At 42.8% G+C, this 57,671-nt stretch carries 49 protein-coding genes and 1 pseudogene (2 of these 50 running past the window's edge); 22 read left to right on the plus strand and 28 right to left on the minus strand.

All coding sequences use genetic code 11. The annotated features are described in order from the left end of the window. A protein-coding gene (locus tag OE749_RS02070; RefSeq protein ID WP_263710681.1) for a sensor histidine kinase crosses the window boundary here: on the plus strand, positions 1-713 show its 3' end. The gene continues 730 nt to the left of window position 1, outside the view; 713 of the gene's 1,443 nt are visible here — the last part of the coding sequence; the start codon falls outside the window, past its left edge; its stop codon occupies positions 711-713. Between the two features lie 32 nt (positions 714-745). Here the strand turns inward: OE749_RS02070 and OE749_RS02075 are convergent, their stop codons facing one another. From OE749_RS02075 to OE749_RS02090, 4 genes are all read right to left on the minus strand, one after another. After that, complete coding sequence (locus OE749_RS02075; RefSeq protein ID WP_263710682.1) at positions 746-2,557, minus strand: alkaline phosphatase D family protein; 1,812 nt, start codon at positions 2,555-2,557, stop codon at positions 746-748. A gap of 689 nt (positions 2,558-3,246) precedes the next feature. Next, on the minus strand, positions 3,247-7,587 hold the full coding sequence (locus OE749_RS02080; protein WP_263710683.1) for a hypothetical protein: 4,341 nt from the start codon (positions 7,585-7,587) through the stop codon (positions 3,247-3,249). 182 nt (positions 7,588-7,769) lie between these two features. Beyond that, complete coding sequence (locus OE749_RS02085) at positions 7,770-8,414, minus strand: response regulator (protein ID WP_263710684.1); 645 nt, start codon at positions 8,412-8,414, stop codon at positions 7,770-7,772. Beyond that, a complete protein-coding gene (locus OE749_RS02090; protein ID WP_263710685.1) occupies positions 8,411-9,547 on the minus strand; it encodes a sensor histidine kinase in 1,137 nt (378 codons plus the stop codon). The genes OE749_RS02085 and OE749_RS02090 overlap by 4 nt, the downstream gene beginning before the upstream one ends. 224 nt (positions 9,548-9,771) lie before the next feature. Here OE749_RS02090 and gshB point away from each other — a divergent pair, with 224 nt between their 5' ends. From gshB to ruvX, 3 genes are read left to right on the plus strand one after another with little or no spacing between them, the layout of a single operon-like run. Further along, on the plus strand, positions 9,772-10,734 hold the full coding sequence (gene gshB / locus OE749_RS02095; RefSeq protein ID WP_263710686.1) for a glutathione synthase: 963 nt from the start codon (positions 9,772-9,774) through the stop codon (positions 10,732-10,734). 7 nt (positions 10,735-10,741) lie between these two features. Next, positions 10,742-11,299: a YqgE/AlgH family protein gene (locus tag OE749_RS02100; RefSeq protein ID WP_263710687.1), complete on the plus strand. Its 558-nt coding sequence runs from the start codon at positions 10,742-10,744 to the stop codon at positions 11,297-11,299. Beyond that, positions 11,299-11,721 carry a Holliday junction resolvase RuvX gene (gene ruvX, locus OE749_RS02105; RefSeq protein WP_263710688.1) on the plus strand — a complete coding sequence of 141 codons (423 nt, stop codon included), beginning with the start codon at positions 11,299-11,301 and terminating at the stop codon, positions 11,719-11,721. Before OE749_RS02100 ends, ruvX begins: the two co-directional genes overlap by 1 nt. A 66-nt stretch (positions 11,722-11,787) precedes the next feature. Here ruvX and OE749_RS02110 read toward each other — a convergent pair whose 3' ends face one another. From OE749_RS02110 to OE749_RS02140, 7 genes are all read right to left on the minus strand, one after another. Next, the gene (locus tag OE749_RS02110) at positions 11,788-12,330 is read right to left on the minus strand and encodes a PEP-CTERM sorting domain-containing protein (protein ID WP_263710689.1); all 543 of its coding nucleotides are present in this window, start codon (positions 12,328-12,330) and stop codon (positions 11,788-11,790) included. Between the two features lie 77 nt (positions 12,331-12,407). Beyond that, complete coding sequence (locus OE749_RS02115; protein ID WP_263710690.1) at positions 12,408-15,470, minus strand: S8 family serine peptidase; 3,063 nt, start codon at positions 15,468-15,470, stop codon at positions 12,408-12,410. Positions 15,471-15,769: 299 nt separating this feature from the next. Further along, positions 15,770-16,426, minus strand: a complete 657-nt coding sequence (locus OE749_RS02120) for a hypothetical protein (RefSeq protein ID WP_263710691.1) — start codon at positions 16,424-16,426, stop codon at positions 15,770-15,772. Position 16,427: 1 nt separating this feature from the next. Continuing rightward, positions 16,428-18,302 (minus strand): motility associated factor glycosyltransferase family protein, encoded by a 1,875-nt coding sequence (locus OE749_RS02125; RefSeq protein WP_263710692.1) that lies wholly within the window; start codon positions 18,300-18,302, stop codon positions 16,428-16,430. Between the two features lie 93 nt (positions 18,303-18,395). Beyond that, positions 18,396-18,710 (minus strand): putative signal transducing protein, encoded by a 315-nt coding sequence (locus OE749_RS02130; protein WP_263710693.1) that lies wholly within the window; start codon positions 18,708-18,710, stop codon positions 18,396-18,398. Between the two features lie 4 nt (positions 18,711-18,714). Then, complete coding sequence (locus tag OE749_RS02135) at positions 18,715-19,824, minus strand: PilT/PilU family type 4a pilus ATPase (protein WP_263710694.1); 1,110 nt, start codon at positions 19,822-19,824, stop codon at positions 18,715-18,717. 12 nt (positions 19,825-19,836) lie between these two features. Beyond that, positions 19,837-20,880 carry a type IV pilus twitching motility protein PilT gene (locus OE749_RS02140; protein WP_263710974.1) on the minus strand — a complete coding sequence of 348 codons (1,044 nt, stop codon included), beginning with the start codon at positions 20,878-20,880 and terminating at the stop codon, positions 19,837-19,839. Positions 20,881-20,909: 29 nt separating this feature from the next. On the opposite strand from OE749_RS02140, the gene OE749_RS02145 reads away from it, so the two are divergent. The 4 genes from OE749_RS02145 to OE749_RS02160 all read left to right on the plus strand — a co-directional run bounded on the left by OE749_RS02145 (position 20,910) and on the right by OE749_RS02160 (position 23,486). Further along, positions 20,910-21,596, plus strand: a complete 687-nt coding sequence (locus OE749_RS02145; protein WP_263710695.1) for a YggS family pyridoxal phosphate-dependent enzyme — start codon at positions 20,910-20,912, stop codon at positions 21,594-21,596. Between the two features lie 15 nt (positions 21,597-21,611). Beyond that, positions 21,612-22,433 carry a pyrroline-5-carboxylate reductase gene (gene proC / locus OE749_RS02150; protein ID WP_263710696.1) on the plus strand — a complete coding sequence of 274 codons (822 nt, stop codon included), beginning with the start codon at positions 21,612-21,614 and terminating at the stop codon, positions 22,431-22,433. A 14-nt stretch (positions 22,434-22,447) separates the two neighbouring features. Further along, complete coding sequence (locus OE749_RS02155) at positions 22,448-22,990, plus strand: YggT family protein (protein ID WP_263710697.1); 543 nt, start codon at positions 22,448-22,450, stop codon at positions 22,988-22,990. A gap of 70 nt (positions 22,991-23,060) precedes the next feature. Further along, positions 23,061-23,486, plus strand: coding sequence for a DUF4426 domain-containing protein (locus OE749_RS02160; protein WP_263710698.1), 426 nt, complete (start codon positions 23,061-23,063; stop codon positions 23,484-23,486). A gap of 70 nt (positions 23,487-23,556) precedes the next feature. Here the strand turns inward: OE749_RS02160 and OE749_RS02165 are convergent, their stop codons facing one another. From OE749_RS02165 to OE749_RS02190, 6 genes are all read right to left on the minus strand, one after another. Beyond that, positions 23,557-23,940 (minus strand): VOC family protein, encoded by a 384-nt coding sequence (locus OE749_RS02165; protein ID WP_263710699.1) that lies wholly within the window; start codon positions 23,938-23,940, stop codon positions 23,557-23,559. Between the two features lie 174 nt (positions 23,941-24,114). After that, complete coding sequence (locus tag OE749_RS02170; protein WP_263710700.1) at positions 24,115-24,510, minus strand: DUF3718 domain-containing protein; 396 nt, start codon at positions 24,508-24,510, stop codon at positions 24,115-24,117. A gap of 269 nt (positions 24,511-24,779) precedes the next feature. Further along, positions 24,780-26,015: a lytic murein transglycosylase gene (locus tag OE749_RS02175; RefSeq protein WP_263710701.1), complete on the minus strand. Its 1,236-nt coding sequence runs from the start codon at positions 26,013-26,015 to the stop codon at positions 24,780-24,782. A gap of 164 nt (positions 26,016-26,179) precedes the next feature. Next, on the minus strand, positions 26,180-26,713 hold the full coding sequence (locus tag OE749_RS02180) for a hypothetical protein (protein WP_263710702.1): 534 nt from the start codon (positions 26,711-26,713) through the stop codon (positions 26,180-26,182). A 55-nt stretch (positions 26,714-26,768) separates the two neighbouring features. Next, positions 26,769-27,542, minus strand: coding sequence for a peroxide stress protein YaaA (gene yaaA / locus OE749_RS02185; protein WP_263710703.1), 774 nt, complete (start codon positions 27,540-27,542; stop codon positions 26,769-26,771). Between the two features lie 128 nt (positions 27,543-27,670). Continuing rightward, positions 27,671-28,192, minus strand: a complete 522-nt coding sequence (locus OE749_RS02190; RefSeq protein WP_263710704.1) for an O-acetyl-ADP-ribose deacetylase — start codon at positions 28,190-28,192, stop codon at positions 27,671-27,673. Between the two features lie 352 nt (positions 28,193-28,544). Here OE749_RS02190 and tal point away from each other — a divergent pair, with 352 nt between their 5' ends. The 4 genes from tal to OE749_RS02210 all read left to right on the plus strand — a co-directional run bounded on the left by tal (position 28,545) and on the right by OE749_RS02210 (position 32,294). Next, positions 28,545-29,498: a transaldolase gene (gene tal / locus OE749_RS02195; RefSeq protein ID WP_263710705.1), complete on the plus strand. Its 954-nt coding sequence runs from the start codon at positions 28,545-28,547 to the stop codon at positions 29,496-29,498. Positions 29,499-29,509: 11 nt separating this feature from the next. Then, positions 29,510-31,168: a glucose-6-phosphate isomerase gene (pgi, locus tag OE749_RS02200; RefSeq protein ID WP_263710706.1), complete on the plus strand. Its 1,659-nt coding sequence runs from the start codon at positions 29,510-29,512 to the stop codon at positions 31,166-31,168. Between the two features lie 384 nt (positions 31,169-31,552). After that, positions 31,553-31,750 carry a hypothetical protein gene (locus OE749_RS02205; RefSeq protein ID WP_263710707.1) on the plus strand — a complete coding sequence of 66 codons (198 nt, stop codon included), beginning with the start codon at positions 31,553-31,555 and terminating at the stop codon, positions 31,748-31,750. Positions 31,751-32,117: 367 nt separating this feature from the next. Continuing rightward, complete coding sequence (locus tag OE749_RS02210) at positions 32,118-32,294, plus strand: DUF3545 family protein (protein WP_263710708.1); 177 nt, start codon at positions 32,118-32,120, stop codon at positions 32,292-32,294. Positions 32,295-32,388: 94 nt separating this feature from the next. Here OE749_RS02210 and ung read toward each other — a convergent pair whose 3' ends face one another. The 5 genes from ung to OE749_RS02235 all read right to left on the minus strand — a co-directional run bounded on the left by ung (position 32,389) and on the right by OE749_RS02235 (position 38,892). After that, the gene (gene ung / locus OE749_RS02215) at positions 32,389-33,054 is read right to left on the minus strand and encodes a uracil-DNA glycosylase (protein WP_263710709.1); all 666 of its coding nucleotides are present in this window, start codon (positions 33,052-33,054) and stop codon (positions 32,389-32,391) included. Between the two features lie 3 nt (positions 33,055-33,057). Continuing rightward, positions 33,058-34,347 (minus strand): threonine synthase, encoded by a 1,290-nt coding sequence (gene thrC / locus OE749_RS02220; protein WP_263710710.1) that lies wholly within the window; start codon positions 34,345-34,347, stop codon positions 33,058-33,060. 9 nt (positions 34,348-34,356) lie between these two features. Next, positions 34,357-35,331: a homoserine kinase gene (gene thrB / locus OE749_RS02225; protein ID WP_263710711.1), complete on the minus strand. Its 975-nt coding sequence runs from the start codon at positions 35,329-35,331 to the stop codon at positions 34,357-34,359. 1 nt (position 35,332) lies between these two features. Beyond that, complete coding sequence (gene thrA / locus OE749_RS02230) at positions 35,333-37,795, minus strand: bifunctional aspartate kinase/homoserine dehydrogenase I (RefSeq protein WP_263710712.1); 2,463 nt, start codon at positions 37,793-37,795, stop codon at positions 35,333-35,335. A 731-nt stretch (positions 37,796-38,526) separates the two neighbouring features. Further along, the gene (locus OE749_RS02235) at positions 38,527-38,892 is read right to left on the minus strand and encodes a response regulator (protein WP_263710713.1); all 366 of its coding nucleotides are present in this window, start codon (positions 38,890-38,892) and stop codon (positions 38,527-38,529) included. A gap of 161 nt (positions 38,893-39,053) precedes the next feature. Between OE749_RS02235 and aceK the strand changes: the two genes are divergently transcribed. The 4 genes from aceK to nspC all read left to right on the plus strand — a co-directional run bounded on the left by aceK (position 39,054) and on the right by nspC (position 44,364). Then, positions 39,054-40,829, plus strand: coding sequence for a bifunctional isocitrate dehydrogenase kinase/phosphatase (gene aceK / locus OE749_RS02240; RefSeq protein WP_263710714.1), 1,776 nt, complete (start codon positions 39,054-39,056; stop codon positions 40,827-40,829). A 2-nt stretch (positions 40,830-40,831) separates the two neighbouring features. Next, complete coding sequence (locus OE749_RS02245; protein ID WP_263710715.1) at positions 40,832-41,731, plus strand: 1-aminocyclopropane-1-carboxylate deaminase/D-cysteine desulfhydrase; 900 nt, start codon at positions 40,832-40,834, stop codon at positions 41,729-41,731. A gap of 224 nt (positions 41,732-41,955) precedes the next feature. Then, entirely contained in the window at positions 41,956-43,158 is a 1,203-nt protein-coding gene (locus OE749_RS02250) for a saccharopine dehydrogenase family protein (protein ID WP_263710716.1), read from the plus strand. Between the two features lie 78 nt (positions 43,159-43,236). Further along, positions 43,237-44,364: a carboxynorspermidine decarboxylase gene (nspC, locus tag OE749_RS02255; protein ID WP_263710975.1), complete on the plus strand. Its 1,128-nt coding sequence runs from the start codon at positions 43,237-43,239 to the stop codon at positions 44,362-44,364. Between the two features lie 101 nt (positions 44,365-44,465). On the opposite strand, the gene OE749_RS02260 is transcribed toward nspC, so the two are convergent. From OE749_RS02260 to rsmI, 3 genes are all read right to left on the minus strand, one after another. Then, positions 44,466-45,854: a serine hydrolase domain-containing protein gene (locus OE749_RS02260; protein WP_263710717.1), complete on the minus strand. Its 1,389-nt coding sequence runs from the start codon at positions 45,852-45,854 to the stop codon at positions 44,466-44,468. Positions 45,855-45,889: 35 nt separating this feature from the next. Next, a complete protein-coding gene (locus OE749_RS02265; RefSeq protein ID WP_263710718.1) occupies positions 45,890-46,798 on the minus strand; it encodes a helix-turn-helix domain-containing protein in 909 nt (302 codons plus the stop codon). 105 nt (positions 46,799-46,903) lie between these two features. Beyond that, positions 46,904-47,749: a 16S rRNA (cytidine(1402)-2'-O)-methyltransferase gene (rsmI, locus tag OE749_RS02270; protein ID WP_263710719.1), complete on the minus strand. Its 846-nt coding sequence runs from the start codon at positions 47,747-47,749 to the stop codon at positions 46,904-46,906. Between the two features lie 77 nt (positions 47,750-47,826). On the opposite strand from rsmI, the gene OE749_RS02275 reads away from it, so the two are divergent. The 6 genes from OE749_RS02275 (at position 47,827) to OE749_RS02300 (ending at position 54,347) form a co-directional block, all read left to right on the plus strand. Continuing rightward, on the plus strand, positions 47,827-49,758 hold the full coding sequence (locus OE749_RS02275; RefSeq protein ID WP_263710720.1) for a penicillin-binding protein activator: 1,932 nt from the start codon (positions 47,827-47,829) through the stop codon (positions 49,756-49,758). Then, positions 49,745-50,104: a YraN family protein gene (locus OE749_RS02280; RefSeq protein WP_263710721.1), complete on the plus strand. Its 360-nt coding sequence runs from the start codon at positions 49,745-49,747 to the stop codon at positions 50,102-50,104. The genes OE749_RS02275 and OE749_RS02280 overlap by 14 nt, the downstream gene beginning before the upstream one ends. 27 nt (positions 50,105-50,131) lie before the next feature. Continuing rightward, entirely contained in the window at positions 50,132-50,728 is a 597-nt protein-coding gene (locus tag OE749_RS02285) for a phosphoheptose isomerase (RefSeq protein WP_263710722.1), read from the plus strand. Positions 50,729-50,739: 11 nt separating this feature from the next. Further along, entirely contained in the window at positions 50,740-51,321 is a 582-nt protein-coding gene (locus tag OE749_RS02290) for a BON domain-containing protein (RefSeq protein ID WP_263710723.1), read from the plus strand. A gap of 420 nt (positions 51,322-51,741) precedes the next feature. Further along, positions 51,742-52,296, plus strand: coding sequence for a hypothetical protein (locus tag OE749_RS02295; RefSeq protein ID WP_263710724.1), 555 nt, complete (start codon positions 51,742-51,744; stop codon positions 52,294-52,296). A 59-nt stretch (positions 52,297-52,355) separates the two neighbouring features. Next, positions 52,356-54,347, plus strand: a complete 1,992-nt coding sequence (locus OE749_RS02300) for a hypothetical protein (protein WP_263710725.1) — start codon at positions 52,356-52,358, stop codon at positions 54,345-54,347. 518 nt (positions 54,348-54,865) lie between these two features. Here OE749_RS02300 and OE749_RS02305 read toward each other — a convergent pair. The 3 genes and pseudogenes from OE749_RS02305 to OE749_RS02315 all read right to left on the minus strand — a co-directional run. Beyond that, positions 54,866-55,959: pseudogene (locus OE749_RS02305) on the minus strand (IS3 family transposase). A 551-nt stretch (positions 55,960-56,510) separates the two neighbouring features. Beyond that, positions 56,511-57,365: a DUF2989 domain-containing protein gene (locus OE749_RS02310; RefSeq protein WP_263710726.1), complete on the minus strand. Its 855-nt coding sequence runs from the start codon at positions 57,363-57,365 to the stop codon at positions 56,511-56,513. A 205-nt stretch (positions 57,366-57,570) separates the two neighbouring features. Then, a protein-coding gene (locus OE749_RS02315; RefSeq protein ID WP_404828115.1) for a ClpXP protease specificity-enhancing factor crosses the window boundary here: on the minus strand, positions 57,571-57,671 show its final stretch. Its footprint extends 403 nt past the window's final position; only the last 101 of its 504 coding nucleotides appear in the window; the start codon falls outside the window, past its right edge; it ends in the stop codon at positions 57,571-57,573.

A 57,671-nucleotide genomic window follows, 5' to 3' on the forward strand; every position in this document is an offset into this window, starting at 1 on the left:
CGCATGAAATGAATACCCCCATTGGCGTTTCAGTGACAGCAAATAGCCATTTACAAAGCAGAGTTAAAGATATCAACAGCGCTTTCTCAAAGGGCACATTGTCAAAATCGCTGCTTGAACAATTTATGTCAGAAGCCCGTGAAAGCACTGACATTGTTGATAGAAACCTTGGTCGGGCGGCGAAGTTAATCACCACTTTCAAACAATTGTCTTTCGACCAGTATTCAGACGAGACAAGGCCCATTTTATTGGTTTCCTTTGTTGACGAATTGTTGCTATCAATCAATACCAAATTACATACCCATCCCTTCACCCTCTGTATTGATATTGATTCAACACTATGTATAGAAACTAAGCCTGCCGCGTTGGGTCAATTACTGTTTAATTTAATCTTAAATGCCATTCAGCATGGTTTCACACCGCCTCAACAAGGACACATTTGGATTCGTGCCCGCCAAGAAAGGAATACGCTCGTTCTCTCTGTTAAAGATGATGGATGCGGGATGAATGAAGACACGATCAACCGAATGTACAAGCCCTTTTTCACACTTGCTCGACAAGAGGCTGGCCTAGGGTTGGGCCTGCATATTTGCTACAACATTGTGTCTAAAGTGCTAAAAGGGGAGATTGAATGTATTTCTGAACCAAACAAAGGGGCGGAATTCCTCATTACGCTCCCCTTGTTAAGCGGTAAAAAGCGCATTCCATTCTAATAGAAAACAATGCGCTATAAAAAGAACCGCCTTTAGCTTAGTGTATTTTGCCCAGCCATTACAGTCACTGCATGCCCTCTTTCACTGTTCACTTCATACGCCTGTGATTTGATCGACGACACGTAATGCCACTCTGCAAGCGCACGATCTTTTGAAAATGTCACCGTTAAGTAACCGCGATCCACAAGATTGGTATAACGTAAGTGATCGATTAACATGCTAATTACTTGCTCAGTCTGAGCAATGCCTTGTAGATCGGACACATCTAAATTTAAGTACGCTTCCATTCCAGGCGAAGAGACTGACGCAGTCGCAAATTCAACACCTGCTTCAGCATTTGCGATTACAGGATTATTTGCATCTGTTATTAGGTTGCCCGCCCACCCATTGTGGGTGTCACCTGCCAGTACAACCAGATTCTTATTCATTGCTTTCGAGGTAGCTAAAATGGTTTCACGCTCATAAGCATAACCATCCCACGCATCCAGATTGTAAGGAATCGTTGTCTCAACGCGCGCCCTCTCTGCAGCACTCACGGTAGGGTCGCCTGCAAGAATACGCCCTTTAATCGTGCCAAGTTCAACAAACAACTGATTGGCTGTCGCCACTACTTGAGCAGGGTCGCCACCTGCATCAATCGTTGCTTGAAGATTACCTAACATCATCATTACCTCAGCAGGTAACCACATTTTAGTCATTAAAACCTGTTGGCCTAACACTTGCCACACCGCGCTCGATTGCTGCATATTGTCAGTTAACCAATTGAGCTGATCCGCGCCAAGAAGTGAACGATTACTATCACTTAAAGCACTCATGAAAGTCGCTTGCCCTGAAGGAGACTGTAAATCATAGTCACTGTAACTCAGTTGTTTATCTCGTGCGATCACACGCGTATCGAGCATGTATAAGCTAAGTAAGTCCCCAAATTCAAATTTGCGATAAATCATTTCTTGATTATCAACATCACGAATAGGCATCCACTCAAAGTACGCTTTTAATGCCGCTAGCTTGCGGTCATCAAAACTACCTTCGCTGTCGTCATGATTTTGCGCACCATTACGCCATGTATCGTTTGTCACTTCATGATCATCCCATACGGTAATAAATGGAACGCCCTGATGCAGTGCCTGTAGCTGCGCGTCTGTACGATATAATGCATAGCGCTTACGGTAGTCATCCAGAGAAATAATTTCGCTGTTATTGTCTGTAGATAAGGTTCGTCCTAAAGACACAGCATCTTGGCTTGCATAGCCGTTTTCCCCATACTCGTATAAGTAATCGCCAAGGTGTAACACCGCATCAATATCGTCTCTTTTCGCCGCTTCACCATAAACATGAAAATAACCAGCAGGATAATTAGCACATGAGAAAACCGCTAACTTCACCTTGTCTACACTGCCCTCTGGTAGCGTTTTAGTTTCACCTATCGGTGATACCTGTTCATTTGAAGAAAAGCGATAATAATACGTCGTATTGGCATCCAAATTACGTACATCTACTTTAAGTGTAAAATCTGAGTCACGGGTCACTTGCGTGGTATCGTCATGCACAAGTTGCGTAAATGATGGGTCACGTGCTACTTCCCAGCGCACGTCGACGGCACTGACACTCGCTTCTGAAGGTGTAACCCGTGTCCAGATAATAACGCTGTCATTAAGGGGATCGCCACTGGCCACACCATGTTTGAAGCCTACATCGATATTGGAGTTGTCTGATGGTGGGTTTTGATTAACAGCGTTATCATTGTCGTTATCAGACAAACACCCTGTTAACCCGAGAGAAATCACGGTTGCGCCAAATCCTGCCGCCGAGGCTTTTAGAAAGCTTCTTCTTGTTAATTTCATGGTTTGTTCCAAGTAATTTGATAAAAACGAGAAGAATACTACCCCTATATGACAGGTATTTGAATACAGCAAAAATGTGTGAAACAAAAAACAGAGCGCAGCGACATCTTAATATTGAACACATTTTTGCTTTCTCTCATGTGTGAAACAAAAAAGCTGAGCGCAGCGACATCCCAATATTGAACACATTTTTGCTTTCCCTATGCGTGAAACAAAAAAGCTAAGCGCAGCGACATCCCAATATTGAACACATTTTTGCTTTCCCTCATGTGTGAAACAAAAAACAGAGCGCAGCGACATCCCAATATTGAACACATTTTTGCTTTCCCTCATGTGTGAAACAAAAAAGCTAAGCACAGCGACATCTCAATATTGAATACATTTTTGCTTTCCCTCATGTGTGAAACAAAAAAGCTAAGCACAGCGACATCTCAATATTGAATACATTTTTGCTTTCCCTCATGTGTGAAACAAAAAAGCTAAGCACAGCGACATCTCAATATTGAACACATTTTTGCTTTCCCTCATGTGTGAAACAAAAAAGCTGAGCGAGAGGATGCCGCACTGCTTTGTTCTCTTCACAGATGTGTTTACAAGAAGGCCAAGAGCCCGAAATAACTTCGGGCTCTTTCAATTAATCTGCGGATTTGAGTCACCTTGTGAGAAGGTGAAGCCACCCCGAGGGTAGATTAATTGATACTGACATGCTCTATTGCACTTATCCCATTATGCGTAGTGATAACATGCAAAGTTGAACCTACAGTAATTAGGTGAGTGACATCAGATCGTTCAATAACACGAATTTGTTCGTGAGTTTGTAAGTCAAAAACAATCAAGCGATCATCGTACAAAGCAACATATTGATTTAGTCTTTCGTTAAACACAAGATCTCGGATTTGCCCAGAAATGGTATTCACTACCCGTTGCTGAACTAAATTAATAACCATACCGTTCTCTACGATCACAGTAGTTTCGTCTGCTGACAACCAAGAAGAGCTACCTTCATAATCTTCGCTAATATGCTCTTTGGTTTCGTCGACAAAGAAAACATTATCTGGCGCTTTATCAGCACCCAGCTTTAAGATAAGACTCTCAAATTTTTCGGTACCGAAATAATCTAAGCCAGAAACAAATAGTGAATTTGCTTGCTTAGAAAAATGCAGAGTGCTCGCGATTGCACCATCCACAAAACACGCTTCATCTGATATGGGAACACCAGTCTTAGCATCTATTTCACAAAATGTTGTAGAAATCCCGCTTGAATATAGCAATGTATTGTCTGTAAGTGGTTCCAGATCGAACGCTGCGGTTTCTAAAGGCACAACATATGTCTGTACACCCGAATTCAGGTCTATGGTCGCTAACTGCCCTAAATACGGTCGCTGGAAAGTGCCATGCAGAGGCGAATTTGCGGTAGGCAGTTCTACTTCAGAAAGCGCAATATGAAGAAAAGCCTTGTCAGATGAAAAGGTCATTTTTTGAGGAATATATTGAAACTGAAAATAGTGTTCAACCAAGCCTGAATTCAAGCCTACAAGGTAGACACGCTTGTCTTTTCTCGACGAAACGTAAAGCACCTGTCGCTCTTCATCAAAAAGCAACTCACTAACCGCAAACTCAAACTGATAGGGGGTAGTGTCGAGCACGGGGACACCTGACACCAAACGGTCTGAGACATCTATCGGCTTAGTTACGCTATCTGTCATACCCTTTTCGTTACGAACCTCCAATGTTACATGATGCTTACCAGCCACCTGGAAGAGATAACTTAATTGATTAGACTCTGTGTACTCGGTGTCCCACAAACCATCACTATTTACGTCCCATCGATAAACAAGGCGATCTTCCGCCCCATTATTGTGACTACCCGACGCGTCAAACAAATGCTTAACATATCCATTTTCAATTCTGAATTGTACTGAGAAATCAGCAGTGGGTTTGAGGGATTGGCCATACTCGGGATCTAGATGATTTAGCACGCTAAAGTCTAATTTACCTTGCTCACTGTGTTGTAGTCGTAATAAACCGTCCTCTGTCAATACAATACGTTGAGCATTGACATTATCTATTTGCCCTAACAAAAATAAATTGTCTGAATTGTAATACCTCACTCCGCCTGACGAATCCAATACAAACATGAGTTTATTTTCCTCATCGAATGCGATATCTACAATCGTTTCATCGTTTAACACCAACGCAGATAAATAGCGGGTAGGCTTTGAAGATGCGCTTGTGGTGAGATGTCCAAACTCATCAAAAATTTGCGCACCATTCGGTGACACCCACATATTTCTTTCAGAGGCGATGTAGTGTGCAAAATCATCTTTAAATTGAATAGCGATATCTTGATCGGTCAATGTACCGTAAGCGATCCGAAATTCAGCTTCATTTGGATCCTGACTATCTGCCAAAACAACATTTGAATAAAAGAGTTGATCATCTTGTGGGAAAAACACTTGCGTTCCCCAAATATCAAAAACATGAGATAAATCGCTCTGTCGCGAGATATGTCTGAGCTCTGGTGCGCCTGTGTCTAGATTGAGTAAATGTAGCTGATTGAACTCTGTTGCCACAGCGAGAACATGCTGTTGAATCACCTGTAATTGCGAAATATAAACAGGGGCGGCGTATACATTTGTTATCGTCGTAGATTCAAGATCAATTGTTACAACGTAATTTTCAGCCCCCTTGGATATGCTATCTTTATTTGAGTAAAAATACGGGGTTTTAGCACTGCCATCAAATGGCGTATCACTTATACTGATCAAAAGACGGTTTTGATCGGGAGTGAGTGATATAACCTCTGGTGTTAGGGCAAAATCAATATAATGCTCAGCAATTAGCGTTTTCGCATTCATAAAGTACAAGCGTTTCGCGTTTGAATCTAACACATAAAGTGTATTGCGAGTGCTATCATATATACTTTGTTCCAGAGCACTCCCACCTATTTCTGAAACAGGCTTGTTGATTGAGCGAACAGCAAATTGCGCTGACTCGATCGGCACATTTACATGCACTGAGCTTACCTGATTCATGCCATTTTTAATTTGCAAATAGATGCTTTTTTCACCAGGTGCTACATAACGAATATTCATCTTTGGATCAGACGAAAACTCGGTATTCCAGATTACGATGTTTTCTACCGTGTCCAGATATCCCCAACGATACATTAAGGTTTCATTATTATTAGGATTATTAGTATCGATTGCTGATAATTGCACGTGATAGGAAGACGTTTCTCTGTCGGTAATTACAGAATATTTAATTTGAGGTTGAGGCACAGTATTGCCATTACAGCTTTCACACGCTAGTAAGCGTTTTGCTATGTAACCTTGCTGATTTTCGTTTTGGCCAATTTGGTAGAGCATTTCATCTACAACGGTGATGTCTTTCGTCGTTTCATCAATGGCTTCTTGCTTAACCACCTCAAATGATTCAAGGTCAAAATAATGTAACGTCGAGTCAATCGATAGAGCAATACCCAAGTGGTTATTGAGATCATAGCTTATTGATTGAACCTCACTAATATTAGGCAATTGACCTTTCTCTTGTAGTGACTCAACATCGTAAATCACGCCGCGTTCAGAGATAAAATGAGACTCTGTAGGTAGTACCCAAACTCGGTTAATATCACTTATTTTTGACCTAGCGATTTCTTCATAAGTGTTTCCGACACGTCGGTAAGAAACAACATCTTTACTCAAACGCTTTATCTCATCTTGAGAGAGATCTAACTCCTCATAAAAGCCAGAATGAAGCCAATAATCCACTAGCGTCGATTTGGATTGAGAAAATGCCACACCGTGGATGTAAGAATACGGCAGTGTTTGTCTCGTTTCTTTTTGAGAAACATCATAAAAATACATCTGACCGCTGTAATTATCAGGACGACCAAAAAATAATGTATCTCTACCAAGCCATTTTAAATTTCTAAGAGAATACCGCGCACTTTCATTGCTAACGTCTACACGCGTTTTTTCAAAGCTACTGAGGTTAATAGAAAACAATTGATCTGGGCCAGTATCACCTATGGTGCTCACATAGATGATCCCTTTCGCTTCGTGAGCAGTGAGTGAAGTAGGCGTTTGGTCAAATTGAACATCTCCTACCACCATACCTGTATTCAAACGATATGCTTTCAGAGACTTTGTATTTTTGTTTAACGTGACAACATATCCTGACACTGGCAGTAACGTATATTCATCGAACTCGCCCAAGGTAAATTTCAATTCAGACTGTTCATCTTCTATATCTAAAACGCCATCGTTGTCATCATCATTGTCTGTGTCATTTGCAAGCCCATCATGATCAAAATCATTGAGTGCGAACGTACTCCAAGGGAAGCCATCTTTTTCATCTAAAATGCCATCATTATCATCATCGGTATCATCCCTATTCACTATGCCATCTAAATCACTATCAAGCTGTACCGAATTGTTCATTGACTCCATGAAAGTTAATAATGCTTCATTAGCATCAACCAACTCTACGTTGCTAACGCCACTATTCGACATCAAAGACGTGTATATCCATTCAAATTCTGTAACAGACTCCAAGAGATGCTGGCGTGTTATGCCCGCTTTAGAGATGGCTTCTACTCTTTTACTAGCGAGATTCACTGAATCATGAACATCCCCATCATCATCAAGTGTATATAACAGTCTAACTAAATTAATAACATGCGGATCGGCATGATTTACCGTATTAAAAATATCAAGTGGAGTAATTGTATCCTTAGCTGGCGTGTCAGGAAGCACAATATCTGCAATGTTGAAACTAATTTTCGTTCCCGGCGTATACGAAAAGCGCCCTTGACTATCTGTTTTACCAGAGAATCCATCAGATGTCGTATATTCGACACCGACTACAGGAGCGCTGGAAAACACACCATAAACACGTTCTTTTTGTGTAGGTTGTGAATCATCTGGTAAGGGTTCATTTGTAGAGCTACCACCACCGCAGCCAGACAATATAAGAGCAAGAAAGAAAGATGAGCACCAACGGGTTGGTAAAACGGAATTCTTCCACATGTTAATACAGTTCCTTTGTTTGCGTAAAAATCGCCGCGATAATAACAAAAAAAATAGAACAACTGTACAAAATGAATCTTTTCAGCTTCGTCTGTTGAATTTATTTAAGACAAGTTCACGTTAAGCAAGCGGTTTCAAAGGGCAACAAATCTAAGTACATTTTGAACATTGAGCATTGTGATTCAAATCATCCCCTGTTCTATCGCTTTCAGCACAGCACGAGTGCGATCCCTGACACCTAATTTTGATAGAACATTAGATACTTGATTTTTAACGGTTCCTTCAGATTTAAACATGATATTGGAAATTTCTTTGTTACTGCATCCGGCAGCCATTAAACGAAGAATCTCTTTTTCTTTTTCGCTCAACGGCTCTGGTTGGCTCGCACTTTCAAAGTCGACTTTATGTGACTTCAAACCTCGAACCACCCGCTCTGTTATCGCAGGTTGAATCAAGCTCTTTCCGCTGTGGACAGCCTCAATCCCTTCCACCAACGTTTCCAGTGACACATCTTTTAATAGGTATCCTTTTGCGCCTTTACTAACCGCTTCCATGACCAACTGATGATCATCAAAGGTTGTAAGCATTATAACTGGCGGCGCTGACGCTAGCGTTTGAAGCTTCTCTACAGCTTCAATACCACTCATTTCTGGCATTTGAATATCCATCAAAACCACATCAGGTTGCAATTCATTTATTTTTTCAAGCGCATCAATACCATTTTGCGCTTCCCCTACAATCGTCAGTTTGTCGGAAAGTGCTAATAAACTTCTTATCCCTAAACGCACCAGCGTTTGATCATCTACCAATAAAACGCGAATACTCATACTTCCCTCGGAATCATCAATGTGGTTAAAAATCCATTGGCTTGCATCTCAAACGATGCTGTACCGCTAATCGCCTTCATTCGCTCGATAACCCCTGTTAAACCATTTCCTTGAACAAATGCTTTATGTGAACCACCGTTATCTTTTAGTACCACTTCAATAGCATTGTGGTGATTGCTTATGCTCACAGAAAAAGAAGAAGCATGACTGTGTTTCAAACTGTTGGTGATGCTCTCCTGAACACACTTGATAATTGCATCCGCAACGTCAACGTTATCAATGACGACAGTTTCATCATAGTCTAATTGCACATCGAGCTTTGGCACGTGCTTAATAATGCCTTCAATCGCACCTCGTAATTGTATCGTCGATTTCTCACGGATCTCAGACACCGCTTCTCGCACATCACTTAGTAACAATTTTGCCAAACCATGGCACTCATCCACTTTTTCCTTTACTTGTCCATTTGAAATGCGTGATGCGACCTGTAAGTTGATCGTCATTGCAGTAAGATGATGCCCAAGAAGATCATGAATATTTCGAGCGATTCTAACACGCTCAGCCTGCTTTCCGGCCTCACTTAACAGAGCCTGCGTAGCAAGCAATTCTCTGTTAAGTTGTTCAGCCTTCTCTCTCGCTTTTTCTTCGCGCTGGGCCATGCCTACCATGCCTAAAGCAAACAAGTTAAATGTCCAAAACAAAATACTGTTGGTGAGAACAAAGTTCATTTCCCAGTAATAGGTGTACACCAGGTAATGTATAGACGCTAAAAAAGGAGAGATTAAAATGGCCCCTCGAAGCCCCATAAAATGAGGAAGTACTGCACTCCAAATCACCATTAATATCGCAATATAGATAACGGGAAGAACAAAATACAGTGCGACACAACATGCAAAAGATAGGAGCACGAAAGTTAGGCGAGTTTCATCATCATGTTTGTAATCAGTTTCTCTTACAGCGAAAATAAAGGCAACAATATAAATTAGCAAAAGTGACAACGGCACCACGATTTCTCGCCAAGCGATGCCATCTTCAGACACAAACATTTGTAGCGAGTTGACCGATACCACCAGCCACGTAAGTATGGCTACGCTTTTTTCAGCGGAGAGATAATTTTTATAAAAATCAGTCATATAATTGATTTTCAATTCTGTAATACATAGGGCTGGAGTATCCTTCATTTACATGAAAAAGCAAATAGGCCAAAAGTCATGTGTGCTTCTACTACCGAGCCAGCCGAAAACAGAAAAAACGAAACTAACCAACGGTTTTTACTATATTTTTTCACTCCCCTTGAAATATGCTAGTCACAACGCAAGATCTGGAGTAATCACGTATTTTTAAGGTTGGAACGGTTTTGACGATTAAACTGGGCATAGTGATGGATCCCATCCACACGATAAACATCAAAAAAGACACGAGTTTTGCTATGTTGCTAGAAGCACAATCGCGAGACTATTCCTTGTTTTATATTGAGATGAATGACCTCTACTTAGATAACGGAGCACCAAAGGCCAGCATGCGAAGCTTGTCTGTAGAGCGCAATGCTGAAAAATGGTTTTCACTTGGTGAAATAGAAGAGAGAGATTTGGCTGACCTTGATGTTATTTTAATGCGCAAAGATCCGCCTTTCGACAGCGAATTTCTTTATGCCACACAGATGTTTGAATTAGCAGAAATGTCAGGTACATTGGTGGTGAATAAAGCGTCAAGTTTACGTGATTTTAACGAAAAACTGTTTACATCCTGGTTCCCTCATCTCATACCAGATACGCTTGTAACACGTGATCCTAATCGTATAAGAGCATTTCATTCCAAGCACAAAGACATTATCTGTAAACCGCTGGATGGTATGGGTGGCGCGTCAATATTTAGGGTTAAGGAAGATGGCAATAACCTCGGTGTAATAATCGAAACCCTAACCCAACTGGGTAAACGCTACGCGATGTTCCAACGTTATATGCCCGAAATTAAAGACGGTGATAAACGCATTCTTATTGTTGATGGACAGGTGGTGCCATATAGCCTTGCCCGCCTTCCTTCGCAAGGTGAAACACGAGGTAATTTAGCAGCAGGCGGCAAAGGCCGACCTCAACCACTTTCCGAAAGTGACCAGGCACTAGCAGAAGAAATCGCACCACTTTTAGTCGAAAAAGGTCTACTCTTTGTAGGGTTAGATGTAATTGGCGATCGAATTACAGAAATTAATGTCACAAGCCCTACATGCGTACAAGAAATCGAAGCCGCGTACGACATTTCCATCACGGGTATGCTGTTTGACGCAATAGAATCGCGTCTCGAAAAATCAGGAGTCAAGTAACACCATCATGCAAAGTTTTGAAAACCACTTGCTCATCGCCATGCCAAGTATGGAAGATCCGTACTTTGAGCGCACCGTCACCTACATTTGCGAACACAACGAGCAAGGCGCAATGGGACTCGTGATTAACCAGCCAATTGGTATGACGTTACGAGAACTCCTTCTTCAGGCTGATAAAGACGCGCGCGTGATAGATGAAAAAGCTGAAAATATCGTGTTAGCGGGCGGCCCAGTCAGTCAGGATAGAGGTTTTATTTTGCACACCACTCAGCCAGGCTGGTCTTCAAGCCTCGCCTTGACCTCTGAAATCATGGTTACCACATCCAAAGATATTCTGTCTGCACTAGGCAATGAAAAAGGGCCTGATAAGGCGTTGGTCACACTGGGTTATGCCGGCTGGACAGCAGGTCAATTAGAGCAAGAACTCCAGGAAAACTCATGGCTAACCATCGAGGCTGATTTAGATATACTGTTCAACACGCCCATTCATCGAAAGTGGGAAATGGCAGTACATAAACTTGGCATTGATCCGTGGCAGTTGGCTCCAGGTGCAGGGCACGCTTGATGAGCGGACGTACATTTCTCGGATTCGATTTTGGCATGAAAAGTATTGGTATTGCCGTAGGTCAAGAAGTGACGGGCACAGCTGCACCTTTAACCGCACTAAAAGCAGACAACGGAATTCCAGATTGGGACAAGCTCGCAGCAATATTTGAAGAATGGCAACCTCATATTGCCGTTGTGGGATTGCCGTTAAATATGGATGGCACTCATCAACAAGTCACTTTTGCGGCTAAAAAGTTTGCCAATCGATTAAATGCTAAATATCAGGTTGAAGTGGCTTTATCAGACGAGCGGCTGACCACAGTTGATGCGAAAGCGCGTCTATTTGATATGGGCGGTTATAAAAAATTGGCTAAAGATAAAGTTGATAGTGCGTCGGCCTGCTTGATTTTAGAAAGCTGGATGGAAAGTCTCTACGATTAAAAAACAGCCAGCGTATACATCACGTGTTTACGCTGGCGCTTTCATTTGTATCTTCAGCGTGTCGTATTAACGACGGCGCAGTCTCAACATCAACCCACCCAATACAAGCAGTGCAATCGCTGATGGTTCAGGCACAAACGTAATATCTGCCTGTACAGTATTACCACTGGCATCAGTCGCAAATAAACCACCTAATCCACCAAAGAAGAAAACTTCTACTTCATCTCCACCATTTACCAGAACGGTGTCAAGCCCTGTAATTACTGGCATCATGCCCGCCATTAAGGACGCAGGATCTAGTGAAAGCACAGGAAAATCAGGGAAGTCTAAATCATCAAACATAGTGAACGTTTTGTTTCCTAGCGTCATTTGTAAAAAGAATGATGGATCCGTTGCGGCATTAACATCTCCAAAGGCATCAACATTATCGGTGTCAAACATAACGTGTCCGATGATCCCACTAAACCCCGACGCTATGCCGAATGCATTGCCCGGATCGGCAACAAGGTTGTTAACGACGATATCTTGCTTGATCAACGCAGCCTGTGATTGCATTGAAAATAATGCCACACATGCACAAAATACGATTACAGATACTTTTTTAAACATGATTTATTCCTTATTTACGTCTTACTTTATTTTTCTTTTCCGTAGGTAAAGGGGAACAGTGTTCCCCTTAAGCCAAACTACTCCGGAGTCACTTCTAACACAGTGAACCCAATTTCTTCACCTTCGCCATTGGTGAATGAAATTGCGCCCAAATAGTGACGCCCAGCTTCTAGATCTTTCATGTTCGCGTAAGCTGTGGTTGTGCGCCCTTGGCGTGCTGTAGAACGTGCACGAATGCTCAAATTGCTCATTTGTGCATCAACATTGAAGACATTCAATGTATAAGGCAGCTCTGTCGCACCATTTAGATCCCAACCATGAATGTAAACACGATAGTGAGTACCACCAGCAAGATCATTCAACGGCTCAGGGTTGAAGAACGTTACCTCTTCGTCAGATGAACTATTTGCTGAACTCCCAACCTGCTCGGAGCAGTCACCTTCTACACACTTGAATACAAAGATGTCTAAGTCTGCAGCTGTATCGCTAAGTTGATTAGTATGAAGTGATACGCGGAAGATTTTTTCACCCGGAGCCACAGTAATGTCATGAACACCAAGCTCAGGTTCACCCGCATTAAAATCGCTGTCAGGATCTTGGCCAACAACACCAGGTTGTAATTCGCTTGCCATTCCATGCCCTTGCGCATTTAACGTACCGTTGTAGTCTGGCGTAATCGGTACTGCAAGGCGCAATGTTGAAGCCGTTGCCTGGGCACTCACTTCTGCAGGAGCGTCAAGTAGAGGTGGCGTTACTGCGCGAACCGCAATTGGACTGCGGACACTATGGGTAGTGTTTTCCCATGTAATAGAGCCAAACTTCCACGCATCGATAACAACATTGTCGTTATGAGTCATCTCAAGCGCATACGCAATTCGGCCATTCGCAGGCACAGTCATGGTTGTGGAAGGAACAAATGATTCGCCATCATAAACATAAACCGTCACATCAATTCCTTCTGGCGCTACCACGTTCGCATTGTAGGTCGCTTCTGTTCCCGTTACATCAGTAACAAATCGTACGATAAATTCTGGCTTGCCTAGCTCGTCAGCACCAATTGACGGATGGTTATATTCACTGCCACCAGCATATCCAAACCCTTCAACAAACGCACAGGTTCCTGCACCATAGATAGATTCAAATAACGCTCTTTCGTCGGCCTTGCCACACACAAACGCATAGTAGTCTGCCCAAAATGCATCATAAACAAACCCAGGATCCGTCATTTTAGTAGGAACAACATGACCAGCACCGTAATCAAACGGATCAGCAGGTGTTGTGCCATCCTCTTTTACCACATTCTGACGCGCAGTTGTCATCATAGCTGACATCATCATTGCAGGTGTCCAGTCGGGATGCGCTTCTTTAATAAGGGCAGCCAAACCTGCAATATGCGGACTAGACATAGACGTTCCTTGCAAATACGCAAAGTTAGATGCATCAGGTGCAGCGGCTAATATCTGAACGCCCGGCGCTGTGATATCTGGCACAATTAAATCGCCCACAGCCAAGCTTGGCCCACGTGAACTGAAGTTTGCCATAATATTACCCACGACAGGCTTGGTTTTAACAATAGATGCGGTCAAAGTTGCTGACACTGTCGTTCCGCCATTAAGATCTGCTTCTAATGTTGAGCCATTGTTGTTGCCCACCATAACGGCAGGAATAGCGATTGGTGAAGTAGGTGTTCCGCCCATTGAAAATGGTGCGCCATTTGGCACATTGTTAAATACGACAGCGGCCATGGCACCCGCGGCTTCTGCATTCGCCACTTTTACAGTAAAGGCACAGCCACCACGTTTAATTAATGCCACTTTACCCGTTAGATCATTATCCAGTGAAGTACAGGCATCGAGAGGCGATGCTAGCATCAACTCGCCAGACTTATCACCTGTCTCAGTCAAACGCGGAGTAAAACCCGCTTCATCGGCAATTAGCTCTTCTCCAGAAAGGCTACCACCGGTAACAGGCATGCCGAGTGCCGGTACTGCACCTTCGTATGTTGACGCTGCAACATTCATAACCCACGGTACGGGTTTAGAGACAGTGCCTGGGCCAGGGCCATCATTACCAGCAGAACCAGCAACAAATACGCCCGCATCAGCGGCATCTAGAAATGCAACAGAGGCGCTGTCTAGCAATTGGCTAAGTTGGCCGCTAATTGAAAAATTGAGTACATCTACGCCATCTTCTACTGCCGCTTCAATCGCAGCAAATGAGTCTCCATTAAAACAGCCCGCTGGGCGGTTTGAGAAGTCCCAACACACTTTATAAGCCGCAAGTCGCGCTCGAGGTGCCATACCACGAGTTGGGCCAGCATCTACATTGTTAATGAGCGCTTGAGGAAGCATGTTTCCGACAGCTGTTCCCGCTACGTGAGAGCCATGACCATCAACGTCTCTTGGTGACATAAACTCATAAGATGCAAATTCACCAGCTTGCGCCGCTGTTGCATTAAAGTACTTTGCACCGATAAGTTTGTTGTTACAGCTAAACGTTGTATCTTCATCTACAACACAGCTACCATTCCAGCCTAATTCACTTGGGTCAGAAAACCCCTCTCCAGCGAAACTAGGGTGATCAGGATTGATCCCAGAATCTATGATGCCGACAATGACACCTTCACCTTTATACATATCATGCACACCGCCAGCAGGGCCTGTTAACCCCAAAAAGGTAGGTGTGTTTGCAGTATCTGGCGTCATTGCCTCATCTTCCCAAACCACTGCGACATCTGGATGACTACGAAGTGCCTTAACCTGTGTACTTGTTAGGGCCACAGAAAAACCATTAAATGTGTGACCATAGTGATACAACACTTCACCACCACCCACAGCAGCCACCACTTCACGCTGCTTATTTCGCAACGTGTTGAGATAGTGTTGACTCGCAGGAGATTGAGCGTCATAGCGGCCGCTTGGCTGTCGGTACTTTGCTCGTTCTTCCAAAGAATCCAAATCGACACTGTGGCGAATTCCGGATTTTCCTTTTAATTGAACAATATAAAGGCCTTTTTGACCTGAGCTTGTATCTTTAATAGCTTGAGTGCTATCAGTATTTGCGGGAGCAGAGACTGCAGGTAGGGTAAGCATTAAGCTTCCAGCTAATACGCCAGCAGTTGCCTTCAAGTAATAATTCATTCTTGCTTCCTTTTTTGTAGTTTTACCCACATCAAGAAGGAACAACAAAAGAAAACATTTTCGCAGAAACGAAAAACTGCAGCCTCTTTTTCACTAAGGTTGATGCAATGCTGGAATGAGCAAAAAATATACCCAAACAGAAGAAAGTAAAATAAAACATTGAAATACAATGAGTTATAAACTTTTAGATGTGAAATGGATAGGCTCTATGTAAAGAGATTGTAAAAATACCTGACATTTTTTAACGATAGGATATAAAAAAGGTGGCTTTCGCCACCTTCAGCAACAAATATTGGAGATTATTCTCCTAGAACGAAATTACATCCCGCCCATATATATTCATTCTTATTCCAGTACACTTGGGCTCTTACATCACCTTGCCCTAAGTTGTTGTACCAAATCCCTGTGAATGTACCCAACCATTCTTCAGACTCTTGATACGCTCTAATAGTACTTGGCAATTTGCCATTCACTTGAGGATCATCAAATAATCTCAACACAAACGCACCATTAATATTTTTATATCCGGTACCTATAATCGTATCTTTGTAGGGGGCAAACTGTGTATTTGCCTGCGCGATAATTGTTTTTCCATGTGCTTTAACACACATCGTATCAAAAATGGTATTTCCGAACTCGATTTGTCCATCTCGATTAAAGTCACGTTCGATAATATAAACACCATACTCAGTTTTTTCTGCAAGACAGCTTCCTAGCGAATTATTTGCACTCATACTGTCACCAGCTCCAAAACTATCTCCGGCACCAGAGGAGTCGCATGCGCCAAAACTATCGTTTGAATTACCTTTGTCAATAATAATAGATTTCCCCATCTCTATTGACATTGGAGCTTCGATAGATTGTTCGGCGTAAGCGTTCTCTATCTTTGACACTGTAGTCATCGAGACAAGAGTAAGCGCAGCTACAGGCACTGCTGATTTAACGTTAAATTTCATTTCACATTCCTTTTGTTAACGTTGCTAAATTCGAATAAATACTGTTAAACAACTTTTTCAATTCAAGGGCTGCCCCCTTGAGATACATATCTACTTCAGATATAGATAAACGGTTAATATGTCCTTCAATCGTCATGAGAACATATTTAAATACTCCCGATAGCAATAGATGACTATTGATATTTCCACTCAATTCATTCTTTTTGAGGTTGAGATAGTTTAGTAACTGTTTATCAGAGACCATATCCAAGCCATCTAACAATTCCTTTAAGAACTTTAATTCATTTTCAAGAAAATGACCTAATTTATTATCACATTTGACCTCAACCAAACTTGGATCATCAATTAGTAACTGAATTTTTTCTCTTCTAATATCATCTTTCAGCTGTGAGTGTAGATCCTGAATTTCATAATACGATGTTCCTTTTATAGAAGCGCCATCGGAACAATTGTAAAATTTTTTATTTCGATTTCTATCAATTAATTGCTCCATAGATGCTCTTGCCATTCGGAATATTCTCGTAGTATAGAATACTCTACCATCGTTCCCTATTTCGGATCGTTGTTCCTTGAGCGTTACTTTTGATAAACATTCTTGGCTATCATAATAATCAGAATTAGAGGAATGATGCTTATTTTGATCATAAAAACCATAGTCACAACCAACTAAAAAGAAGCTCTCAAAACCCATATTTAAACATGCAGAGACGGCAAAATTTGTCACTGTTGGGTTACAATACTTTAGAGTGGCTAATTCCCGATTAGCAATAGAATTTAAGTAGTAACTACCTAAGTCATTATGTTTACAAAACATTACTTTATGAGTAAATTTTTCCGTAATTTCTGGTGATACGGTATTTAATGCCAGTAACGTTGTTGTGTCACATAGTGAAGGTGTAAACCATTTTTTTTGAACATGAACAGTAAAAAGGCTCCGTTCCATTTCAGCGTGAAAATGGGGAGTGATTCCTGCACGCACTAACGCACCTACCGACGTACCACAACTTACTATAATGACTTTATTTTCTAAAGACTTTAGCTGCCCTATTTGCTTGTCAAGCGATGGGCCATTACCGACGATAACAACAGGCTTATTAAGAAGCTCCGATTGGATATTTGACTGTGTTTTGCTGTAGAACTTCCCTATTTTTGTATTTTTATATGAGTGTTCAACACCAATTACTTCGTCATCATAAAAACCCCAAGCCGAAACCCAGCCGTCTCTTAGCTCTCTGAAGTTATTATAAATATAATCAAACAGTTCCGTTTCATAATGTCTGAATACTGTCACTTCAGATAAAAAACCTTCTCCCAACTTATCTAATAAACTATTCATCATTTCATTAAAATGGGAGATTGAATTAGGTTGGAGCAATACGAGCCTTCCTCCCTTGTCGATACAACTATTGTTAAGTTCCTCAATATCGACGTGATGCAAAAAGTGAAAAAGCATCTCACTGGAAGGTTCAACAATGATAACATTTTTGAAACGCTGCCAATCATTAAGCGATTCGATAAACAACCCTAAACCAGTACCGAGTATAAATAAATTTGATTGAGTAGGCCTTCCTGCTTCTTGGTAATTTAGAGATAGTGCTAAGTCGTTTAAACCATTAATCGCGATTTGGTGAAACCACGTATTTCCTTGCTTAGATTGATACTTCAAAGAAAAATGCATTGGGTGTTGAAAAAAAAAGTCAACTTGTTGACATGATGCAGATCTTGCGTTCCCTCCATAAAAAGACTCGCCATGAATAATAAGATCTAAACCATTTTTAGACGATTTAATTTTTTTAGGTTTAAGCCTACGAAGTTTGTTATAAAGTGGCTTTTGAAATGTTCGAAGAAAATTTAAATTCTTCTTGAAGAGCGCCATACTTAAATCCCTTTACTACTTAACTTAGAATTTAGCCATTATTAGTAATAACACACTATCTAACCGCAAAGCGTTATTTAATTCAATCCATACTTATTTTTTTTCATTTCCACACTGCCAACATATGTCAAAGTTTGCTTCATTTTGCTCTTCGCATTTAGAACAAACCCAAGATACTCCACTATTATATTCTTCGGAAACATGAATTTGCTTCAGTAAAGCCTGCGCACGCGGTAGCCATTGAGAGTCACTCAGCCAGACTTCTGGCTGAGTATCAAAGGGCGCGAGCTCTCCCATTCCCCCAATCGCATATTCGTTTTTGATAAAACAAGGTATTCCTGCTGCATCAAGCACATCTTTGGCTTGGTACACCATAAAGCGATCATGATGAGAAAACACACGTCTCACTCTACTAATCCATATCAATTGACACGTTAGAAAGTGAGCCTAGGCTATTACCTTCATCTGTATCTAACTTAACCATAAGACGCAGATCATTAGGTGAGTCGGCATGATGGAGAGCATCATCTAACGATATACGATCCTGTTTGTACAACTCGTACAACGCCATATCGAAGCTTTGCATGCCCATCTCTTTGCCTTTCTTCATCGCTTCTTTTAACCCGCCTATTTCTCCTCGCTGAATCATATCCTGAACCAGAGGAGAATTGAGCAAAATCTCAATCGCTGCGACACGTCCATTGCCATCTTTGGTTGGCACTAGTTGTTGTGCCACTATAGCGCGCAGATTCAAGCTCAAATCATAACGAAGCTTGTCATGTAAATTGGGGGGTGCTAAATGCATGATCCGCTCAATCGCCTGATTCGCATTGTTGGCGTGCAGTGTGGCCACACATAAATGCCCCGTATCAGCGAATGACATGGCATATTCCATGGTTTCCATCGAACGAATCTCACCAATAAGAATAACGTCTGGCGCCTGGCGCAGTGAGCTCTTTAATGCATCATCAAACGACAACGTATCAATGCCCACTTCTCGCTGTGTTACTACACACCCAGCATGTTCGTGCACAAATTCAATTGGGTCTTCGATTGTCAGAATATGGCCTTTCGAGTTTTGATTTCGATGACCTAACAATGCAGCCAACGAGGTGGATTTACCCGTGCCTGTTGCACCAACAAATAGCAGCAAGCCACGCTTGGCCATAATGACCTTCTTCAGAATATCTGGTAACCCCAAGTCATCAGCATTAGGGATTTTGGTCACAATACGGCGCACCACCATCCCAGCAAGATCTCGCTGCCAGAATGCACTGCAACGAAAACGTCCAATGCCCTCTCGGGCTATGGCGAAATTACATTCTTTACTCTCAGTAAATTCGGCTTTTTGTTTCTCGTTCATCGCGCTATGCACAAGTTGAAGTGCGTCTTCAGCTTGTAGCTTACTGTCAGACAACGGGGTCATCTGGCCATTAATCTTAGCACTTACAGGCATGCCTACCGTTACGAACAAATCTGAGGCATTTTTCTCTGCCATTATGTTTAAGAAGTGATCTAACATAATCTTCTCCTCTTAAAACCCCGGCTTGGGTTGTTTATCAACCGACTTAGACGCGGCTTCCTGACCAGAAATCAGCCCCTGCGCAACCAAGCGCTGTAAACACTGATCCATCGTCTGCATACCATGAGACTGCCCCGTTTGAATGACTGAGTACATCTGAGGCACTTTATCTTCACGAATCAAATTTCGGATGGCAGGCACACCAACCATAATTTCATGTGCTGCAATACGTCCGCCGCCATTTTTCTTAAGCAATGTCTGAGAAATAACCGCGCGTAAAGATTCAGATAACATAGAGCGCACCATTGATTTCTCCTCCGCGGGAAACACATCAATAATACGGTCGATGGTTTTCGGTGCCGAGTTTGTGTGCAAAGTCCCGAATACTAAGTGCCCTGTTTCGGCTGCTGAGATCGCCAAGCGAATGGTTTCTAAGTCTCGCAATTCACCCACCAAGATCACGTCGGGATCTTCACGTAATGCCGAGCGCAATGCATTGTTAAAGCTGTGTGTATCGCGGTGAACTTCACGCTGGTTAATCACACTGAGTTTGTTGTCATGCACAAATTCGATGGGATCTTCAATTGTCAAAATATGCTCACGCTTATGTGTGTTAATATGATCAATCATCGCCGCTAGGGTGGTACTTTTACCAGAACCCGTCGCGCCCGTTACTAAAACGATACCTGTTGGTTGATTGATAATATCTTTAAAAATACTGGGCGCACCAAGTTGGTCGAGCGTCAATACTTCACTTGGTATGGTACGTAACACGGCCGCAGCACCACGATTTTGTACAAATGCATTGACACGAAAACGAGATAAGTCTTTTACTTCAAATGAAAAATCCACTTCTAGATTTTCTTCGTACTCTTTACGTTGCCTGTCATTCATGATTTCATAAATGAGTGCATGCACTTGTTTATGATCTAAGTCAGGCACATTCAAGCGGCGCATTTCGCCGTCAACTCGGATTATCGGAGGCAAACCGGCAGAAAGGTGTAAGTCAGACGCTTTATTCTTAACACTAAACGCCAAAAGTTCGGTAATATCCACAGCCATATTCTCCGTCTTTAAGATACTTTATGGAAACAATAGCAGAACGACTAAAATCCGCACTGGAGACCATTAGGCAAACTGCTGATAATGCCAATCGTGCTTCAGATTCCGTTCAATTACTAGCGGTAAGCAAGACAAAACCCGTATCTGATATCGTCCTTGCGTATGAAGCGGGACAACGCAAATTTGGCGAAAATTATGTGCAAGAGGGTGTAGAAAAAATTCAGGCATTGCAAGCACTTGAAGGTACAGAATGGCATTTTATCGGGCCACTACAATCCAACAAGACCCGTTTAGTTGCCGAACATTTTGATTGGGTGCAGTCCATCGACAGAGAAAAAATTGCTCGTCGTTTGAACGAACAACGAACGCCTCACAAGGCCCTCAATGTATGCATTCAAGTCAATATCAACGATGAACAGAGCAAATCTGGGGTGGCGCTCAACGAAATTAAACCGCTGGCCCATGCTATCGCATCTATGCCACATTTAACGCTTCGCGGATTGATGGCAATACCCAATAACGATTTAGACGATGCTGCGCTGCGTGAAACCTTTGTGCAAATGAAGAACGCCTTCACCCAACTGCAAGCTCAATATCCCACAGTCGACACACTCTCTATGGGCATGAGTGGCGACATGACTGCGGCGATAGAAAATGGCTCGACCATGGTACGCATTGGCACTGCCATTTTCGGTGCCAGAAACAAATAATATACAGGGAGCATTATGCAACACAGACATATCGCATTTATCGGAGCGGGAAACATGAGTCGCTCTATCATCTCTGGCTTGGTAGGCTCGGGTTATCCTGCTGATCACATTATTGCGAGTAACCCATCTACTCCAAAGCTCGACGCCCTAAAACAAGACTTCGGTATCCTTACTACACAAGACAACGCTGAGGCGATTGCACAGTCAGATGTGATTGTTCTGGCAGTTAAGCCTCAACTCATGGAATCGGTTTGCCAAGCATTTCCCCAAGACCCCTCGATGAATAACAAAGTCTTTGTGTCTATTGCAGCAGGTATACCTGTCGCACGACTACAAGCCATGTTAGGTGGCGAATATGCCGTAATCAGAACGATGCCCAATACGCCAAGCGCACTCGGGAAAGGGTTAACAGGGTTGTACGCTACGCCCGATATTACCGAGCCAACACGACAATTCGCATCCGATCTTATGTCAGCAGTTGGCGAAGTGGTTTGGGTGGAACAAGAATCAGGGATTGATGGCGTTATTGCCGCAGCGGGTAGCAGCCCTGCGTACTTCTTTTTATTTTTGGAAGCAATGCAGGAAAAAGCAGAGGCGCTTGGCTTCGATCACGACACAGCTCGCGTAATGGTTCAGCAAGCCATGCTTGGCGCAGCTGAAATGGTTTGTCACAATCCACAGCTTGAATTAAGTGAACTCAGGGCCCAAGTTACATCAAAAGGCGGAACGACAGCTGAAGCTATTGCTTCGTTACAAGCCAGCGGCTTAAACGATATCGTCGCAAAAGCAATGCAGGCTGCGGTAGACCGCGCCGATGAAATGTCAAAACAATTTTAAGGAATGTATAAGCAATGAACTCAATGCTTTTTTTGGTTGATATTGTCTTTGGGCTATATCTAATGGTTGTGCTGCTGCGCATTTGGTTACAGCTCGCCAGAGCCGATTTTTATAATCCCTTCAGCCAATTTATTGTGAAAGCCACCCACCCAGTTGTTGGTCCATTACGCAGAATCATTCCGTCTATTGGACGACTAGATACCGCCACACTGTTACTTGCGTATATTGTCTCCGTTGTGGGGATTCTACTGAAGAGTGCGATTGTCGGACAAATGTACACGAACCCAGTTGGGCTGCTAATTGCGTCAACGGTAGACATCATACAAGAAGCCTTCCAACTGGTGATTTGGGTATTAATTATTCGCGCAATTTTAAGCTGGTTTAGTCAAGGTCACAATCCAATGGAAATGGTGCTCCATCAACTTACCGAACCTTTTCTTGCGCCGATTAGACGCATTATCCCTCCCATGGGCGGACTCGACCTTTCTGTTATGGTTGTCATTATTGGGCTTATCTTCCTGCAAAAACTGGCGGGCGATATCCTCGGCTACATATAATAATTGAATAGAGCTAAGCACTGGATGATGCTATCCAGTGCTCGCTATTGAAACCGAAAGAGAGACAGAAATGAAAACCTTTATCCACCTAGTATTAGCCACACTGTTACTTGCTTGCTCAAGTGCCGTGCTTGCTGAGCAGAAAAAAACGCTCGGTGACTGGGACGTACATTATATGGTGGTTGATACCACCTTCCTTACGCCCGAAATTGCAAAAGCCAATAATATTATTCGCAGCAAAAATCGCTTACTCGTTAATATCAGCGTGCTCGATACGCAAACCCAAGCGGCACAATCGGTGGCCGTAATGGGCAATGCCCGAGATTTAATGGGGGCAACGCAAACGTTATCGTTTAAAGAAGTCAAAGAGGGTAAAGCGATTTACTATCTAGCAACCCTCGCTTACGATGACAGAGACAGGCTTCGCTTTGCCATAGATATCACGCAGGGCAACAACACCCAAACCCTAAAATTTGAGCAAACCTTCTATCAGTAAATGCTTGTTGAGAATATAAACGTCAGCGATGTCACTGATCTCGCTGACGTTTACACATAACCGAGAACCGTTAGGCTGCGGGTTCCAATAAATCCCATTGATTGCCAAAACAATCTTTAAAAATCACCACTTTTCCGTACGCTTCGACGCGTGGCGTTTCCATAAATTCAACACCTTCATTTTTCATATGAAGATACATACTATCGAAGTGATTGGTATGTAAAATGAGAAAGACACTAGAACCCGCTTGCTTGCCAACAAGCGCCTGTTTTTCAGCAGAATCTGCCTTCATCAATAATAGCGCAGATGAGTCAACTTGCTCAGGTGCAACCAAAACAAAGCGCGTATTTTCGTCTATGGTTTTATCTTCTTTCACTGTGAATTTTAGCACTTTCGTAAACCAAGAAATCGCGACATCATAATCGGAAACCAGCAGCGTAGTGGATGCAATCATACATTCGAACTCTTAAATACCTATGTGTCGATATAATACGTGAAAGTAACGAGCGAAGAAAAACGAAATATTGATTCTACTGGTATTAGAAAAATTGAACATAAAAAAACAGCCTCATAAAGAGGCTGTTTATACGTGTGAGCGCACAACTCACATACCATGTTGAACTAGCAACTAAATTCGGTCTTTCAGCACAGCGGCAATGGGAGATGACTCCAGTCCTTGCTCAGCCACCCAAGCAGATAGCGTTTTCCCGTCTTGTTCTGGTGCTTTTAAATCTTTTTTCGGCATTTTTTTAATCATTAAGGTGCCAGTTTCAACCGCATTGTTTAACAATGCTGTGCGAATAAGGCTGTTGCCGCCACAACTGATTCCCGTGTAATAGTCCCGAAGCTTCATTCGATAATCAGATTGAACTTTTTTCATTTTCTTTCGAAGTTCAGATTTGTCATCGGTTTTCACAATAGTACAAATGTTTTGTAAATCAGCATTAATATCTGCTTTCGCCGTCGCTGAAAGCATCATTGAAGTAGCAACAATAAAGCAAGAAGTCTTAACAATTTTCAACATGGTTAATTCCTCGATTTTTAACAGTTAACGTGTTGGTTTGAGCGTTACTCAGTGATTAGGGATAACCTAAGTAAACTGCTTATTTTTAAATCAATAAAGAGTTGCTCCCATACATAGATATGCAAAATAATACGTATATTTTTCAACCTGAATAGGTAAGCAGATAGCTAGCGCTTGATATGGATAAAGAAAATGGTTCAGAGAAATCTGGGAGGCAATTCAAATAGATAAGGCTCGCTTTCCGAGCCTTATCCACGTTATTGAGACAGTTACATTTGTGCTTGAGACAGCACTTTTTGATTTACTGAAGGCGCGGGATAACCATCGGCCACCAGCCCTTGGCTAGATTGAAACGCCTGTAGAGCACTACGCGTAGCCGGGCCGTAGATACCATCAATTTCACCCACATCAAAATTCAATTTTTTGAGCGCGGCCTGCAAAGACTTCATTTCATCCACGGTAAAGTTAGGGTGATCAGGTAACGAAGCGGTCAGTTTTGGTGACCCAACGATACGGTCTGCTAAATAGCCTACAGCCAGCGCATAAGACTCTGAGTTGTTCCAGCGCATAATGACTTTAAAGTTATCGTAAATTAAAAATGCAGGCCCTTCGTGCCCCGATGGCACTAACACAGAAGCGCTCAACTCCCCTTTACCCAGCTCAGCGCCATCTGCTTTGGTTACGCCTTTTGCCGCCCACTGAGTAAGACTTAATTTAGTATGTCGCCCCGCTAAGCTGTAATCAAACCCTGCTGGTAACTGAATTTCACGTCCCCAGCGGTACCCTCGTTGCCAGCCCAAATGATGTAAGAAGTTTGCTGCTGAGGTAAATGCATCCGCCTCACTTTCCCATAAATCAACACGGTTATCGTTGTCACCATCCAGTGCATACGCCATGTATGCTGACGGCATAAATTGGGTGTGTCCCATCGCGCCAGCCCACGAGCCAACCATCTTTTCGGTAGTCAGGTTTTCTCGTTCGAACAACTGCAACGCCAGCATCAGTTCTTTCGTAAAAAATTCACTGCGGCGTTGGTCACAGGCCAGAGTCACGAGGGAATCGATAATAGGCATTTTACCTTTTATCGTTCCAAAATTGGTTTCTAGCCCCCAGAAGGCCATGATGTAGTGAGGTGGAATACCATATTTCTCAGACAGCGAGTCGAGTAGTATTTTGTGCTTTTTAAGTAGCGTTCGGCCTTTATCAATTCGCCATTGCGTCACGCGTTTGTTTAGATAATTTGGAAAAGTCTGAACAAACTCCGGTTGTCGGCGATCATAGCCAATCACATTCTCTAGGAAGCGGGCGTTTTTTAATACTCGCAATGTTGCTGCGTTATCGATGCCCTGTGATTGAGCGGTTGCAGTCAAGCGCTCTACACACTGTGAAAACTCAGCAGCAGGTATTGCCTGAGGCATTTTTGTAGCCGAATCATTTGCTTGCACTGCATTAGAGATTGGAGCCAGTGCCAATAAAGAAAAAGATAAAAAAATCGGTCTGAACATAATAAATACTACATGACGCTTAGCGTTAAAAAAGACGGTTAAATACGTTTGTTAAAAACAATTGTGTGAAAACAGCATCCTACTCAACTTTATCAGGAAAACAATGAAAATCATCGGCAACTCGTCTCGCTGCTCTAAACTCAGACCAGATCAAAGCACTACATTTACAAATCGCTTATGGTTTCACGTAGCGCGTTAAGGGCAGGAACGGCGAACCCCTCGTCATAAAACCAACGCACTACCCCTTCCTCATCAAGCAGGGCGACTCGGGCATTATTGGGATTTTGATTACCTGTAAACGCTTGTACGCTCTCGCCACCAGCATAAATGGTAATCACGCCTTTCCAGAGAGGTTTAGGGATGCCTGCCCGCATGCCGTCATTAATCGTGGTTTGAAACATCCGAGGGGCTAAGCCTTGAATAGTGGGCAGCTCGTAAACATCAATAGCGGTCTTCGTCATATCAAGGCCAATCAGCCAGCGGTCAATATCAAATTGGCTATCTTGCTTATATCCAATTAAAAATAGAACCGGCTTTCCACTAAAATCTGAGGGAATGGTATAAGGTTTTCCTTCTAAGCTTTCCCCCGTCACATTGGGAAAGCGTTGGCCCTGCACATTCTGATTAGGGTATTGAGTCGCACAGCCTGACAGCAGAAATATACAAATTAGTAGAGAAAGAGAAGCAACGCGCAGCATAATAACTCCTTGTTAATAGAGCTATTAGCTACGCAGTTTTATTGATAACGATCAGTTATTGTTCTTCGCGCGTAAAGACTAACGTGGTATCAGTGCTACTTTCTTCGCAAAAGGTATACCCCGCGACATCAAACTCTTTCAATTGGCTCACTTCGGTAAGTCTATTTTCAATGATGTAACGCGCCATTAAACCTCGGGCTTTTTTAGCGTAAAAACTAATAATTTTATATTGGCCGTTTTTCTTGTCTTTGAATACTGGATTAATCACCATCGCATCTAGATTAGCAGGCTTTACCGCTTTAAAGTACTCGTTGGATGCCAGATTAATTAATACGTTATCACCTTGATCAGCGATTGCCTTGTTTAGCTCATTGGTGATTGTGTTCCCCCAGAACGTATACAAATCCTTTCCTCTGGCGTTATCTAGCTTTGTCCCCATTTCAAGACGATAAGCTTGCATTAAATCCAGTGGGCGCAACAAACCATACAATCCAGACAGTATCCGCATATGAGACTGCGCAAACGCAAAGTCGTCTTCTGTTAGCGAGCTGGCATCCAATCCCGAATACACATCGCCATTAAACGCCAACACCGCTTGCTTAGCATTATCTGGAGAAAAAGGAATATTCCACTGTGCAAACCGATCAGCATTAAGCCCAGCGAGTTTATCACTGATTTTCATCAAGCTGCCAATTTGTGCAGGCGTCAACGCTCTGCATCGCTCGATGAGTATCTGCGTATCGTCCATTAAGCGCGGTTGAGTATAAGTGGATGTAACAGGCTGACTTTCAAAATCCAGATTTTTCGCGGGAGACACAACTACTAACATACGACCTCAGAATCAGTGAATAACAAAAGCCGCTATCATACCAGAGGCGACCATAATGGTTAATGTCTACGGCAAAAACGACGCGAAAGTTCATTCTTATCCAGAAGGATTCAACCTGAGTCAGTGAACTAGTGGTATGAGTGCGTTGCCAACGCATCAAGCCAGTGCGCATAGATATCATCATCAAATGCGCACAAGTATACTTTTCGAATAACATCAAAGTGTGAGCATGCCTCGCCGACTGCCGCGACAGAGATATTACAGGCTTGCTCAATAGGAAATCCATACACGCCACAACTGATTGCTGGAAATGCAATGGTTCTGAGATTGTGCTGCGCAGCCACCGCGATTGCACGTTGGTAACATTGTGCCAGCAACGCGGCTTCATTCTGATGACCACCTTGCCAAATTGGTCCAACAGCATGAATGACATGGGCCGCGGGCAAATCGAATCCAGCGGTTATTTTTACCTCGCCGATTGGACAGCCTTTCAACTGTCTACAAGCCTCTAGCAGTGCTGGCCCCGCCGCGCGGTGGATTGCACCGTCTACCCCGCCACCTCCGGCTAAATGCGTATTGGCAGCATTAACCAGTGCATCCACTTGCAATTCGGTAATATCTCCCTGAATCAGGGTTATTTTTGCAGTCATAGAACGATTTCCTCTAGCGTTAAGGCGCGTTCAGTTATACCCTATTGCATACCGATTACCAATTTTCGGGTCTGCTGATGTGTCGGCATACGGCATAACAGTCAAGGTCGATACTAATGCAACGTGATGTACTTACCCTACAATAAAAACGAATCGTACATTGCTATTGCTTCCTTGTATAAAAATAGTCATACAGATGCAAAATAAAACACGGAACATCTACGGACCCATGTGAGCGTGCGCTTACTACGTAATTTACATGCCATTAGGCGCGCGATAAATAACACTTAACGATTATTACAAGCACAGTGCAAACGCTGCTTACAGTAATATGTTCAGATAGAGGTTACCTATGACAAATCAATTATCTGCTCTTAGAGAGATCACCACCGTCGTTGCTGATACAGGCGATATTGAGGCTATCCGCAAATATGCACCAGTCGATGCAACAACCAACCCTTCATTGCTGCTAAAAGCGGCGCAGATGGAACAATATAAACCTCTAATCGACGATGCGATCGCATGGGCAAAAACTCAGTCAGACAATACTGAACAACAAGTCATTGATGCTGGCGATAAGCTTGCTGTTAATATCGGCCGCGAGATTCTTGATATCATCCCTGGCCGTATTTCAACGGAAGTAGACGCACGCTTGTCTTTCGATACTGAGGCTAGCATTGAAAAAGCACAAAAGCTCATTGGCCTATACGAAGAAGCAGGTATTAGTAAAGACCGCGTACTGATTAAACTGGCGTCTACATGGGAAGGCATTCGTGCTGCCGAAGCGCTAGAAAAAATGGGTATCAACTGTAACCTAACACTTTTATTCAGTTTCGCTCAAGCCCGTGCATGTGCAGAAGCGGGCGTTTACCTGATTTCACCTTTTGTCGGCCGTATTTTAGACTGGTATAAAAAGAGCACAGGCAAAGATAGCTACGAGGCAGCCGAAGATCCGGGTGTAGTATCTGTTACCAAGATTTATGAATATTACAAATCTCATGGCTACAACACGATCGTTATGGGCGCAAGCTTCCGTAACGTGGGCGAAATTTTAGAACTGGCAGGCTGTGACAGACTAACCATTAGCCCACAATTGCTTGAAGAACTCTCGCAAAGCGATGCGAAAGTTGATGTAAAATTAACAGACACTGGCGCCACCAAAACACCTGGCGACAAGCTGACTGAAGCGCAATTCCGTTGGGAGCACAACGAAGACGCGATGGCGACAGAGAAGCTTGCAGAAGGCATTCGCAACTTCGCGATTGATCAAGACAAACTTGAAGAGATGCTTAAAGCGCGTTTATAAGGAGAGTCAGGATGATACCAGAAACCACACTGGATCAGACGGCAGCTTGGAAAACGTTAGCAAATCATGCTGATGACATTCGTCATCAGCATATGCGAGACTGGTTTGCACAGGATCCTGACCGCGCTGGAAAATTCACCCTCGATGCCTGTGGCATTACACTGGATTTCAGCAAAAACCTGATTAACGATGAAGTGATGACCGCCTTATTCGACTTGGCCAAGCAAGAATCAGTCGAAGCCAAACGTGACGCCATGTTTGATGGTGCAATTGTCAATCACACGGAACAACGTGCGGTATTGCATACAGCGCTGCGTAACTTTTCAGGCGCGCCCGTCAAGGTAGACGGCAAAGATGTCATGCCAGACATCCGTCAAACTCAAGCAAAAATGCGTCAGTTTTCTGAAGCATTCCACAATAAAGAATTAAAGGGTTACACCGGCAAAATTATCACTCAGGTAGTGGCAATTGGTATTGGTGGTTCTTTTCTAGGCCCCAAAATCATGTCTGAGGCGCTAAAGCCTTGCTGGATCAAAGACGTAGATGTGCATTTTGTCGCAAATGTTGACGGCTGTCATTTGCATGATGTGCTCAGTGAACTCGACCATGAAGAAACATTGATTATTATGTCTTCTAAGTCGTTTTCTACCCAAGAGACGCTTCGAAATACCCTCACGGCTAAAGAGTGGTTTTTCACTCAAGGTGGTGAACAAAAGGATATCGCAAAACATTTTATTGCGATCTCATCGAATGTAAAAGCAGCCACTGAATTCGGTATCGACGAGAAAAATATCTTTCCAATGTGGGATTGGGTAGGTGGTCGTTACTCATTATGGTCGGCGATTGGGCTACCTATCGCGTTACGTATCGGCTTTGACAATTACGAGGCTATGCTCAAAGGTGCATATGAGATGGACTGCCATTTCAAAACTGCGCCACTGAACCAAAATCTTCCAGTAATAATGGCGCTGCTAGGTATTTGGTATGTGAACTTTCACCACGCTCAATCTCATGTATTACTGCCTTATTACCATTACCTAAGAGGCTTCCCTGCCTATGTTCAGCAACTTGACATGGAAAGTAACGGCAAACGCGTAGCTGGTGATGATACCGTGGTAGGTTATGCAACTGGCCCTGTGATTTGGGGAAGTGAAGGCACCAACGGGCAGCATTCGTTCCATCAGCTGATTCATCAAGGTAATGTGTTAATTCCGGCCGACTTTATGTTGCCGTTAAACGTACCGAATCAACATGCTGAACATCATGCGATGTTAGCCTCAAACTGTTTCGGGCAAACGCAAGCATTGATGCAAGGGAAAACCTTTCAAGCCTGTTTCGACGACTTAGCATCACAAGGCTTAGACGACAAAACACGTACCGCGTTAGCCACACACAAAACCATGCCTGGCAATAAGCCAAGCAACACCCTGCTATTCGAACAACTGGATCCGCAAACGTTAGGCGCACTTGTTGCGTTATATGAGCATAAAGTGTTTGTGCAGGGAGCAATTTGGGGAGTAAATTCCTTTGACCAATGGGGTGTTGAACTCGGTAAAGTGCTTGGCAATCAAGTATTGGATAAAATCGAAAATACCGAAGCGACGCTTGATTTCGATAGCTCAACCAATCAATTGATTTCTCGTTTTCGGGCTGCCAATCCCACCAAGTAATTTGTCGTCAGGTTAATATACGTTAACTTCATAATCTCTCAGCCAGTTTTCTCATAAACCGTAAGCTGGCTGTTTACCTCTCCCTCCCGCGATATTACTACGCGATATTAGTAAGCGTTGTTTTAGCCGTGTTTTCACCGCGGTGACTCGACCACAGATTCATTTACTTTAAACTTTTTAAGTATGTATTTTTCGAGGTAATTAGTCGTTTTGTCGGTCCGCTTGCCCGCCAAATCAATTAGTTAGGAGGATAAATTTACCCATTTGCCGTATCAGCTTCTATAAGTAAGTCTGATTACACATATCAACGCTTTTCTACCGTCTTGTCTAACCTATCAATGTGCTTAAAATACTCTTTAAATCGCATCAAAAACGAGGGGTAACATGTACAAGATCAACATTAACGGTCGTCGTTCTACGGCACTCGATCCTGCTGCAGCAATGGAAAAAGTCGCCTCGGTTTTAGAGCTGAGCACGGAGCGCAGAGAAGCTTTTTTAATGCAGTTAAGTACGGTAGGCATGGTAAAAATAGGCCATCAATGCACCGTCACCTTTGAAAAGCCCGCATCCAACGCGGCTTAAAAACGTAGCGTTTCTCACCGAAAAAAATCGCGATTAGGCCTGCCAATGGTAGGCTACTGTCTATATTCTACTGACTTCAAAATAATAACAGTCATTCCAATTCATTGATTGTGCGGTCTCCTTATTCATGGCTTTCAGTCATCGTATCGCTCCCCAGCTAACGCCTTAAAATCCCAGGCACACTCGTGCGCATAATCAGCCTACTTGTCACAAAACCTTCACTTTTTGTTAATTAAAAGTAAAAGAAATGGTTTTATTTTTCCTTGGCGTATGATAAATAAATATATGTGATGATTATTTTTTAGCTAACTTGTATAAATAAAAAACAATCACACTGAGTAGTACGGTTAAAACAAAGGAGAGCTCCATGGATAAAAATGAAATTATGTCCATGCTAGATATCGAAGCACGTCCGGCGAAAACAAAAACGAAAAAACGTAAGTGGAGAGAAATCGAAGCGATTCAAGACCGATACAGGTTGCAGAAAGAATTAGAGTCTATGGACTTATCCCTTGAAGCAGAATTAGACACTTTAGATATTTAACCGATTAAAAAGGCTTTGCATACGCAAAGCCTTTTTTGGTTTTATAGACAGGTTATATTGGCTGTAAGCTCGAGTAGTGTCTTGCTTTGGTACACTAATCAGGTAAAGACCAATCAATCGGTTGCTTGCCTTGTTGCAGCAACAATTGATTTGCCTGCGAAAAGTGTTTACAGCCAAAAAAGCCACGGTGAGCTGACAAAGGCGAAGGATGTGGTGCGCTGAGCACATGGTGCTTGTGCGTGTCGATAACACTGCCCTTTTTCTGTGCGTGACTTCCCCACAACAGGAAAATCACCTCCTCTGCTTGTTCGCTGATCTGACGAATCACCGTGTCGGTAAATCGCTCCCAACCAATTTTTGCATGAGAGTGTGCCTTGCCTTGCTCAACGGTTAACACGGTATTGAGCAACAACACACCTTGATGTGCCCAGCTTTCTAGACAACCATGAGAAGGAATGACAAACCCTTCAATATCCTGCTGTAGCTCTTTGTACATATTAGCCAATGAAGGCGGTGTTTTTACGCCACGCTGCACTGAAAAACAAAGCCCATGGGCTTGATTTGGGCCATGATAAGGATCTTGGCCAAGTATCACCACGTTAACGTCATCAAACTCCGTATATTTAAAGGCATTAAATACATCGGATTGTGGCGGGTAGATCTCCTTGCCCGCAGCTCTTTCATTATGTACGTGCGTTAATATATCCTGAAAGTAAGGCTGCGCCTTTTCTTCGCCAAGAACATCATGCCAGGTTGTCATACTCTATCCTTGCTTTACAACCGAAAACATATGGGCTTTTAACGCCTCATAATCGGCTGGTAGAGACACCGACAAGCTCTCTTTACCTGCGCAGTTAGCTAACGCTTCAGGCAGGCTGATGGGCTGACCCAAAACATTCTCGACACTTTCTCTAAACTTGGCTGGATGCGCTGTACCTAAAAAGATCCCAACTTCATCCTCTTTCAGATCGCGCTTAAGAACTTTGTAGGCCACCGCTGCATGGGGTTCACTTACGTAGCCTTCAGAGGCCAGCTGGCGCATTCCTACTTGCGTGTAATCCTCATCTACCGCCTCGCCTTTGAGTAAGTCTTGGCTAAACTCACCACGTTCAATTAACGCTTCAATTCTTGGCCAGTTGTTGGGCTGGCTCACATCCATCGCATTAGACAACGTTGCGACTGTATCGTGAGGTGCCCACTCTCCGGTTTTCAAATAGCGAGGAACCGTATCGTTTGCGTTAGTTGCAGCGATAAAGCGTTTTAGGGGCAAGCCTAATACCTTAGCGATGATACCCGCTGTCAGATTCCCAAAATTACCACTTGGCACCGAGATGACAGCCTGTTTTCTTTGCGCTGAAGGAAGCTGCGCAACGGCTTCAAAGTAATAACACACTTGAGCAAGTAAGCGACTGATATTGATTGAGTTAGCTGAATTTAGATTCAAGCCATCGCGTACATCAGTATCATCAAAGGCCGTTTTTACCATCTGCTGACACGTATCAAAATCAGCCTCAATTGCCACCGTATGGATATTGTCACCCAGCGTGCTAAACAGCTTTTCTTGTAACGTACTGATCTTGCCTTTTGGATATAGGATCACAACCTGAATATTGTCTATACCATGAAATGCATGAGCAACCGCCGCGCCCGTATCCCCTGAGGTTGCTGTGAGTATGGTAACAGGATCATTGCCAACAATGTGAGATAAACACTGCGCCATAAAGCGCCCACCAAAGTCTTTAAAGGCTAAGGTCGGTCCATGAAACAACTCCAGACAATAGGTATTGTCATTCACTTTTACTAGCGGTGCGGCAAAGTTAAAAGCCGATTCAACAATCGCATCCAGCACTGCTGGCTCAATGTCGTTGCCAATTAGGTGGCGCAAAATGGCTTTGCTACGCTCTACAAAGGGCAGCGCAAGTAGTGCTTCAGGATCATCAAGAGGGGAAAATGTTTTTGGGAAATAGAGTCCCTGATGCTTGCCTAAACCTTTACGAACAGCCTGTGAAAAATTCACTTTGTCTGTATCATCTTTTAAATTAAATAATTCCACGGTCATTCCTTACTTCTTATTTGCAGAAGCGACGTTCGCGATAGCACCATCGTTGTTAATACGACAGATATGAGAGAAGCCATCGTCGTTCTGAATATAATGTTTTTCAAGCCAGCTATTAATCACCTTGGCATTTTCTAGTTCGTTAGTGACTGCAAATACTGTCGGGCCAGAGCCGGAAATCCCAAATGCTAGCGCACCTTGAGCAAGCGCAAATGCTTTAGATTCATCAAACATGGGCAGTAATGATTTACGGTGAGGTTCAGCGATAACATCTTGCATGACACTCGCCGCAAGCGTTTCATCTTGTCTGTGCAAAGCATCAATAAATACCGCGAGCTGGCGTCCAAACTGGATGGTATCTGCCAACGAAAACGCAGTCGGTAGAATTTTTCTGGCCGCAGAGGTAGACACGCTAATGCCTGAATAACACACCACCCAATACCAATTTTCAAACGTTGGTAGTGGCAGTGCCACGCGATCACCTGACTCTGCCATTAAACTCAAGCCGCCCAAAAAACAGGGTGCAACATTGTCATAATGCACGCTCCCCGAAATACTGCCCTCGAGTTCTCCCATCATGCGTAATAATTCATCATCACTAAATGGCGAGCCATGGTACACATTCAATCCATGAAACGCCGCCACAATTGAACTGGCACTCGAGCCCAAGCCACTACCTACAGGAAGATGCTTATTTAAGGTCAGCGACAATGGTTTTGCAGATTTTCCCTTCGCTTCAAGTGCTTTAAGATAAAACGCATAACAGCGTGTAACAATATTTTCAGCAGGTTTGCCCGGCAGCTTATGCGCAAAGCGACCTTCTACTGATAAGGAGAAACTATCACTTGGGTGTACAGTTACGGTATCGCCCAACACTGCTCCATCAATTGGAGCAAGTGCTGCACCAAGTAAATCAAATCCAAGACTAACATTTCCAATTGAGGCGGGGGCGTAGGCCGTTAACATCTCCGAGTCCGGCATACTATATATCCTGCTTCCATGGCATTGTGCGCAGCACATCTGCAAACACCCCAGCAGCGGTGACTTCCGCCCCAGCGCCATATCCTCTAATTACGTAAGGAATAGGCTGGTAATAATGGCTATGAATGGCTAACGCATTTTCACCATCCTTGATTTTGTATAACGGATGATCGGCATCTACGGCTTTGATTTTCACGTTACATTTTCCTTTTTCTATCGCGCCAACATATCGTAACACTTTACCTTCCGCACGCGCAGACGCAACCCGTTGTGCATACTCTTTATCCAATAGCTTTAGATTATTCATAAATGTCGCGACATCGCCACTATCGTCAAACGAGGCAGGAAGCACCGATTCAATGTCTATTTCTGATAATTCTAACGACAAGTCAGCTTCTCTTGCCATAATCAACAGCTTTCTTGCGACATCCATTCCACTTAAGTCATCGCGTGGATCGGGTTCAGTAAATCCGTTTTCTTTTGCTGATGCCGTTGCTTCAGAAAGTGACAACCCTTCATCTAATTTGCCAAATACATATGACAATGATCCCGATAAGATGCCTTCAAAGCGCAATAGTTCGTCACCGGCGTAAATTAATTTTTGCAAGTTATCGATGACGGGCAATCCCGCACCGACAGTAGTTTCATACAAGAACTGTCGATTGGTTTTCTGCGCCGTCTCGCGCAACGTTTGATAATATTCTATGTCGCGTGTATTGGCTTTTTTATTGGGCGTTACGACATGGAAGCCCGCAGACATCATATCTTGATATTGGCCTGCAATCTCTTCGCTGCTCGTGCAATCAATGATAACTGGATTAACCAAACTGTTGCTCTGAACAAAGTCTGACAGCGCTTTAAGCGTCAGAGGCACCTGCGCTTCACTTAATTGAGTCTGCCAATCATTGGCAAGTTCAATACCGCCAGAAGCAAGTAACAAATGTTTACTATTTGCAATGCCATACACAGACAGGCTAATACCTTTATCCAGCAACAGCGCTTGCTGGCGCTGCATTTGAGCAAGGAGTTCCTGACCCACAGTTCCGCACCCAATCAAAAAGACATCAATTGAATGCAGATTGGAGAAAAAATTTTGATGCACCACCTTTACTGCTTCTTTCGCCTTGTGGCTTTCAATTACCGTAGAGATAGAGCGCTCAGATGAGCCTTGGGCGATCGCCACGTTATTCACGCGAGCCTGCGCAAGCGAGCTGAAAAACTTAGCTGCCAAGCCCTTTGATTGACGCATGCCATCTCCCACCAGCGTTACGATAGCAAGATCATGACGCACTTCGATAGGATCGAGTAAGTGGTTTGCCAGTTCCAAAGAGAATGCATCTTGTAAACTGGTTAAGGCGCGCTCCGCATCCTTACTATGAATACAGAAACTGATGCTGTACTCAGACGAAGACTGGGTAATTAAACTGATTGAAATATTGGCGTTTGACATCACTTCAAACACGCGACTTGCCATCCCAACCATGCCTTTCATGCCAGGGCCTGCCACGTTAAACATGGTCATGTTATCAAGGTGGGAGATACCTTTAACATTCGTCCATACCGTTGAAGACTCGTTGCTGATCAAAGTGCCGGGAGCTGCTGGATTCAATGTATTTCGAATGAGGCAAGGAATATGGTGCTGAGCTATCGGCCCAATGGTTTTAGGGTGAAGCACCTTCGCACCAAAATACGACAACTCCATGGCTTCTTGGTACGTTAACTTGTCGAGTAATACAGCGCCTTCAACCTGATTAGGATCGGCATTATACACACCGTCTACGTCTGTCCAGATTTCACAACATTGCGCATCTAAGCATGCAGCAAGAATGGCCGCTGAATAATCAGACCCATTACGGCCTAATGTGACTTTTTCTCCCACTTCATTTGCAGCAACAAAGCCAGGCATGATGAGGATTTTACCGTCGAAATCAGATTTATCAGAAAAACGTGCTTTGCTTTGAGTCACATCAGCAATGCTATCGAGATACTCCCCTTCAGCCACAATGTAATCGACTGGGTCAATGATCTGATTTTTATGACCGAGTGCAGTTAATATCTCACTAAAAATAGTAACGCTGATGTATTCACCCATTGATAAAATTCGCGCTTCGATTTCAGGCGGTGCGCAATTCAGCATTTTCATGCCTTCAAGATTAATAGAAAGCTCTGATAAGGTAGTAAGGATAAAGTCTTTAACCAAGTCTGTACGAAAGTCGCTAAGCTGCGTTGATAAATCATCAGCAATACCGTTTAGGGTCATCGTCAGCTTGGCATAAAGCTCCGCATAATCTTGGCCTAGCGTCGCTTGGTCGCATAGCAAGCTCAGTGCGTTGGTTACGCCTTTCGGGGCTGAAAGCACTACCGCTGCCCCTGATTCGTGATGCGCATCTAAACAGATATCTTTTACGCGCAGATATCGTTCTGCATCGGCAAGGGACGAGCCCCCAAACTTTAACACCTTCATCAATCTCTCCCAAAAACCTTATTTCAATTCGTATTATGACGTTTGAGTTTTCACTCCCTCAAACATTCACCTTTCTGTCGTAGGTGTTAACTTACCCTTAGGCCAACGATTCGGAGCGCAACGGTTTCTTGAAGCGTTTAACGCCGTATTGCTGAGCTCCAGCCATTTCTCTTTTATCCTTCCTCTATTTAAAAAATCGATAAATTTAAAATATCGTTAATCTAAATGGTCGGTATATTTAAAATATCTGGGCGATTGCAAGACAAGGCAAACGCTTTCGAAGCGCGCGCTGTGTACGTAGAGTACATGAGCACGGTGAGTGAAGCGTTTAACGCCGTATTGCTGAGCTCCAGCCATTTCTCTTTTATCCTTCTTCTATTTAAAAAATCGATAAATTTAAAATGTCTGGGCGATTGCAAGACAAGGCAAACGGTTTCGAAGCGCGCGCAGTGTACGTAGAGTACATGAGCACGGTGAGTGAAGCGTTTAACGCCGTATTGCTGAGCTCCAGCCATTTTAAATCAAAAAAAAAGCCCGCTTCTTATCTCTAGTGTAAGTCGCGGGCTTTCGTTTATTTTGTGTTAGGTACTAGCCAGCGACCATCCTCGTAAGGGTGGTAATCATCATCATGCTGGTGGTGCCGTTCATCATTTTCATAACTTCAATCTGCCGTATAGACGTCTATAAGTCAACAGGTAAATGTCGATTATTTACACTTTGGCCTTTTTTGGTTAGTACAAACCAAATTTGACGAGCACTTCTTCTAAGCGAGGCTTGTCTACGGGTTTGGCGATAAAATCAAGCGCTCCTAGCTGTGCGACACGTCGGCGCATTTCTGGCTGGATGTCGCCTGAGATAACGATGGTGTACACTTCGATTGAATGCTTTTTTATTTGCTCGAGCACTTCGATACCGTCCATGACTGGCATGGTGAGATCTAAAAACAGCAGCGCGAACTGACGTTCGAACAAATACTGCATTGCCTCTGCACCATTATTGGCGAGCGTTATTTCAGTTGCGAGCTCGTCGGGAAGACTTCGCTTCACCATCTTTTGTGCGATGGCTGAATCATCACAAATAAGCACTGGAAAACTCACGTGCTGCCCTTCCTTTTCCTGATTGTTATTGTTTTGTCGTGTTGTCGTTTTTTTAAAAACGTGACGCGATAATACGTCAAAAACTTATTAGTTGGCTGGATATGGTGAAAAAACCGTGGTAAATACACCTCACAACCCAACAATTCCTTCGGATGCATACTTTGACAGAAATCACCACGTCAGTTCAAGAAAAAGTCGCTTATCTTATTCTTCAGGGATTTGAAAAGAATTTTAGATGGTTTGGTCGAATTACTAAAGGTGCGCAGGAAAGATTTGAACAAGCTCAGTGGCAGGCTACGCATCAGGCAGTGAAGGAACGCATTGCAACGTATGATCAAAGCTTGTCAGACGTAGTCGCTGAAATTTACCAAATTATTCATCCACATCAGGTAGATAGTCAATTTTGGCGGCACCTTAAATTGGCGTATGTGGGTCTGTTGGATCAACATCCGCAATATGAATTGGCGGAAACATTTTATAACTCGGTGATTGGCAGAATTTTCACTCACACGGTGGTGGATGATGCGCTTATGTTTCTTTTGCCGAGCCGTTGCTTTGTTGCCGGACAAGACCGTAATAAAGTCGTGAATAGCTTTGATACCACTGGGACAGTGAGAAATATGTTGGAAGATATTTTTCGTATCTACCGCTTCCATATTCCCTTTGAAAACCGTGAACGGGACATGCAAAACCTTGATACCGCGCTTAGGGCAAGGTTGAGTAAAGAGCAATTAGCCGCAGTACACACGGTCGAAATATTAAAGCCTATTTTCTTTCGAAGCAAAGCCGCGTATTTAATTGGTCGCATTTGCATGCCGGAAGAAACCCTGCCATTTGTGATTGCATTGTTGGTCAACGACGACAAAACCTTAGTAGTAGATGCTTTATTGACTCATCGTCACGACCTGAGTGTCATTTTTGGATTTGCCCGCTCTTATTTTATGGCTGACACGCAATACCCCGCAGAGGTGGTCGCATTCTTACAAGAGTTACTGCCAAACAAAAAGCACTTTGAATTGTATATATCGCTAGGCCATTATAAACACGGCAAAACAGTATTTTATCGCAACTTCCTTGCTCATTTAGACAGCTCAGACGACCAATTTGAAGCTGCCCCTGGCATACGTGGCTTAGTGATGGCCGTGTTTCACCTTCCCTCGTATGGTGTTGTGTTTAAAATCATTAAAGACGAATTTCCAGAAAGCAAAAAGATCACGCGAGAACACGTTAAGGATTGCTATCGCTTAGTAAAAATGTCGGATCGTGTCGGACGTATGGCTGATACGCATGAATACGTTAATTTCAGGCTTCCTCGTCACCGTATGTCGCAAGCGTTAATTGATGAATTACTTGAAGTGGCAGCCAGTAGTATTGAACTAACTGAAGATGAAGTGATTATCAAGCACATGTACATCGAGCGAAAAATGACGCCGCTCAATTTGTATTTGGAGCAAGAGAGCGACCCTGAAAAGATTGAAAACGCCATTAACGAATTGGGCCTTTGTATTAAACAAATTGCCAGAGCGAATATTTTTCCAGGCGATATGCTACATAAAAATTTTGGTATCACGCGTCATGGTCGAGTTATATTTTATGATTATGATGAAATTTGCCTAATGAAGGACCGCGTATTCAGAGAGCTGCCAAAAAGCGATGACCCCTTTGCGTTAGATGTGATGTCTGTCTCGCCACAAGATGTATTTCCTGAACAATTCGAGCACTTCATTGTTGGCAAACGCGAATTAAAGGCATTACTTAAACAGTTGCACCCCAACCTGATGGATCCGGGCTACTGGCGTGCTATCCAGCAAAAAGCAGGCACAGGGGAAATTCACCATTTTAGTCCTTACAGTGAATGTAAACGCTTTAACTCAAGATGGTATTCAGAGAAACACCATGTTGATCCGAACGCAACCCAAGCAACAAACAACAGCTAACTATGCAGTCGCTGATCAATCGCCTCCAGCTTCCATCACCAGAGCAATCCATTACCTGGCCGTGGAATAACCCGAACAAGGTTGATGTGTGGATGAAACGAGATGATTGTATTCATCCCATTATTTCGGGCAACAAGTGGCGTAAGCTTAAATATGCGTTGTCAGACATTGAGCAGCGTAATATTCACACTGTCATCAGTTTTGGTGGTGGATATTCGAATCATATTCACGCCCTTGCCTACTGCTGTCACCAGCTTAATTTAGCTTGTAAACTGATTATTAGAGGCGATTACAGTCAACATCTTACACCAACACTAGAAGACTGCATTGCTTGGGGAGCAGAGTTACATTTTGTTGATCGAAAGACTTATCGCTTGCGCGATGACGCAAATTACTTGAATACCTTAATACAACAAACTCCAAACGCAATGATTATTCCAGAAGGGGGAAGTCAAGCTCAAGCAATCCAAGGAACGCAAGAGATTATCAGAGAGCTACAGCAACAGTATGATTATGTACTTGCACCTGTAGGCAGTGGCGGCACGTTGGCTGGCTTGATAGCCGGCAGCCATGCATTGAATACGCGCATCCACGGTATCGCCGTACTTAAAGGTAAAGACTATCTTGAGACGTTAGTCACTGCACTCTACCCGCAAGCCAGTCATGATAATTCATGGACTATTCACCATGATTTTCATCATGGCGGGTACGCGAAATCCTCTTCGCAGTTGCTTGATGATATTAATATCTTCAAACAACATACCGGCATAGCAACCGACCCCGTGTATAGTGGCAAATTGATTTCGGCTGCCAAGCATTTAATCGGACAAGGAACCTTTCCGATACGTAGCCGTTTACTGCTCCTTCATACCGGTGGATTACAAGGCGCAAGATCCGAATAAGCCGTAAGCAACCAGCGAGTTAATCACGCGGTTAAATCAGAATTTGCTACACTCATACCTCTATGAATTCTCTTTCACACAATCATATACATGGGTATTGACGATCCATCATATTGATATGAGTGAACAATTTTACGCCAAGATAGCGAAATGATGTTTGCGTGATAAATGATTGGTGATAGCATTCGCCCGTTTTACAAATTCAAACAAGTTAGGAACCGAATATGTCACGAGTGTTGATAATTGGTGCAGGTGGTGTTGCCACAGTAACTGTAAAAAAATGTGCTCGACTACCAGAGCATTTTAATGAAATTTATTTGGCGAGCCGTACCGTTTCTAAATGTGAAGCGTTGCAAAAAGAAGTCGGCGCAGATCGCGTAAAAGGCGTGTTTGCCGTTGATGCTGACGATGCAAAGCAAGTAGAAGCCCTTATCAACGACGTAAAACCAGATTTAGTCGTTAACTTAGCGCTACCGTATCAAGATCTGCCGATTATGGACGCATGCTTGGCGACTGGCGTTGATTATCTTGATACCGCGAACTACGAGCCAAAAGACGAAGCAAAGTTTGAATATTCGTGGCAGTGGGCATATCAAGAGCGTTTCCAAGAAAAAGGCATCATGGCGCTATTAGGTAGCGGCTTCGATCCGGGCGTAACCAACGTTTACACGGCGTATGCAGCCAAACATTATTTTGACGAAATTCACTATCTAGATATTGTTGACTGTAACGGTGGCGATCATGGCCAAGCGTTTGCTACTAACTTCAATCCAGAAATTAACATTCGTGAAATTACCCAGCGCGGTCGTTTTTGGGAAAATGGCGAGTGGAAAGAAACCGATCCACTGAGCGTACGTGAAGATCTGCACTATCAAAACATTGGTGAGCGTGCATCATACTTAATGTTCCACGAAGAACTAGAGTCATTAGTGAAGCATTTCCCATCCTTGAAGCGCGCACGTTTCTGGATGACATTCGGTGATGCTTATCTTAATCACCTTCGCGTTCTAGAAGGAATAGGCATGACAAGCATCGAGCCTGTTGAATTCCAAGGTCAAAAAATCGTTCCACTAGAGTTTTTGAAGGCCGTATTGCCTAACCCAGGTTCACTGGCTGAAGGCTATACAGGCATGACGTGTATCGGCACATACATTACGGGTATTAAAGATGGCAAAGAAAAAACCATCTTTATTTACAACAATTGCGATCACGCCAAGTGTAACGATGAAGTCGGCGCTCAAGCCGTATCATACACCACAGGTGTGCCTGCCATGATTGGTGCAGCATTAATGCTTAACGGCACGTGGAAGAAGTCAGGTGTATGGAATATGGAGCAATTTGATCCAGACCCATTCATGGACATGCTCAACGAGCACGGGCTGCCTTGGCATGTGATGGAATGTGACGAAAGCCCATTTAAAAAGTAATCCCCTGTATTGTGCGTCATTCGGCGCACAATGTTTTTTGGCCTGTTGACGGAGAGTGTTGTGAGCCAATCTGACCCCATGTTTGATCCCCAAATACCTAGCCCATGTTACGTATGTGAAGAAAGCAAGCTAGAAGAAAACCTTAAACTGATGCAGCGCGTACAGAATGAGTCTGGCGTTGATATTATTCTTGCGCTGAAAGGCTTTGCAATGTGGTCGACATTTGACTTGGTTGGCCAGTACCTCAAGGGGTGCACCGCCAGTTCCGTTTGGGAAGCACAACTTGCTCACGAATGCATGGGCAAAGAAGTGCATGCATACGCACCAGCGTATAAACCGCAAGATATTGAGGCTTTACTTCCACTCGTTAACCACATTTCATTTAACAGCTTAAGTCAGTGGCAACGCTATAAAGATCAGGTATTGGCAGCGAATATTTCCGCTGGTATTCGGGTTAATCCCGAGCATCGTGAAGCTGAAACAGAGCTTTACGATCCAAGCGCTCCGGGCTCACGTTTAGGTATTAAAGCCAGTACACTGGAAGGCCAAGATTTATCGGGCATCGAGGGCTTTCATGTTCACAATTTATGCGAATGCGACTCCTTTGCCGCCGAGCGCACGATAGCTGCGGTAGAAGAAAAATTCGCAAAATGGTTACCCAACCTTAAGTGGATAAACTTTGGTGGTGGGCACCTTATGACCCGCGAAGGCTACGATGTGGATCATCTGATTGGTACTTTAAAGGCATTCAAGCAGCGTCATCCTCACCTCAGCGTGATCATGGAACCTGGTTCAGCCGTTGCTTGGCAAACTGGCCCACTCATCGCAGAAGTGGTAGATATTGTAGAAAACAAAGAAAAAATCGCGATATTAGATATTTCAGCAACGGCACACATGCCAGACGTACTTGAAATGCCTTATCGCCCCGCGATTCGACACGCAGGGGAAGCTGGTGACAAAGCCTATGATTACAAAATTGGTGGTAATTCTTGTTTAGCGGGCGATGTTATTGACGTCTATAGCTTCGATCATGAATTACAAGTAGGTGAACGCATTGTCTTTGAAGATATGATCCACTACACCATGGTTAAAACTACGTTCTTTAATGGTGTTGGGCACCCGTCTATTGCAATCAAACGTAAAGATGGCAGAGTAGAGGTTGTTCGCAAATTTAACTTTCAAGATTTCAAAAGCCGCTTGTCTTAATCAAACTCAATTTATGGTACCGAGGGAGGATGAATAGTCTTAATTCCCCTCCCTCTAAACCTTCCCTATCGTGGTAAATACACGCCATTGATACGCGTCTCTTAGCGGCTTGACTCCATCAGACTTTTTTCTCGACCTTTTTTAATCAAATGCGCGAATTGGGTGTCAATAGGATAACGGCGTTTACTCCAACCTAATCGTACAATCACCATATCTTCAGAGGGAATGGCCATGACGATCTGAGAGCGGCTTCCCATCATCGCATAAGCATCCTCTGGCAACAGCGGCCAGCGTTTTGCTTCTCCGCCCGAGTTAAGCCACACCTGATAGCCATATCGGCGCTCATTGATACTGGCATTTGGCGTTTTCATTTGATGAGCAAACGCTGGTGAATATACTCGGTGTCCATTAATTTCGCCGTTATTTAACATCAACAAACCGAGCTTTGCCCAATCTCTTGAGGTGGCATATATGTAAGAACTACCTACAAATACTCCAGACGCGTCGACTTCAAATAACAAATGACGCAAGTTAAGTGGCGCAATTAACGTCTGGTGAAGGTACGCAAGATTAGCGGATAAGTCGCCCCCCGTATGGGCGTAAATGATACGCGACAATAAATTCGTGGTACCTGATGAATACGAAAAGTGTTTACCAGGCTCTCTTTCTAGTGGTGCGCGCATCGCAACGTCAGATGCACTAGGAGCATGGAACAACATATGCGTGGCATCGCTACCCGGGGCGTAGGTCTCATCAAACCCTAAACCTGATGTCATGGTCAATAAATCTTCAATATTTACATCTGCTCGCTCATCTTCCAGCCAAGATGTAAATAATTGATCATCGCGCAACGACAGTTGATTATTCATCACAAGATTACCTATCAACATGGCGGTTACGGATTTTCCCATCGACCAACCCAGTAACGGTGTGTTTTGGTCGATACCTTTTCCGTAGCTTTCTGCGACAATTTTTCCATTTTTGACAATAATTAGCGCACGCGTATGACGACCCGCAATGTTGTCATTACGGAGCATGGTATCCGTTAACGTCTGCCACGTTTTCGACGTAGTCGTTACTTCATGTCCTTGCGGCCATACTTGTTTTAGCTGTTGTTCCGCTGCGCCAACTGGTTGTAAAGGTTGAGCTCTTAGAGGCGCGTCGCCATTTTCAAGGGTACACCCAATACCATCGCGATATAGCGCGTTTTTTTCGCCCATTCCCCAAAGCGTTGCTGTGACACGTTTGTTGCCATCGTCGTAGCGCAGCTCTACTAAACGATTAGCTGAAGAATAACTGGCAAGGTCATTCATGATACGTTCGTGTGAGAAGTTTGAAATATACCGAGACGAGCATGCAATTTTGGCTCCAAGTCCGGTAGCCACACGTACAACATCAGGTAAATTCCAGAGGGGAATTCGCAAAAAGTAATACAAAGCGAAAGACAACACTAATACGATTGCGACAGAGAAATATAACAGCTTTTTCATTGACTTCCTTAGCGCGCTATCCACTCGTTATGTTGTTACGATTTATGTCGTATTTGTGCCTGTTCAACGTACCCTTCTGGTCGACGCCCTACAAACCGTTTGAACACGGTTGCAAAGCTTTGCTTAGAGAAGAAGCCTGCATCACGCGCAGCATCCATAAGTTTCTCGGCAGAAAGTAAACCGCTATCAATTGCCCGCTTTATAGCCCACACTCGATGACTATTAATAAAATCACAAAAGTTTAAGCCAGCCTCTTGCGCAATCGCCTGCATCAGATCTCGCTCACTCACATGTAAATGAGGAGACAAATCAGACACCGTTAAATCTGCGCGTCGATAGAGTTTTTCTCGTGTAACTACATCTTCAATCTGTTTAAACAGCGCCTTAGCCATTTCACGTTTATGAAGGTCGACATCTAAAGTAGGCAAATATTCCTCTTTTTCAGCCGCCGCCAGATGAACATATAGCCGCTTAACTAAAATAGCGCGAATTATGCTGATACCCATTAGAACACAACCAATATACGTCATCATCTGAATGTACTGAAACACGTAGTCTGCGCGTAATTCTGTAAAGAAGAAAAGCAAATAAAGCGACGACAATATCATCATGACAACCAGTGCCGGATACATCCACGCTAATTTTGTTTCTTCAGCATCAGAGTTGTGTGCGAATGCAGCCCGGTGATATGCCCTTACATAACGTATGGCGATCAAAGCACAAATAGCTTGTAACACACTCGCATACAAATAGATCTCAGTGAGGCTATCAGCCAAAACTAAAATTAAAAAGGCAGGAACCAATGATAAAGTTCCGTGTAGATGTTTGACCGAGCGGCCATAAACCAAAAACTGGGTCAGCAGCAACATCACTGGCCCCAGTAATAGAAATAACGCTATCTGCCACTGTACTTGCGCAGACCATTCCCCAAAATTTTGCAGCATACTTTTTGTTCTTTTATTGACTATGCATTCGCCAGTGTAAAACAAAACCACATGCTAGCATACTGATTTAAAACATAATTCTCTCTTAAAGGTAAAAACTGTACTTTAGTCTTTACCTTGCAGAGCTAATCCCCGTTGATACAACGCGTTCTTTTTAACAGTATAGTGGGTTGCCACAATCGCTGCTGCCTTTTTTAAAGGCAAACTGTCACACAATAGCAGAAGCAACGACTCCGCCTCTTCAGGAATGTCCGACTCTTCATTTTCAACACCCGCCACCATCAATACAAATTCGCCTCTTTGATGGTTAGGATCACGTTGCAACCACGACAATACATTTTGAGCCTCATCGGCATAAAAAGTTTCAAAGGTCTTGGTTAACTCTTTTGCTACTACCAATTGCCTGTCAGCGCCTAGCACCTCAGATATCATAGACACGGTATCCTCTATACGCCTTGGCGATTCGTAGAAGATAGTGGTAGCCGTTTGCTTGATTAAGCGGGATAAAGCATGTTCTTTTGCTTGCTGTTTAACAGGCAAAAAGCCCTCAAATATAAATTTATCGGTGGCTAACCCAGCTGCACACAAAGCAGTAATGGCTGCACATGCGCCAGGAATAGGTACGACCTTCACTCCAGCGTCTCGACAATAGTTAACAAGGGTATAACCCGGATCGCTAATTAACGGTGTTCCCGCATCAGAAATAAGTGCGACATTCTCTCCATTGCGCATGCGTTCCACGAGCTGCTTTCCACGCTGCGCTTCATTATGATCATGTAATGAAATGAGCTTGGTAGAAATCTCATATTGTTGAAGTAGCTTTTGACTATGCCGTGTGTCTTCTGCCGCTATAACATCCACGTCTTTAAGAATACGTAACGCACGCTGCGTAATATCTTCCAGATTGCCAATAGGGGTAGCAACAATATACAGTGTTCCAACGTCCTGCACGATCAGACGTACCTTTTTTTGAGTTAATCTTCGTGACATTTTAAACTAGTGCCATACAAATAGGTGGGATTATTTTTGTGAAAAGTATTTTTAACTGGATTGGCATCGTAGCACTAAGCATTTTTCTCGTTGCCTGTGGCTCTGCACCTAAACCCAAAGCCGTATCTCAACCTGTAGAAAAACAACCAAAGACAGTTGTGAAAGCAGCAAAAACACCATCAGACCTAATACGAGACGCTGAAGTTACCTTTATGCAAACTGGGAGTACGCTTCAACGTAACCTCCTCTTGCTAAAAGCTGCCGATTTATATGCTCAGGACAGCCAATGCAAAGAAGCAAAAACGATCATTTCAACGTTGTTGCCTGAAATGTCTGATAAAGATGAACGCACCTATGCCTTTGTTATTCTCGCAGAATGTTTAATTCGTACCTCTCCTGTCGACTATAAAATATTGTCAGCATACATTGATAACATGACACCGCATTCGGAATATCGGGGAAGAGTGAATGCACTACACGCTCGTCTTCATCTGCATCAGACTGCATGGCTAGATGCTGCCAATGCTTTTGACAAAAGTGACTTACCCGACACCGAACGTGCAATAAATATATGGAATGCATTATTACAACTTTCGTTAGCTGATTTAGAGGAGGCCTCTCTGCGCGCGCGTAATTTACGTTCTTATTTGCAGTTAGCCATTATCGTAAGACAATATGCCTTGAACCCAGTCCACTTACAGGCAGCCATAAACGATTGGCAAAATCGGCACCTCCAACACCCATTGGCAACCAATCCTCCTCCCGTATTAGCTAAATTGCTCGAGACCCCAACTGTCGACACATCTAGAATCAGCATTCTATTGCCGCTAACGGGTCGCTTGAGCCAGCAAGGGCAAGCAATAAAAGAGGGGATCATGGCTGCGTATTTTCAAGACGCATCTTCAAATGTAAATGTCGCTACGCTACCGGTGCTTACTTTTGTCGATACAAACACATACGATGAAGAAAACTCATCCGAACTGATAGCTAATTCGTCTGTCATTATTGGCCCATTATTAAAGGAAAATATTCGCCGAGTGCTTCCTAGTTTAACAAGCGAGGTGACCCTGCTTGCCCTGAACAGAATAGACACAGAGATACCCTCTAGATCTAACATCACATTCAATGAAAATAACGCTTTAGATACCACGGAAACTCATCCAAACGTTGCCCAACCTTTGTCTACTAATAGCCAATATTATTTTGCACTTGCTCCAGAGGACGAAGCCGTTCAACTGGCAAAAAAGGTTAAAAAAACGGGGGCTAAATTTCCTGTAGTTGTGGCTCACGATAGTGCGACCGCACGACGAATGGCTGACACGTTTATATCGTCATGGAAACACTTTGAAACCAAAGATCAATCTACTCCGTTGGTCACCTATTTTAATGACAACGACCAGCTTCGTGAAGGTATAACATCCATACTCGACGTCGCGCAAAGTAAGGCAAGAATTAAGCAAATTGAAAACTTGGTTCGCAAAGAGCTACATTCGGTTCCCAGGAACCGCAGAGATATTGACGCCATCATTGTATTTGCAGACCCCAAACAAACTGAGTTATTAAACCCAATTATTGAATCTAGCCTTAGCCCGTTTAACAGAAAAGTGGTTCCTGTCTTTGCATCCTCAAGAAGCTATAGCCAACAATTGAATCAAAATAGCCTCAGAGATCTCAAAAACCTGACTTTTACTGATATGCCCTGGATGTTACCCTCTCACCGCTGGTCAGATTTACAGCAAGAAGCGCAAGCTCTGTGGCCGCAACGAAATGATACCTTACAGCGGCTGTTTGCTTTAGGTTATGATGCTTACACGATCAGCCCCTATTTACATCATCTCCGACTTACCCCCAATCAATCAATTCAGGGATTAACCGGAGAGCTCAAAATAAACCCGCAGGGAGTGATTTATCGAACACTCCCTTATGCACAAATAAACAATAACGAGGTGCAAAGGATTGCCAGCGACTAAAGGATTATGGTCGAAACTACGAGGCTATGCGGCAGAATCGTCTGCAAGGCGTTATTTGGAAGGACAAGGACTCAACTTCATCCAGAAAAATTATCTGTGTCGGCAAGGTGAAATAGATTTAATCATGCAGGATGGTGCAGAATGGGTCTTTGTTGAGGTAAAATTCAGGCATAATCAGCAACATGGTCGTGCCGAAGAATACTTTCACGCGAATAAGCGCCGTAAGTTTGAGAAAGCGGTTCTTCACTTTTTGCATAGCAAGCATATCAATCCGGCTCATGTACCATTTAGAATTGATGTGGTTGCCATTAACAAAGACCAGCTGTCATGGTTTAAGTGCGTTTAGCCAGACATTACATATTATGAGATAGTTATGATAGAACAAATCAAAGCCAACTTTACAGAAAGTATTCAAACAAAAATTGCAGCCAGTGAAATCCTTCCTGAAGCGATAGATAGCGCTGCACAAATGATGGTAGCCGCACTGATTCGCGGTAACAAGATTCTCTCTTGTGGCAATGGCGGTTCAGCCGGCGACGCGCAACACTTTTCATCAGAGCTGCTTAACCGTTATGAAAGAGACCGCCCAAGCTTACCTGCCATGGCGTTAACTACCGACACGTCAACACTGACTTCTATTGCAAATGACTACAGCTATGATGAAGTGTTCTCTAAGCAAGTTCGTGCACTCGGTCAGCCTGGCGATATTTTACTCGCGATTTCTACCAGTGGTAATTCTCGTAATGTGATCCATGCAATGGAGGCGGCGCTCAGCAGAGATATGACCATCGTGGCATTAACAGGAAAAGACGGCGGTGAAATGGCAGGGTTACTTGGTCCAAACGACGTCGAAATTCGTGTACCATCAAACCGTACAGCACGCATCCAAGAAGTACACCTATTGGTTATTCACAATTTATGTGAATGCATCGACGATAGCCTGTTTCCAGAGAATCTAGATGACGCATAAGGGTAAAGATAATGCAAATCACGTTCAGCAAATATAAGCTGATTGCACTGTTTGTTGCCTTAGGCCTGCTGCAAGGCTGCGCCGCTGTCGTGGTTGGCGCAGGACTTGGCGCCGCATCAGTTGCCCACGATCGGCGCACAGTAGGAACGCAACTAGATGACAAAACCCTTGCCGGAAAAGTCATTGCGCGATTAGCTAAAAATAAAGCACTTGAAGAAGGTGCGAATATCAATGTGCTGGTATTTAACGGCGTATTATTGCTTACAGGGCAAGCTCCTACCGAGTCTTTGAGAGCCGAAGCGCATAAAATTGCCGCTGCCGTACCTCATATCAAAAAGACCCACAATTTGATTAGAATTGGGCATCCAATCGCGCCATCGACTGCGGCTCACGATGTATGGTTGGCATCTAAAGTCAGAGCGCAGCTTTTAACAGATAAGCGCATTGATGGTCTGCATATCAGCATCACAGTTGAAGACTCTGAAGTGTTTCTCATGGGATTGGTTAAATCTAATGAAGCCAACGTAGCGGTAGATATAGTAAGAAACATCAACGGCGTCACCCAAGTGGTCAAAGCCTTTGAGTATTTGTGAGGCCGCGGAAAATCATGCGGCAAAAAAAGCGGAGCTGAGACAGCCAAATTTTATAGCAATGTCCCATCTACAGAGATGTTAAAATTTTATTAACTCTCTGTAGATAATCTAATTTTTCAAGTGAATCGATTCGTGCATATTATCACATCAAATAGATTTTTCATCTACTCAAGAAATGATTGAATTTCTATCAGACACTACATTAAGGCGAAAACTAACACCCTTTCTTTAAAACGCACTTCAAGTTGACAAGTGTATTATTTCAACCATTTCAAATCTAGAGTATTTTAAAAAATATAACATATATCATATACAATCTAAAACTCTCAACTTTACATTTGTAACTTCAGTATAAGAATGATAAATTCCCTGCGCCGTTGAAGCATCATCGGCATTAAATTTTTAAAAACTGGATTAATTATGGATAATATAAAAACCTTAGCATGGAATAAATGCGACTCAGCTTTTATCACGTTCTTTGCATTATTTTTCTCATGTCTTTTTCCATCCAACTCTTACGCAATAAATGATGAGTTAGAGTACTGTGATACAGGAAGTTCAAGCTATGATGAGGCTATATGCGAAGAGGTGGAGAGCTACTATGAACATATAACGGTTATTGGTCAGCGACCTCCTTCTACGGGCCCAGTATATTTACCTGTTGTTGTTGTCGGAGGTTCTCAGGGATCAGGAGGAATTGGAGTAAGTTCAGGCGGACCTGGATTAGGTTCAGCGGAGAGGCAGAGGGAGAAATGTCTAGAAACAGCACAAGATCTATATGGACCTTGCTATAGTAAACGAGAGAATGCATCAATCGTTGCTTTTGAAGTGTGTGCGGGCCTAGCCGCTTTCCTTCCCAGTAATGCTCTTAGAGTATCGGCCGTTGCAGCTTGCGGATATACCCGCAGAGAAGCCAGTACTGATAACCAAAATTACTGTTTAGGCGAAGTCGCCGATGCACAGGGAAGGTGTTAACCTTTAGTTATAAAAGGTGGCTCGTATATTATGCGTAGCCACTTAAGCATGGAAAGTATATGAAAAAGTATATTTTAATTCTTATGATCTTGGTTTTTATTGGTATCTTTCATCATCTATACAATACGCCGACCAGCCAAAAAAAACTAGATGATAAAGCTCTTACGGTTGGTAAAGCTACTACAATTGATGAACAGTATTTTTTTGAACCTTTATCAAACCTACCAATAAACAATGACATCGATAAAAACGATTATTTTTGCGAAAAATATCTTTATAAACTTTCAATATCTAAGGGTAAAATTAATGAAGTCACAAATGCAATTATTGAAATAATAGTCTCTAACTATATAAAATATGGAGATGATAAAGTAATAGATTTTTCGTCTTTATTAAGTGGAGTAGGAGTAAATAAATCTCGTGCAATTCGATACGATAATGTGAAATTATTCTCAAACTTCCAAACACTCAGTAATCGTTTGCCCACAGCTACTCCCAAAAGTATGTATTTACTAAACCAGAAATTTAATAACGCCTCACTCAAAAGCTTAACGAGCGAAATAAAAAAGAAATCTTTAGAGAAAAATGCTCTCTACCTTTCAAATGGAAAACTTAAAACCCTACTCAGCTATATTATAGAAAGATATCATTCATCAGCCGAATTTGATATAGATATCCTTATTGATTTAAACTTCGATATTACCGAGTTTGATCTAAAAGTTGCCACATCAAACAATTTACCAAAGTTACATTTAGAAAAACTATATAACGCAAGTACCGTAGACGCAAATTTTATTTTTACTGATAATTTAGTGTATGAATCTCTTGCAACAGTCGCTCTAAAATCAGGAAGTTATGAAAATACGATATTTTGGAAAAATTACGGCAGCTCACTTACTCCTGACATATTTAATTTAAAATTATTAACCAGTTTGGAAGAAATATATCCACCAAATGAAATCAAAAACATTCTTAGGGAGTCACTTAGCGAGACGTTTTCATTTAACGAATATACTCGACTTATTACTAAATATAATTTTTCAGAATTTGACTTGAAGAATATCACTATAATTGATAGTCTGGATAGTGTTCTTGATGAGAAGCAGATCATTCAGTCTCATGAAATAAAAAATGATGTATTTAGTTATTTAGTTAATACGCTTTTACCAAAGTTTGATACAAAAAATAAATGTTTTGAACCATTAGGAAAAAGATTAGCCGAGTATGTATTTTCAAATTACAAATCGAAACCCAACATAGTAGAAAAACATGCAAACTTATATACAAATAAAGATTTTAGTTCAGAGATATTTGAAGCTGAGCTGAAATATGATGACTCCAAGATAATAGAACAAACTTTATCCGCTCTTGGAGATTTAGAAGGAAAACGAGCGGTTCACCAATACAGAAAAACTGTACGTAAAAAATTAGTAGAGGGCATAGAGAAAGAGATTGAAGAAAACGATGAGCTTAAAGCGTTAAGCTATATTATAGAAGAGGCAATCAAACTTGCCCAAAAAGGTTTATGGTCTGAGGCTATCCAACTGCTTAATAATAGCGGCCTCGAGGACAATACGGCTTATGACACGTTAATTTATATAGCTTTGTCACATAAAGCGCCGATAGAAGTTATGCTCGATCTTCTTGAAAAGGGAGCAACTTTACCTCTAGATTCAAACCGCATTCTAATAGCTACAAATAATGTCAAAGCAGCAGAAGCTCTTTTGGAACATGGCTTAAATTTGGGTTTTTCTCAAGCTCCATTGTTTGAACCTATTACCTTTGCCGTAAGCGTAGAATCCTTAGAGATGCTAAAGTTTTTACTTTCAAATGGGGTGAGCGTACCAAAGATTGAATTGGGTTTCGACCCGTTACTAATAGTGTTGGATAATTTCAATATATCTTTCTCAGAGCCTGAATATATAGAGGTATTACTTTTTGCTGGAAACCCAGTTAATCACAGCCACTATAAGATGGTTGAAGAAATGAAATCTATAGATCCTATTTCATATCAATATATCAGCAACTACTTCCCAGAGTTAATTTATTAGATTTTTAAGGAGAGTGACTATGTACTTCAAGGATTTTTCTAGGCGAGACTTAATAGAATATGTAGCTGTGGGTTCATTACTTTTTGTGCTAGTCGGATTTGTAGATTTGAGCCTACCAACTATTATACTGAGTATTTTACTAGCATACACTCACGAACAGACCATTAAACAGAGAATCCAAATAAGAAAATTAAACGTCAATATTGAAAAGAATTCAGAATAACTTCAATACACTCTATTTTGAGGCTCTAATTGATCTTTGAGACAGTCTATCACTGCATCTCCTGTATATGGGATGCAGTGATATAAAAACTGACTAAATGTGAAGCACCCCCTAACCTCTTGTTCACTTCCCAATTAGACATCAGCCTTTTGAATTTGCGCAACAACCGGTAATTTTTGTGGGGTACGCCGCCAGTGCCACATGGGCCTTTTATAGATGCTGTAGTGCTCAAGTCTTTTTGGGCTACAAGTTTATAGTTAGTCCAGTATCGACTTTGAGATTCATTAGGTGCTAATCAACCATTGTATGAATGCGGCCTTAGCCAATTTTAATAAACAAGAATATAATCACCGAAACGTTGTTTGGCGTCGGTAAAGTTACGGTAGCTTATTGTTGGTACCCATTCTGTTTTCAGGCTTCTAAAGAACAACCCCATAAGGCTGTTACCCCAACAGTTTCCACGCCGACTCATGCTTTGGGTAATTCTATAGCGCCATATCAATTGCCAGAATTTGCGAATGGTATAGTGACTGCCCTAGTCGCTGTGAAACATTACGTTCTTAGGCTGGCCACGATATTCAAATACCATTGTGAGAGCCTAACAGGTCAAATTGCTGTCAGGCGAATAACTCATTGTCCAACCGACTGGTTTACGAACAAAAAAATCAATCACAGCTGCCAGATAGGCCCAGCGATCGCTCGTCAAAGTAAAGCGTACATCGCCACACCATACCTGATTCGGTGCCGTTACGACGAAATTGTCAATCCAGCAAGCTCGGAATAGCGACATGCTCTTGTGTAGCCATTTTATATGGCACATTTTGGCAGCTGGCAACTAACAAGCTTCAAAATTCTCATCAACCGCCCTACGCAATTTTGAGACAAGGTAATATCATGCGATTCGTCGTTCGTAACAATATCCGCCACCGCTCTGGCTCCTGCGGAGACGTTATTCTGGCGATGCGCCTCTTGCACCAAACTGCGAAGTCTGAGGGCTTCTGAAGATGGCCACTTATCTTGTTTTTGCCAGTATTTGTATGTGCTTCGATGACATCCAGTACCTAACAGAGTGTTGGTTTTTACTACTCTGACTCAGTATCTCTGCTTAACACGAGTGTTTCATAGAGTCCAACATCAATAGAGCGGAAGCCTTTTTAAAGTGTCCATTTATTGTTCAAGTCGTACGATTTGTTTCTCTAAATCACGTATCTCTCGTTGTTCAACTGTCATTGGAGAAGCATGCGGCGTCTTTCCTGCACGTTCTTCACATAACTGCTTTACCCACTTTCCAATCGTGGAATAGCCGACACCCATTGCTACAGATGCTTCTTTATTGCTGTAACCTTGATCAGCAACTAATTGTGCAGTCTCAAGGAAAGCGTTCTGAATTCAGGAGTGAAATTGGAGCCTTTCTTCTTTGCCAATTCGGCATCTAAATTTTGCTTTGCTGCCATAATAACAGCTCTAATCAGGTGGTCAAATCAACTATGCCACCACATGCGCAACTAACTGGAATTCTTTCATAAGATAGGCTGCAAGGCAACCTTAAAGCTCCCCTAACTATTTAATCCTTGCCATTTTTCTCAGTTCAGGGAGACCAGTAATTAAAAACCAGCAAATAATTACAAGCGGATAGAGATAACATTAATACCTTAATCCTATATCGCGAGGAAATTCACATCGCCTAAGCCATAGAAAACCTAACAGTGAGATTCGCAACCCACAATAAAACGTAAGCTATACACCTTTGATGCCGTAAATAAAAAGCTGATTAACCATGTTATTTGAAGTGCGTCAAAAAAAATTGCAATACCTATATGAACTGGCGACAAGCGATGAGCCGTTTTATGATTGAATTTGAAAAACGGCTCACCGCTCATGTTTAACACTGGCAGATACACCGAATCTGTTACAGGGTCAATAAAAGTGGTTTGTAGTAGTTAAATAAGCTTTTTAGGAAATGCCGACATATCTCGGCTCAGCCATTTTGCATCAAAGAGCAACGAATCCACCTCTTTTTGAGCTTTATTAATCTCTCTGTCCGACATGTTTTGATAGAGCTTAAAGTAGTCGGCATTGATTTTGGCTTGCTGCTCATCTCTTGCGCTATATAACCCTTGCCAAATTGCTGCCTTTAATTTATCGCCTTTATTCAAATAGTACCCAACATAAAACTCATACACTCTAGGCTGAATATCGGATATCACGTCAGCGCGCTTAAGTGCTTTTTTCGCGTAAGTTCTCGCCCTTTCTGGACTTTCAGCTGCAAACTCCATCATCAACGCTACAAACACATCGGTATGGACCTGCTTCACCATATCTACACCGTTCATCATTGACTCCAGATAATCACGCTTCTGGGTCTTCTTCCATAACCAAAGATTAACTTCAGGTCTTACAATTCCATTTGTTTCTTTGATGATCTGCTTCTGCATTTCGGGAATATTGACGATGGTTTGCATCTGCGACTGCTTATCTTTTTTGCGCCGAATATTCTCAGAAATATACGCATCCTCTAAACAGACTTTATATTTATCAAGCGTAGATAGCGCTTCGTAAGCACTTAAGGATGACTGTTTCTCTCTATGAATAGCTAAAGCTTTAATCGTGTCACTACGTGGAATAGTGCATAGCGCACCAGAATGGGTAGAGTCGCAAATATCGCCATATTCATCACAGATTGTCCAGATAGAGCTTTCTGACACAGGTTGCTTTTCACAGCCTTGTAAAAGCACTAGCAAACTAATCAATATGAGCAGTGGGTTTACCACTGATTTTTGCTTAATTAAATCCATAATCCTCAATCTTGACAGCGATATATTCAGGAATCTTCAAAAGTATATCAGAACTAATTAAGATTGAAGCTTGTTTCGTAGACAATACTCAGAGCCACCTTTTTTCTATTCTGGCAAGAGGGCATCGTAGACGGGTCCACAAAAGCGTTTGTTAGATAGAGCAAATATTATAGGACTGGCAGAAAAAAGACGCCGAAGCGTCTTTTTATTTTACAATCTTAAGGGTCGGTTTTCCTTTAGGACGTGGAGGCGCTCCTTCAGGTGCCGATGTTTCAGAAGTGATGTTAACCCCCGACGAAGTCTCAG

The sequence above is a fragment of the Fluctibacter corallii genome, from assembly GCF_025751585.1.
In the GTDB taxonomy this organism is placed as follows: domain Bacteria; phylum Pseudomonadota; class Gammaproteobacteria; order Enterobacterales; family Alteromonadaceae; genus Fluctibacter_A; species Fluctibacter_A corallii.

What these genes read in the sequence shown, in the direction of transcription:
- OE749_RS02075 (WP_263710682.1), bottom strand. Translation starts at nt 2,557, where the DNA reads ATGAAATTAACAAGAAGAAGCTTTCTAAAAGCCTCGGCGGCAGGATTT.
- OE749_RS02080 (WP_263710683.1), bottom strand. Translation starts at nt 7,587, where the DNA reads ATGTGGAAGAATTCCGTTTTACCAACCCGTTGGTGCTCATCTTTCTTT.
- OE749_RS02085 (WP_263710684.1), bottom strand. Translation starts at nt 8,414, where the DNA reads ATGAGTATTCGCGTTTTATTGGTAGATGATCAAACGCTGGTGCGTTTA.
- OE749_RS02090 (WP_263710685.1), bottom strand. Translation starts at nt 9,547, where the DNA reads ATGACTGATTTTTATAAAAATTATCTCTCCGCTGAAAAAAGCGTAGCC.
- OE749_RS02100 (WP_263710687.1), top strand. Translation starts at nt 10,742, where the DNA reads ATGCAAAGTTTTGAAAACCACTTGCTCATCGCCATGCCAAGTATGGAA.
- ruvX (WP_263710688.1), top strand. Translation starts at nt 11,299, where the DNA reads ATGAGCGGACGTACATTTCTCGGATTCGATTTTGGCATGAAAAGTATT.
- OE749_RS02110 (WP_263710689.1), bottom strand. Translation starts at nt 12,330, where the DNA reads ATGTTTAAAAAAGTATCTGTAATCGTATTTTGTGCATGTGTGGCATTA.
- OE749_RS02115 (WP_263710690.1), bottom strand. Translation starts at nt 15,470, where the DNA reads ATGAATTATTACTTGAAGGCAACTGCTGGCGTATTAGCTGGAAGCTTA.
- OE749_RS02120 (WP_263710691.1), bottom strand. Translation starts at nt 16,426, where the DNA reads ATGAAATTTAACGTTAAATCAGCAGTGCCTGTAGCTGCGCTTACTCTT.
- OE749_RS02125 (WP_263710692.1), bottom strand. Translation starts at nt 18,302, where the DNA reads ATGGCGCTCTTCAAGAAGAATTTAAATTTTCTTCGAACATTTCAAAAG.
- OE749_RS02135 (WP_263710694.1), bottom strand. Translation starts at nt 19,824, where the DNA reads ATGTTAGATCACTTCTTAAACATAATGGCAGAGAAAAATGCCTCAGAT.
- OE749_RS02145 (WP_263710695.1), top strand. Translation starts at nt 20,910, where the DNA reads ATGGAAACAATAGCAGAACGACTAAAATCCGCACTGGAGACCATTAGG.
- proC (WP_263710696.1), top strand. Translation starts at nt 21,612, where the DNA reads ATGCAACACAGACATATCGCATTTATCGGAGCGGGAAACATGAGTCGC.
- OE749_RS02155 (WP_263710697.1), top strand. Translation starts at nt 22,448, where the DNA reads ATGAACTCAATGCTTTTTTTGGTTGATATTGTCTTTGGGCTATATCTA.
- OE749_RS02160 (WP_263710698.1), top strand. Translation starts at nt 23,061, where the DNA reads ATGAAAACCTTTATCCACCTAGTATTAGCCACACTGTTACTTGCTTGC.
- OE749_RS02165 (WP_263710699.1), bottom strand. Translation starts at nt 23,940, where the DNA reads ATGATTGCATCCACTACGCTGCTGGTTTCCGATTATGATGTCGCGATT.
- OE749_RS02170 (WP_263710700.1), bottom strand. Translation starts at nt 24,510, where the DNA reads ATGTTGAAAATTGTTAAGACTTCTTGCTTTATTGTTGCTACTTCAATG.
- OE749_RS02175 (WP_263710701.1), bottom strand. Translation starts at nt 26,015, where the DNA reads ATGTTCAGACCGATTTTTTTATCTTTTTCTTTATTGGCACTGGCTCCA.
- OE749_RS02180 (WP_263710702.1), bottom strand. Translation starts at nt 26,713, where the DNA reads ATGCTGCGCGTTGCTTCTCTTTCTCTACTAATTTGTATATTTCTGCTG.
- yaaA (WP_263710703.1), bottom strand. Translation starts at nt 27,542, where the DNA reads ATGTTAGTAGTTGTGTCTCCCGCGAAAAATCTGGATTTTGAAAGTCAG.
- OE749_RS02190 (WP_263710704.1), bottom strand. Translation starts at nt 28,192, where the DNA reads ATGACTGCAAAAATAACCCTGATTCAGGGAGATATTACCGAATTGCAA.
- tal (WP_263710705.1), top strand. Translation starts at nt 28,545, where the DNA reads ATGACAAATCAATTATCTGCTCTTAGAGAGATCACCACCGTCGTTGCT.
- pgi (WP_263710706.1), top strand. Translation starts at nt 29,510, where the DNA reads ATGATACCAGAAACCACACTGGATCAGACGGCAGCTTGGAAAACGTTA.
- OE749_RS02205 (WP_263710707.1), top strand. Translation starts at nt 31,553, where the DNA reads ATGTACAAGATCAACATTAACGGTCGTCGTTCTACGGCACTCGATCCT.
- OE749_RS02210 (WP_263710708.1), top strand. Translation starts at nt 32,118, where the DNA reads ATGGATAAAAATGAAATTATGTCCATGCTAGATATCGAAGCACGTCCG.
- ung (WP_263710709.1), bottom strand. Translation starts at nt 33,054, where the DNA reads ATGACAACCTGGCATGATGTTCTTGGCGAAGAAAAGGCGCAGCCTTAC.
- thrB (WP_263710711.1), bottom strand. Translation starts at nt 35,331, where the DNA reads ATGCCGGACTCGGAGATGTTAACGGCCTACGCCCCCGCCTCAATTGGA.
- thrA (WP_263710712.1), bottom strand. Translation starts at nt 37,795, where the DNA reads ATGAAGGTGTTAAAGTTTGGGGGCTCGTCCCTTGCCGATGCAGAACGA.
- OE749_RS02245 (WP_263710715.1), top strand. Translation starts at nt 40,832, where the DNA reads ATGCAGTCGCTGATCAATCGCCTCCAGCTTCCATCACCAGAGCAATCC.
- OE749_RS02250 (WP_263710716.1), top strand. Translation starts at nt 41,956, where the DNA reads ATGTCACGAGTGTTGATAATTGGTGCAGGTGGTGTTGCCACAGTAACT.
- nspC (WP_263710975.1), top strand. Translation starts at nt 43,237, where the DNA reads ATGTTTGATCCCCAAATACCTAGCCCATGTTACGTATGTGAAGAAAGC.
- OE749_RS02260 (WP_263710717.1), bottom strand. Translation starts at nt 45,854, where the DNA reads ATGAAAAAGCTGTTATATTTCTCTGTCGCAATCGTATTAGTGTTGTCT.
- OE749_RS02265 (WP_263710718.1), bottom strand. Translation starts at nt 46,798, where the DNA reads ATGCTGCAAAATTTTGGGGAATGGTCTGCGCAAGTACAGTGGCAGATA.
- OE749_RS02285 (WP_263710722.1), top strand. Translation starts at nt 50,132, where the DNA reads ATGATAGAACAAATCAAAGCCAACTTTACAGAAAGTATTCAAACAAAA.
- OE749_RS02290 (WP_263710723.1), top strand. Translation starts at nt 50,740, where the DNA reads ATGCAAATCACGTTCAGCAAATATAAGCTGATTGCACTGTTTGTTGCC.
- OE749_RS02295 (WP_263710724.1), top strand. Translation starts at nt 51,742, where the DNA reads ATGGATAATATAAAAACCTTAGCATGGAATAAATGCGACTCAGCTTTT.
- OE749_RS02300 (WP_263710725.1), top strand. Translation starts at nt 52,356, where the DNA reads ATGAAAAAGTATATTTTAATTCTTATGATCTTGGTTTTTATTGGTATC.
- OE749_RS02310 (WP_263710726.1), bottom strand. Translation starts at nt 57,365, where the DNA reads ATGGATTTAATTAAGCAAAAATCAGTGGTAAACCCACTGCTCATATTG.